The 57,671-nt window shown below is 72.2% G+C and carries 47 protein-coding genes (1 of these 47 running past the window's edge); 24 read left to right on the forward strand and 23 right to left on the reverse strand.

The window, feature by feature from the left end:
- Positions 1 to 111 precede the first annotated feature (111 nt).
- Positions 112 to 1,719, forward strand: a complete 1,608-nt coding sequence (locus tag HCN51_RS61565; protein ID WP_168013966.1) for a cellulase family glycosylhydrolase — start codon at positions 112 to 114, stop codon at positions 1,717 to 1,719.
- Positions 1,720 to 1,761: 42 nt separating this feature from the next.
- Here the strand turns inward: HCN51_RS61565 and HCN51_RS30335 are convergent, their stop codons facing one another.
- On the reverse strand, positions 1,762 to 2,775 hold the full coding sequence (locus tag HCN51_RS30335) for a LacI family DNA-binding transcriptional regulator (RefSeq protein WP_168013968.1): 1,014 nt from the start codon (positions 2,773 to 2,775) through the stop codon (positions 1,762 to 1,764).
- A gap of 111 nt (positions 2,776 to 2,886) precedes the next feature.
- Here HCN51_RS30335 and HCN51_RS30340 point away from each other — a divergent pair, with 111 nt between their 5' ends.
- From HCN51_RS30340 to HCN51_RS30395, 12 genes are all read left to right on the forward strand, one after another.
- Positions 2,887 to 4,158, forward strand: coding sequence for an ABC transporter substrate-binding protein (locus tag HCN51_RS30340; RefSeq protein WP_168013970.1), 1,272 nt, complete (start codon positions 2,887 to 2,889; stop codon positions 4,156 to 4,158).
- Complete coding sequence (locus HCN51_RS30345) at positions 4,155 to 5,066, forward strand: carbohydrate ABC transporter permease (RefSeq protein WP_168013972.1); 912 nt, start codon at positions 4,155 to 4,157, stop codon at positions 5,064 to 5,066. Before HCN51_RS30340 ends, HCN51_RS30345 begins: the two co-directional genes overlap by 4 nt.
- Complete coding sequence (locus HCN51_RS30350; protein ID WP_168013974.1) at positions 5,063 to 5,827, forward strand: carbohydrate ABC transporter permease; 765 nt, start codon at positions 5,063 to 5,065, stop codon at positions 5,825 to 5,827. The genes HCN51_RS30345 and HCN51_RS30350 overlap by 4 nt, the downstream gene beginning before the upstream one ends.
- Complete coding sequence (locus tag HCN51_RS30355) at positions 5,820 to 7,652, forward strand: beta-L-arabinofuranosidase domain-containing protein (RefSeq protein ID WP_168013976.1); 1,833 nt, start codon at positions 5,820 to 5,822, stop codon at positions 7,650 to 7,652. The genes HCN51_RS30350 and HCN51_RS30355 overlap by 8 nt, the downstream gene beginning before the upstream one ends.
- Before the next feature lie 9 nt (positions 7,653 to 7,661).
- On the forward strand, positions 7,662 to 11,654 hold the full coding sequence (locus tag HCN51_RS62460) for a galactose-binding domain-containing protein (protein WP_168013978.1): 3,993 nt from the start codon (positions 7,662 to 7,664) through the stop codon (positions 11,652 to 11,654).
- A 60-nt stretch (positions 11,655 to 11,714) separates the two neighbouring features.
- Positions 11,715 to 13,754 (forward strand): sensor histidine kinase, encoded by a 2,040-nt coding sequence (locus HCN51_RS30365; protein WP_168013980.1) that lies wholly within the window; start codon positions 11,715 to 11,717, stop codon positions 13,752 to 13,754.
- A 24-nt stretch (positions 13,755 to 13,778) separates the two neighbouring features.
- Positions 13,779 to 14,048, forward strand: a complete 270-nt coding sequence (locus tag HCN51_RS30370; protein ID WP_168013982.1) for a sulfurtransferase TusA family protein — start codon at positions 13,779 to 13,781, stop codon at positions 14,046 to 14,048.
- Between the two features lie 68 nt (positions 14,049 to 14,116).
- A complete protein-coding gene (locus HCN51_RS30375) occupies positions 14,117 to 15,133 on the forward strand; it encodes a substrate-binding domain-containing protein (RefSeq protein ID WP_168013984.1) in 1,017 nt (338 codons plus the stop codon).
- Positions 15,134 to 15,428: 295 nt separating this feature from the next.
- The gene (locus tag HCN51_RS30380; protein ID WP_168013986.1) at positions 15,429 to 15,875 is read left to right on the forward strand and encodes a YdeI/OmpD-associated family protein; all 447 of its coding nucleotides are present in this window, start codon (positions 15,429 to 15,431) and stop codon (positions 15,873 to 15,875) included.
- A gap of 50 nt (positions 15,876 to 15,925) precedes the next feature.
- On the forward strand, positions 15,926 to 16,243 hold the full coding sequence (locus HCN51_RS30385) for a DUF3140 domain-containing protein (protein WP_168013988.1): 318 nt from the start codon (positions 15,926 to 15,928) through the stop codon (positions 16,241 to 16,243).
- A 3-nt stretch (positions 16,244 to 16,246) separates the two neighbouring features.
- Complete coding sequence (locus HCN51_RS30390) at positions 16,247 to 16,597, forward strand: nuclear transport factor 2 family protein (RefSeq protein ID WP_080044810.1); 351 nt, start codon at positions 16,247 to 16,249, stop codon at positions 16,595 to 16,597.
- A 37-nt stretch (positions 16,598 to 16,634) separates the two neighbouring features.
- Entirely contained in the window at positions 16,635 to 16,847 is a 213-nt protein-coding gene (locus HCN51_RS30395) for a hypothetical protein (protein ID WP_080044809.1), read from the forward strand.
- Between the two features lie 64 nt (positions 16,848 to 16,911).
- On the opposite strand, the gene HCN51_RS30400 is transcribed toward HCN51_RS30395, so the two are convergent.
- Positions 16,912 to 17,106, reverse strand: a complete 195-nt coding sequence (locus tag HCN51_RS30400; protein ID WP_168013989.1) for a hypothetical protein — start codon at positions 17,104 to 17,106, stop codon at positions 16,912 to 16,914.
- Between the two features lie 59 nt (positions 17,107 to 17,165).
- Positions 17,166 to 17,768 (reverse strand): TetR family transcriptional regulator, encoded by a 603-nt coding sequence (locus HCN51_RS30405; RefSeq protein ID WP_168013991.1) that lies wholly within the window; start codon positions 17,766 to 17,768, stop codon positions 17,166 to 17,168.
- 65 nt (positions 17,769 to 17,833) lie between these two features.
- Here HCN51_RS30405 and HCN51_RS30410 point away from each other — a divergent pair, with 65 nt between their 5' ends.
- From HCN51_RS30410 to HCN51_RS30425, 4 genes are all read left to right on the forward strand, one after another.
- Positions 17,834 to 19,141 carry an FAD-dependent oxidoreductase gene (locus HCN51_RS30410; RefSeq protein WP_168013993.1) on the forward strand — a complete coding sequence of 436 codons (1,308 nt, stop codon included), beginning with the start codon at positions 17,834 to 17,836 and terminating at the stop codon, positions 19,139 to 19,141.
- Positions 19,142 to 19,179: 38 nt separating this feature from the next.
- On the forward strand, positions 19,180 to 19,917 hold the full coding sequence (locus HCN51_RS30415) for a hypothetical protein (RefSeq protein ID WP_168013995.1): 738 nt from the start codon (positions 19,180 to 19,182) through the stop codon (positions 19,915 to 19,917).
- 103 nt (positions 19,918 to 20,020) lie between these two features.
- Complete coding sequence (locus HCN51_RS30420; protein WP_168013997.1) at positions 20,021 to 22,936, forward strand: AfsR/SARP family transcriptional regulator; 2,916 nt, start codon at positions 20,021 to 20,023, stop codon at positions 22,934 to 22,936.
- Positions 22,937 to 23,277: 341 nt separating this feature from the next.
- Entirely contained in the window at positions 23,278 to 24,180 is a 903-nt protein-coding gene (locus HCN51_RS30425; RefSeq protein ID WP_240973397.1) for a fatty acid desaturase family protein, read from the forward strand.
- Positions 24,181 to 24,201: 21 nt separating this feature from the next.
- On the opposite strand, the gene HCN51_RS30430 is transcribed toward HCN51_RS30425, so the two are convergent.
- Positions 24,202 to 24,423, reverse strand: a complete 222-nt coding sequence (locus HCN51_RS30430) for a hypothetical protein (protein WP_080044803.1) — start codon at positions 24,421 to 24,423, stop codon at positions 24,202 to 24,204.
- A 70-nt stretch (positions 24,424 to 24,493) separates the two neighbouring features.
- On the opposite strand from HCN51_RS30430, the gene HCN51_RS30435 reads away from it, so the two are divergent.
- The 4 genes from HCN51_RS30435 to HCN51_RS30450 all read left to right on the forward strand — a co-directional run bounded on the left by HCN51_RS30435 (position 24,494) and on the right by HCN51_RS30450 (position 28,416).
- A complete protein-coding gene (locus tag HCN51_RS30435; RefSeq protein ID WP_240973398.1) occupies positions 24,494 to 25,615 on the forward strand; it encodes a sensor histidine kinase in 1,122 nt (373 codons plus the stop codon).
- Between the two features lie 31 nt (positions 25,616 to 25,646).
- Positions 25,647 to 26,315: a response regulator transcription factor gene (locus HCN51_RS30440; RefSeq protein WP_080044802.1), complete on the forward strand. Its 669-nt coding sequence runs from the start codon at positions 25,647 to 25,649 to the stop codon at positions 26,313 to 26,315.
- A gap of 97 nt (positions 26,316 to 26,412) precedes the next feature.
- Positions 26,413 to 27,663: a cytochrome ubiquinol oxidase subunit I gene (locus tag HCN51_RS30445; RefSeq protein ID WP_168014003.1), complete on the forward strand. Its 1,251-nt coding sequence runs from the start codon at positions 26,413 to 26,415 to the stop codon at positions 27,661 to 27,663.
- Positions 27,664 to 27,675: 12 nt separating this feature from the next.
- On the forward strand, positions 27,676 to 28,416 hold the full coding sequence (locus HCN51_RS30450; RefSeq protein ID WP_168014005.1) for a cytochrome d ubiquinol oxidase subunit II: 741 nt from the start codon (positions 27,676 to 27,678) through the stop codon (positions 28,414 to 28,416).
- Here the strand turns inward: HCN51_RS30450 and HCN51_RS30455 are convergent, their stop codons facing one another.
- The 3 genes from HCN51_RS30455 to HCN51_RS30465 are packed head-to-tail and all read right to left on the reverse strand — an operon-like array spanning position 28,417 to position 31,703.
- A complete protein-coding gene (locus HCN51_RS30455; RefSeq protein WP_168014007.1) occupies positions 28,417 to 30,171 on the reverse strand; it encodes a bifunctional metallophosphatase/5'-nucleotidase in 1,755 nt (584 codons plus the stop codon).
- 24 nt (positions 30,172 to 30,195) lie between these two features.
- On the reverse strand, positions 30,196 to 30,963 hold the full coding sequence (locus HCN51_RS30460; RefSeq protein ID WP_168014009.1) for an alpha/beta fold hydrolase: 768 nt from the start codon (positions 30,961 to 30,963) through the stop codon (positions 30,196 to 30,198).
- A 14-nt stretch (positions 30,964 to 30,977) separates the two neighbouring features.
- Positions 30,978 to 31,703: an SDR family NAD(P)-dependent oxidoreductase gene (locus HCN51_RS30465; protein ID WP_240973399.1), complete on the reverse strand. Its 726-nt coding sequence runs from the start codon at positions 31,701 to 31,703 to the stop codon at positions 30,978 to 30,980.
- A 67-nt stretch (positions 31,704 to 31,770) separates the two neighbouring features.
- On the opposite strand from HCN51_RS30465, the gene HCN51_RS30470 reads away from it, so the two are divergent.
- Positions 31,771 to 32,379 (forward strand): TetR/AcrR family transcriptional regulator, encoded by a 609-nt coding sequence (locus HCN51_RS30470; RefSeq protein WP_168014013.1) that lies wholly within the window; start codon positions 31,771 to 31,773, stop codon positions 32,377 to 32,379.
- Here HCN51_RS30470 and HCN51_RS30475 read toward each other — a convergent pair.
- The 4 genes from HCN51_RS30475 to HCN51_RS30490 form a co-directional block, all read right to left on the reverse strand.
- Entirely contained in the window at positions 32,366 to 34,021 is a 1,656-nt protein-coding gene (locus HCN51_RS30475; protein WP_240973400.1) for an alpha-amylase family protein, read from the reverse strand. The two genes, HCN51_RS30470 and HCN51_RS30475, sit on opposite strands and share 14 nt — an antisense overlap.
- A 54-nt stretch (positions 34,022 to 34,075) precedes the next feature.
- A complete protein-coding gene (locus HCN51_RS30480; RefSeq protein WP_206068069.1) occupies positions 34,076 to 35,257 on the reverse strand; it encodes a helix-turn-helix domain-containing protein in 1,182 nt (393 codons plus the stop codon).
- Between the two features lie 64 nt (positions 35,258 to 35,321).
- On the reverse strand, positions 35,322 to 35,522 hold the full coding sequence (locus HCN51_RS30485) for an EF-hand domain-containing protein (RefSeq protein ID WP_186404495.1): 201 nt from the start codon (positions 35,520 to 35,522) through the stop codon (positions 35,322 to 35,324).
- A 32-nt stretch (positions 35,523 to 35,554) separates the two neighbouring features.
- Positions 35,555 to 36,433 (reverse strand): LysR family transcriptional regulator, encoded by an 879-nt coding sequence (locus HCN51_RS30490; protein WP_168014017.1) that lies wholly within the window; start codon positions 36,431 to 36,433, stop codon positions 35,555 to 35,557.
- A 62-nt stretch (positions 36,434 to 36,495) separates the two neighbouring features.
- Between HCN51_RS30490 and HCN51_RS30495 the strand changes: the two genes are divergently transcribed.
- On the forward strand, positions 36,496 to 37,476 hold the full coding sequence (locus HCN51_RS30495) for an aldo/keto reductase (RefSeq protein ID WP_168014019.1): 981 nt from the start codon (positions 36,496 to 36,498) through the stop codon (positions 37,474 to 37,476).
- Here HCN51_RS30495 and HCN51_RS30500 read toward each other — a convergent pair.
- The 5 genes from HCN51_RS30500 to HCN51_RS30520 form a co-directional block, all read right to left on the reverse strand.
- Complete coding sequence (locus HCN51_RS30500) at positions 37,473 to 38,651, reverse strand: tetratricopeptide repeat protein (RefSeq protein WP_168014021.1); 1,179 nt, start codon at positions 38,649 to 38,651, stop codon at positions 37,473 to 37,475. The two genes, HCN51_RS30495 and HCN51_RS30500, sit on opposite strands and share 4 nt — an antisense overlap.
- A gap of 34 nt (positions 38,652 to 38,685) precedes the next feature.
- Positions 38,686 to 40,059 carry an AAA family ATPase gene (locus HCN51_RS62465; RefSeq protein ID WP_168014023.1) on the reverse strand — a complete coding sequence of 458 codons (1,374 nt, stop codon included), beginning with the start codon at positions 40,057 to 40,059 and terminating at the stop codon, positions 38,686 to 38,688.
- Positions 40,060 to 40,135: 76 nt separating this feature from the next.
- On the reverse strand, positions 40,136 to 40,552 hold the full coding sequence (locus HCN51_RS30510) for an SgcJ/EcaC family oxidoreductase (protein WP_168014033.1): 417 nt from the start codon (positions 40,550 to 40,552) through the stop codon (positions 40,136 to 40,138).
- Positions 40,553 to 40,647: 95 nt separating this feature from the next.
- Complete coding sequence (gene ccrA, locus HCN51_RS30515; RefSeq protein ID WP_080044788.1) at positions 40,648 to 41,940, reverse strand: crotonyl-CoA carboxylase/reductase; 1,293 nt, start codon at positions 41,938 to 41,940, stop codon at positions 40,648 to 40,650.
- Complete coding sequence (locus HCN51_RS30520) at positions 41,937 to 47,531, reverse strand: type I polyketide synthase (RefSeq protein ID WP_168014035.1); 5,595 nt, start codon at positions 47,529 to 47,531, stop codon at positions 41,937 to 41,939. The genes ccrA and HCN51_RS30520 overlap by 4 nt, the downstream gene beginning before the upstream one ends.
- 217 nt (positions 47,532 to 47,748) lie before the next feature.
- On the opposite strand from HCN51_RS30520, the gene HCN51_RS30525 reads away from it, so the two are divergent.
- The gene (locus tag HCN51_RS30525; RefSeq protein WP_240973401.1) at positions 47,749 to 48,864 is read left to right on the forward strand and encodes an alpha/beta hydrolase; all 1,116 of its coding nucleotides are present in this window, start codon (positions 47,749 to 47,751) and stop codon (positions 48,862 to 48,864) included.
- Here HCN51_RS30525 and HCN51_RS30530 read toward each other — a convergent pair.
- From HCN51_RS30530 to HCN51_RS30560, 7 genes are all read right to left on the reverse strand, one after another.
- A complete protein-coding gene (locus HCN51_RS30530; RefSeq protein ID WP_168014037.1) occupies positions 48,861 to 49,886 on the reverse strand; it encodes a protein-L-isoaspartate O-methyltransferase family protein in 1,026 nt (341 codons plus the stop codon). The two genes, HCN51_RS30525 and HCN51_RS30530, sit on opposite strands and share 4 nt — an antisense overlap.
- A gap of 14 nt (positions 49,887 to 49,900) precedes the next feature.
- Positions 49,901 to 50,233 carry a hypothetical protein gene (locus HCN51_RS30535; protein ID WP_080044784.1) on the reverse strand — a complete coding sequence of 111 codons (333 nt, stop codon included), beginning with the start codon at positions 50,231 to 50,233 and terminating at the stop codon, positions 49,901 to 49,903.
- Positions 50,234 to 50,353: 120 nt separating this feature from the next.
- A complete protein-coding gene (locus HCN51_RS30540; protein ID WP_168014039.1) occupies positions 50,354 to 50,881 on the reverse strand; it encodes a GH36 C-terminal domain-containing protein in 528 nt (175 codons plus the stop codon).
- A gap of 155 nt (positions 50,882 to 51,036) precedes the next feature.
- A complete protein-coding gene (locus tag HCN51_RS30545) occupies positions 51,037 to 52,335 on the reverse strand; it encodes a hypothetical protein (protein WP_168014041.1) in 1,299 nt (432 codons plus the stop codon).
- Between the two features lie 51 nt (positions 52,336 to 52,386).
- Positions 52,387 to 53,679: a nucleotide disphospho-sugar-binding domain-containing protein gene (locus tag HCN51_RS30550; RefSeq protein WP_168014043.1), complete on the reverse strand. Its 1,293-nt coding sequence runs from the start codon at positions 53,677 to 53,679 to the stop codon at positions 52,387 to 52,389.
- A gap of 93 nt (positions 53,680 to 53,772) precedes the next feature.
- Positions 53,773 to 55,140 (reverse strand): MFS transporter, encoded by a 1,368-nt coding sequence (locus HCN51_RS30555; protein ID WP_168014045.1) that lies wholly within the window; start codon positions 55,138 to 55,140, stop codon positions 53,773 to 53,775.
- On the reverse strand, positions 55,137 to 57,671 hold the 3' portion of the coding sequence (locus tag HCN51_RS30560) for an MMPL family transporter (RefSeq protein WP_168014047.1). 66 nt of this gene lie beyond the right edge of the window; 2,535 of the gene's 2,601 nt are visible here — the last part of the coding sequence; the start codon falls outside the window, past its right edge — the gene reads right to left on this strand; its stop codon occupies positions 55,137 to 55,139. Before HCN51_RS30560 ends, HCN51_RS30555 begins: the two co-directional genes overlap by 4 nt.

Raw genomic sequence — 57,671 nt, forward strand, 5'->3', positions numbered from 1 at the left:
CCCTCTCCAGGCATTCCTGACCGCCTGTCACTCCTTCGCTGTACATCGGAGCGGTTTCTGCGGACCATGTCCCCTACCTAACCGGTTAACACCACCAGAAGGGCACCCCCCATGATCAAACGACTCGGGCTCGCGGCGGCGGCGCTCCTGTCGCTGCTCGTCTCGATGCTGATCGTCCCCGCGCCCGCGCACGCCGCGGTCGGGCTCCGGGTCAGCGGCACCAAGATCCTGGAGGCCAACGGGAACGCGTTCGTCATGCGCGGCGTCAGCCACGCGCACACCTGGTACGCCAGCCAGACCAGCTCCTTCGCCAACATCAAGGCCCTGCGCGCCAACACCGTGCGCGTCGTGCTCAGCGGCGGCCGATGGACCCCCAACAGCGCCACCGACGTGGCCAACGTCGTCTCCCTGTGCCGGCAGAACCGGTTAATATGCGTGCTCGAAAACCACGACACCACCGGGTACGGCGAGCAGAGCGGCGCGTACACACTCGACCAGGCCGTCGACTACTGGAGCAGCGTCCGCAGCGCCCTCACCGGCACCGAAGACTTCATCATCGTCAACATCGGCAACGAGCCGTACGGCAACAACAACGTCTCCGCCTGGACCGCCGCCACCAGCAACGCCATCACCCGCATGCGCGGCCTCGGCTTCCAGCACATGCTGATGGTCGACGCTCCCAACTGGGGCCAGGACTGGCAGTTCACCATGCGCGACAACGCCAAGACCGTCGCCGCCGCCGACACCCAGAAGAACACCGTGTTCTCCATCCACATGTACGGCGTCTTCGACACCGCCGCCGAGATCACCGCCTACCTCGACGCCTTCCAGAGCGCCGGCCTGCCCCTCGTGATCGGCGAGTTCGGCTTCAACCACTCCGACGGCGACCCCGACGAGGACACCATCATGGCGCAGGCCGTGTCCCGCGGCATCGGCTACATCGGCTGGTCATGGAGCGGCAACGGCGGCGGCGTCGAATACCTCGACATGGTCACCAACTTCAACCCCGCCGCCCTCACCACCTGGGGACAACGCATCTTCAACGGCGCCAACGGCATCGCCGCCACCTCCCGCGAAGCCACCTACTTCAGCGGCGGCGGCACCGACACCACCGCCCCCACCACACCCGGCACCCCCGCCGCGTCCGGCATCACCTCCACCGGCGCCACCCTCACCTGGACCGCCTCCACCGACTCCGGCGGCTCCGGGCTCGCCGGCTACGACGTCTACCGCGAGCAGGGCACCACCGACCCGCTCCTCGGCTCCTCCACCACCAACTCCGTCACCCTGACCGGCCTCACGCCCTCCACCCAGTACCAGGTGTACGTGCGGGCACGGGACGGCGCCGGCAACCAGTCCCCCGCCTCCGCCCTCGCCACCTTCACCACCTCCGGTGGCGGCACCGGCGGCGGCTGCACCGCCGCCGGGACCGTGCAGAGCCAGTGGAACGGCGGGTACGTCGTCCAGCCCGTCACCGTCACCAACACCGGCACGTCCGGCATCACCGGCTGGACCGTCACCTTCACCCTGCCCGCCGGCCACACCCTGGCCGGCTCGTGGAACGCGTCGGTGAGCGTCAACGGCCAGACGGTCACCGCCAGGAACGCCGGCTACAACGGCACCGTGGGAGCCGGGGCCTCGACCAGCTTCGGCTTCCAGGTCACCCGGCCCGGGGGGAACACGGCGACGGTCAGCTCGTACACGTGCGCCGCCTCCTGACGTCCTGAAGCGGGCCGCCCCCACGCCCGGGGGCGGCCCGCGTCAGGACACTCCGGGTGGGGAGGTGGAGTCGCGGATGACGAGTTGGCAGGGCAGCGTGTGGACGCCCGGCGTGGCCTTGCCGTCGATGGCGGCGAACAGGTGCTGGGCGGCCGTCCGGCCCAACACCTCCAGGTTCATGTCCACGGTCGTCAGGGCGGGGCGCGTCTCGGTGGACAGGACTTCCCAGTTGTCGTAGCCGACCACCGCGATGTCGTCGGGGACGCGCCGCCCTCGTTCCCGTACCGCCTCCACGAAGCCGGCGGCGATCTGGTCGCTGCCGCAGAAGACGGCGTCGATCTCGGGCTCGGCCATCAAAAGCATTTCGGCGGCGTGCCGGCCCCACCGCTGTGACCACACGCCTGAGAGCGTCTGACCGGCCTGTTCGACGCCTGCTTCGGTGAGGGCGCGGTGGAAGCCTTCCTCGCGGTCGCGGGCCGCCTTGTAGTGGGTGGGGCCGGTGACGTGGGCGATGCGGCGGCGGCCGAGGGCGAGGAGGTGGTTGACGGCCATGGCGGCGGCGCCGACGTCGTCGGGGACGAAGGAGACGTCCGAGGGGTCGTCGGAGGGGCCGTAGGCGTAGACGACGGGGACCGGCAGGTCCTTGCTGACGGACGGCCGTGGGTTGGTGCTCTCCCCCACGACGATGAGGCCGTCCACGCGCCTCGACAGCAGGGCGCGCAGGTGGTGCTGCTCCCGGATCGCGTCCCCGCGCGCGTCGCAGAGCAGCACCGCCATCTCGCCGGCGCCGAAGGCGTCCTCGGCGCCGAGGAGGACGGGGATGCCGAAGCGGCCGACGCTGTCGGAGGTCAGCAGCCCCACGGTCCTGGTCTGGCCGGACAGGAGTCCTCTGGCCAGGGCGTTCGGCTGGAAGGAGAGCTCGGCCGCGGCGGCGAGCACGCGTTCGCGCGTGGCCGCCCGCACGTCCTGGCGCCCGTTGAGCGCTTTGGAGGCCGTGGCGATCGATACCCCCGCCAGCGAGGCCACGTCGTTGATGGTCGCCCGCTTACCCGCCATACTTCGAAACCCTTTTCGGTGATTTGTGAACCGCTTAGCACCATAGCACCCATTGACATGGGCTCATGTTTCTTCTACGTTTCCGAAAACCTTTAAGTCCAGGAGCAGATCATGAGACGAAGGCTGGCCGGGATCTCCCTCCTCGGTGTGTTAACGCTCACAGCAGCGGCCTGCGGCAACAGCGGCGGTGGTGGCGGCGGGACACAGCAGGCGGACGGCCCCGTGACCATCACCATGTGGACCCGCGCGGCCACGCAGACCCAGAGCGAGCGCCTGGTCGCGGAGTACAACAAGACCCACAAGAACCAGGTCAAGCTCACCGTCATCCCCACCGACAACTACCAGCCCCGCATCGCCGCCGCGGCCGGCGCCAAGCAGCTGCCCGACGTGTTCGCCGCGGACGTCATCTTCGTCCCGAACTACACCTCCCAGGGCCTGTTCATGGACATCACGGACAGGATCGCGGCCCTGCCGTTCAAGGACAAGCTCGCACCCTCGCACATGAAGCTGGGCACGCTGGACAACCGCCAGTACACCCTCCCTCACACTCTGGACCTGTCGGTCTGGTTCTGGAACAAGGACCTGTACGAGAAGGCCGGTCTCGACCCCGAGCAGGGCCCCAAGACGCTCAAGGAGTTCGCCCAGCAGGCCACCACCATCCAGGAGAAGCTGGGCAAGGACGGCAAGGTGCACGGCACCTTCTTCGGCGGCAACTGCGGCGGCTGCTACGTCTTCACGTTCTGGCCGTCCGTCTGGGCCGCCGGCGCGCAGGTCATGGACGACAAGGGCACCACGTCGCTGAACGACCGGCCCGCCATGACCGAGGTGTTCAGGATCTGGCGCGAGCTGTACGAGAAGAAGGTCACCGGCCCGACGGCCAAGGAGGAGCAGGGCCCCACCTGGACCGGCTTCTTCCCCAAGGGTGAGATCGGCGTGATGCCGATGCCGTCCACCACGCTCGGCCTGATGCCGAAGGACATGAAGATCGGCGTCACCCCGATCGCGGGCCCGGACGGCGGCGAGTCCACGTTCGTCGGCGGCGACTCGGTCGGGATCTCCGCGACGTCGAAGAACGCCGACGCGGCCTGGGAGTTCGTCTCCTGGACGGTCTCGGACCAGGCGCAGGTCGAGGTGATGGCCAAGAACAAGGACGTGCTCGCGCGGACGGACCTGGCCAGTAACAAGTACTCAGCCGAGGACCCGCGCGTGGTGCTGATCAACTCGCTGGTCGCCAAGGGGCAGACGCCGTTCGCGCTGCGGTTCGGCCAGACCTACAACGACCCGCAGGGCCCGTGGCTGCGGCTGGCCAGGGAGGCCGTCTTCGGTGACGCCTCGAAGGTGCCGCAGCTCAACGCCGAGATCACGAAGTCGCTGCAGCAATGACGCTGACGGTCACGCGCTCCAGGCGGGCGGCTCACAGTGCGCCGTCCGCCCGGTGGCGCAGCAGGAAGGTGCAGGGCTGGCTGTACGCGGCTCCGACGGCCGTCATCGTGAGCGTGTTGTTCCTCGCCCCGCTGGTGCTGGTCGTCTGGATGTCGCTGAACCGCTGGCCCCTGCTGGGCCAGGCCACGTTCAACGCTCCCGCCAACTATGTCAAGATCGCCGACAATCCGCTCTTCCTCGACGCGGTCGTCTTCACGCTGAAGTACACGGCCATCACGACGGTGCTGCTGTCGGGGGTGGCGCTGGGGCTGGCGCTGCTCGTGCAGGACCGCCGGCCGGGCATCGCGTTCTTCAGGACGGCGTTCTTCCTGCCGGGCGCGGTCGGGTTCGCGGCGGCGGGCCTGCTGTTCTACGGGATGCTGAACAACGACTTCGGCCCCATCGACCCGATGCTCCAGGCCCTCGGCATCACGAGCGAGCCGGTCAAGTGGATCGGCACGCCGAACATGGCGCTGTTCTCCACGATCACGCTGGTGATCTGGCGCTTCGCCGGGTTCAACATGCTGATCCTGCTGACGGGGCTGCAGGCCATCCCGACCGAGGTGTACGAGGCCGCGCGCAGCGACGGCGCGAACCGCTGGCAGATCTTCACCAGGATCACGCTGCCGCTGCTGCGCCCGACGCTGGCGCTGATGCTGATCCTCAGCGTCACGGGCTCGCTGCTGGCCTTCGACCAGTTCTTCGTCTTCACCAACGGCGGCCCGGACAACAGCACCGTCTCCATGGTGATGGTCGTCTACCGGGACGCGTTCTTCCGCTTCGACCTCGGCGGCGCCGCGGCCCTGTCGGTCGTGCTGCTCGTGGCCCTGGTCGGGCTCAACACGCTGATGATGCGGAGGCTCCGTTGAGCCGTTACCTCACTTTGTCCGCTCTGGCGGTGCTGTTCCTGTTCCCGCTGGTGTGGAGCGGTTACGCCTCGCTGGAGGAGCCGTCGAACTACCTGGAGATGGCCCGCTTCGGCGAGGGCATCGACACCTACGCCGTCAACAGCGTGCTGGTGTCGGTCATGACGGTGGCCGGCACGCTGGTCGTCTCGGCGCTCGGCGGCTACGGCTTCGCCCGCTTCGACTTCCCTGGCAAGAACGTGCTGTTCCTGGCCACGCTGGCGATCCTCATGGTGCCGTACGCGACGATCCTGATCCCGCTCTACGTGCTGCTCGGCTATCTCGGGTTGCAGAACTCGCTGGTCGGGCTGTCGCTGGTGTTCGTGATGTTCCAGCTCCCGTTCGCGTTGTTCATGATGCGCAACGCGTTCGAGGCGCTGCCGCGCGAGCTGGAGGAGGCCGCGCTGGTGGACGGCTGCGGCACGTTCCGGGCGTTCGCGCGGATCCTGCTGCACGCGGTGCGGCCGGCGCTGATCACGGTGGGCCTGTTCGCGTTCCTGGCCTCGTGGAACGACTTCTTCGCGCCGCTCATCCTGCTCAACGACGGATCGTCCTTCACGCTGCCGGTGGCCGTGGTGAGCATGACGCAGCACACGTTCGGCGCCATCGACTACGGCATGCTCCAGGCCGGCGTGATGGTCATGGCCCTCCCCTGTCTCGTCCTCTTCATCGTTCTGCAGCGCCACTACGTGCGCGGATTCATGTCAGGAGCTCTGCGTGGCTAATCCCGTCCTGCCCTCTTCGGGCGTCCTCGCCCCTCTCGGCCTCGATTCCGTACGCGTGCTGCCGGGTTTCTGGGGCGACCGGATCGCGCTCAACAACGAGGTGACGATCGCCCACTGCCAGGAATGGGAGGAACGCGAAGGCTGGATCGGCAACTTCCGCGGTGAGCGGCCGCGCAGGGGGCGGGAGTTCAGCGACTCGGAGATCTACAAGCTGCTGGAGGCGATGGCCTGGGCGGACCATCCGGGCCTGCCCGCCCTGGCGGAGATCGTGGCGCGGGCGCAGGAGGGCGACGGTTACCTCAACACGCGCTGGTCGGGCAGCCGTTACACCGACTTCGAGTGGGGGCACGAGCTCTACTGCTACGGCCACCTGATCCAGGCGGGCGTGGCGCGGCTGCGCAGGCACGGCGCGGACCAGCTCACGGAGGTCGTGACGAAGGCGGCCGACCACGTGTGCCGCCGTTTCATGGACACGAACGAGACCTGCGGCCACCCGGTGATCGAGATGGCGCTGGTCGAGCTGTACCGGGCGACCGGCACCGAGCGGTACCTGGAGATGGCCCGCCGCTTCGTCGAGCGGCGCGGCCTGCCCGCGCTGGCCGACATCCCGTTCGGGCGCGGCTACTACCAGGACGACGTGCCCGTCCGGCAGGCGCAGGTGTTCCGCGGGCACGTCGTGCGCGCGCTCTACCTGGCCTCGGGCGTCGTGGACGTGGCGGTCGAGACCGGCGACCAGGAACTGCTGAAGGCGGTCGAGTCACAGTGGGAGCGGACGGTCGCGCGGCGCACGCACCTGACCGGCGGCATGGGCTCGAGGCATGCCGACGAGTCGTACGGCGAGGACTACGAGTTGCCGCCGGACCGGGCATACAACGAGACGTGCGCGGGCATCGCCTCGATCATGCTGGCGCACCGGCTGCTGCTCGCCACCGGCGACGCCCGCTACGCCGACCTGGCCGAGCGCACGATGTACAACGTGCTCGCCACCGGCGTGGCGCTGGACGGGAAGTCGTTCTTCTACGTCAACCCGCTGCACGTGCGGGTGCCGGCCACGCCGCTGGACGGCGTCAACCACGCGGCGGAGGGCGGGCTGCGCTCGCCGTGGTTCGACGTGTCGTGCTGCCCGAACAACATCGCCCGCACGCTGGCCTCGCTGCCCGCCTACGTGGCCGCGGCGAAGGGCGACGGGGTGCTGATCCACCACCTCACCCCGGCGGAGATCCGCTCGGGACGGCTGGCGCTGCGGGTGGAGACCGGTTATCCGTGGCAGGGCTCGGTGAGCGTGCGCGTGCTGGAGGACGGCGCGGGCCGGATCGGGCTGCGCGTCCCGGCCTGGGCGACGGAGGCCACGCTGGCGCACGTCCCGGCCTCCTCCCCGGACGCGCCGCTGCCCGAGGGCCCGGTCGTGCGGCCGGTGGACCCCGGCTACGCCTACGTGGAGGGGCCGTGGCGGGCCGGCGACGAGATCCGGCTCGAACTGCCAATGCGGCCCCGGTGGACCGTGCCGGACCGGCGCATCGACGCGTTGCGCGGCAGCGCCGCCGTGGAGCGGGGGCCGCTCGTCTACTGCGCGGAGTCGGTGGCCGACGAGCCGCCGCTGGCCGGCGTGACCGCCCGGGTGGAGCCGCCGGTGGAGCACCAGGCGGACGGCGTGGTGGAGCTGGAGGTGGGGGCGCGGCTGGCGTCCGGGAGCGACGGCTCCTGGCCGTACGGGCCCGCGCGCACGCCTGAGGACGGCGCGGAGGTGCGGCTGCGGCTGGTGCCCTACCACCGCTGGGGCAACCGCGGCCCCGCGACCATGCGCGTCTGGCTTCCGACGATCTAGGAGAGGTACGTGCGTAAACCGCTGGTGTGCTTGGCCGTGTTAGCGCTCACAGCCTCGCTGGGCGTGGCCCCGTCCCACGCGGACGACACGCTCGGCCTGCCGGTCTTCACGGGCGACGACCCGGTGCCGGCCGAGCCCGTGAGCTACCACCCGCGCCGGATGATGGCCGAGATCTACAAGAAGGAGAAGGGCGGCGACTCGTACTGGATCGACCGCATGCTCGCCCGCCCCGGTGACGACCCGGCCGGGCCGTGGCTGATGACGCGCGGGCGGGCGCTGTTCATGAAGGAGCACGACCCGTCGGTGCTCGGTTTCGGCGGGTACGTGGCGTACTGGGAGAGCATCGACAACCGCGACGCGTACGAGATCTCGCTCGGCACCCCGCTCACCGAGGACGTCGGCAAGCGCCTGCAGATGCCCAGCCACTGGACCGGCCGGTACGCCGGCGACGGGCTCGCCGTCGGGGTCAGGAAGTTCATCACCCACGAGAACGTGGCCGTGACCACCCTGGAGATCACCAACACCGGGACGGAGCCGCGCACGGTACCCGTCACCGTCACCTCGCCGTACGCCAAGCAGGCCGACGGCGACCGCGAGCTGACCGGCACGGTGTGGGCGAAGAACAAGCTGACCACGATCTTCCCCCGGCTCAGCGGCGACGGGCTGAAGGTGTCGGACGGCACGCTCACGGGCTCGCTCACCGTCGAGCCGGGCAAGACCGTGCGGACCAAGGTGCAGATGGGCTTCGTCACCGAGGAGCTGCCGAGATCGCGCGCGGAGTACGACGGCTACAAGGGCCGCTCGCCCGAGCAGGCGCTGCGCCGCCAGCTCCAGGACTACAACGCCTGGTGGGCCGACAACCTGCCCTACATCGACGTGCCCGACGAGAACATCAAGAAGTTCGTCTACTACCGCTGGTGGCTGATGCGCTTCAACTTCCTCGACGCCGACATCCCGGGCAACGACTTCCAGTTCCCCACGTCGGTGGAGGGCGCGCTGGGCTACAACAACGCGATCGTGCTGACCGTGCCGATGTTCGTGCAGGACCTGAAGTACCTGCGCGACCCGATCTACTCGTACGGGCCGTGGGTGTCGGCGGGCGAGGTCTCGCGCGGCTCGAAGTACACCGACAACCCGGGCGACCCGGAGAACTGGTCGAACAGCTACACCCAGTACATCTCGGCCGCCGCGCTGGAGAGCTACCAGATCCACGGCGGGCAGCCGTCGATCCTGCGCAACCTGGCCCGGTACGCCGAGAAGGACGTGTACGGGCAGCTCGCCGCGTACGACTCCAACGACAACGGCGTCATCGAGTACGACTGGGAGGCGATGACCGGCAACGACGCCGACGCGGTGTCGTTCCACTACTACGACCGGGCCAACGAGCGGCTGGAAGGCGCCTACGTCTACGCCAACGCGATGGCGGCGGCGCAGGCGTACGAGCTGGCGGGCGACCGGGCGAAGGCCACGGAGCTGCGGGGCGTCGCGGACAAGGTGCGCAACGGCATCCTCTCCTTGTTGTGGGACGAGCAGGCCAAGCTGTTCAAGCACCGCGACCTGCAGACGGGCAACCTGATCCCGTGGAAGGAGTCCAACAACTACATCCCGTACGCCACCGGCCTCGTCCCCACCGATGACCCGAAATATCGGGAAGCGCTCCGGTTGTGGGCTGATCCTGCGGAATATCCGATCTTCCCGGCGTACACGGCCAACCAGAAGGACAAGGCGGAGGCCGCCGCCGCCGGCAACCCCGGCACCAACAACTTCTCCCAGATCAACTCCACCCGGAACTTCGCGCTGTTCTCCAAGGCGCTGCGCCAGTACGCCAGCCCGTACATCACCCCCGAGCAGTACAAGCAGCTCCTGTACTGGAACGCCTGGTCGCAGTACGTCGGCGGCGACACCCGCTACCCCGACGCCAACGAGTTCTGGGCCGACTGGGACCCGCGGAGCAAGACCATCGGCTACCGCTCCTGGATCCACCACACGATCCTCGGCAGCAGCAACTGGACCGTCATCGAGGACGTCATGGGCCTGCGCCCGCGCTCCGACGGCAAGGTCGAGCTGTGGCCGGTGGACATCGGCTGGGACCACTTCACCGTCAACGGCGTCGACTACCGGGGCGCCGACCTGACCATCGTCTGGGACAAGCCCGGCGACGGCACCCGGCACTACCCCGGCGTGCCCGAGGGGTACTCGATCCTCGTCGACGGCAAGCGCGAGGTCACGCTGTCCGGCCTCGCCCACGCGACCTGGGACCCGAGGACCGGCACGGTCGAGGGCGGCACGGTCGTGCACGCCGGGAAGGCCCCGTCGCTCAAGGCCCCCGCCGAGGTCGAGCTGACCGGCGACCGCGTCGAGGACCTGTTCCAGAAGGCCGGCGTGGACCTGCGCGCCGACCGCCCCAACCTGGTCACGTCCGCCACCGCCTCCCACGGCGACCCCGCCGGAGCGGTGGACGGCTCCACCATCAACGCCCCCATCTGGGACGCCAAGGGCTCCGGCAACGCCCAGGACTGGCTGGCCGTGGACCTCGGCTCGGCCCGCGAGGTCGACCAGGTCAAGCTGTACTTCTTCAACGACCGCAAGACGTACGGCGAGCCCGCCCTCTACTCGGTGCAGTACCTCGACGGCGACACCTGGAAGGACGTGCCGGACCAGGACAAGCGCCCCCGCTACCCGCGCGCGAACCTCAACGAGGTGCGCTTCCCCGCCGTCACCGCCCAGAAGCTGCGCGTCCTGGTCACGCACCGGCCCGGGTACGCGAGCGCGCTGAAGGAGGTGCAGGCGTACCGGTCGGGCGCCGAGGCCGGCCGCGTCACCAACCACGCGCCGTCGGTGGTGCCCGTCGTGGACCCGGCATTCACCCGGCCGGGGCAGGCCAGGGTCGAGGCCGTGGTCAAGGACGACGGCCTGCCCAAGGGCACGCTCAGCATGCAGTGGTCCAAGGCGGACGGGCCCGGCGAGGCGTACTTCACCGACCCGGCCGCACCCGCCACGGTGATCGCGTTCTCCGAGCCCGGGGCGTACACGCTGAAGCTGACCGCCACGGACGGCGCCAAGAGCACCACCGCCACCGTGCGCGTCACCGCCACCAGCCAGGCGGCCCAGGCGAACGTGGCCCCCAAGGCCACGCCCACCGCCTCCTACACCTCCCCGTGGGAGCGCGTCGGCGCGATCAACGACGGCATCGACCCGCCGCGCTCCAACGACGGCGCCAACCCGCGCTGGGGCACCTGGCCGCAGCAGGGCACGCAGTGGGTGCAGCTCGACTGGCCCGCGCCCGTCCAGGTGAACAAGGCGGAGGTGTACTTCTTCGACGACGGCGGCGGCGTGCGCGTGCCCGCCTCGTGGAAGATCCAGCAGTGGGACGGCGACTCCTTCGAGGACGTCACCGGCGTCCCGTCCTACCCCAAGGCCGTGGACGCCTACAACACCATCTCCTTCGACACCGTCACCACCTCCCGCCTGCGCGTGCAGCTCGAATCGGGCGGGGCGTCGGTCGGCCTGCTGGAGGTCAAGGTGTACGAGGTGCCGCCGGACGCGGTGCGCCCCGTCCACGTGCCCACCCTGGCCGGCACGCTGCCCAAGCTGCCCGCCACGGTCGAGACCCTGTACGCCGACGGCTCGCGCGGCCAGGCCGCCGTCACCTGGCAGCAGGTCACGCCGGAGCAGGTCAGGACCGGCGGCACCAGCTTCACCGTCACCGGCCTGGCCGAGGGCGTCCGCCAGCCGGCCCAGGCCACGGTGTACGTCCGCACCACCGGCGAGGTGACGATCACCTCGCTCGCCGAGGAGGCCGTCACCACCCGGGCCGGGGTCGCGCCGTCGCTGCCGAAGACGGTCGTGGCGACGTACAACGACGGCTCGAAGGACAGCTCAGTCGCCGTCACCTGGGAGGCCGTCGATCCCGCGAAGTACGCCCAGCCGGGCACGTTCACCGTGAGCGGCCAGGTGGCGGGCACGACGATCGCGGCGAAGGCCACCGTCACCGTCCGGTAGCGCCTATTCTGTCCTGGCCCCACCTGTTTCGCGGGGCCAGGACAGGAGCGGGACAGCACGATGGCCGAACTCGCCGGGAACAAGCCGAGACGCCTGACGGCCAGATTCGCCGTCGCGGCGGCCATGGCCGTGGCCTCACCGGTGCTCGGCCTGGCCGCGATCCTGATCTGGGCCGGGCTGACCGAGGAGTGGACGCCCATGCTGACCCTCAGCCCGCAGTCCGCCGTCACCTTCACCTTCCCCGCCGTCGGCGCGTTCCTCATCCACCACCGGCCCCGGCTCAACATGGCGTGGCTCATGTGCGTCGGCGGGTTCGCGGCGGCCGTCAGCGACGTGTCGAACGCGCTGATGTTCCGCGCCGCCTCGCACGGCGAGATGGCGCTGGCGGGGTGGTTGCGGGTGCCGACGCAGCTCGGGTGGGCGGTGTGCGGGCTGACGCTCACGATGGTGCTGCCGCTGTACTCGCCGGACGGCCGGCTGCCGTCGAAGCGGTGGCGGCCCGCCCTGTGGCTGGGCTGCGTCGCGATCGGGGCGGCGACCGTCCGATACGTGTTCAGGATGCCGCCCGCGCCCGGCACCACCCCGTTCCCCGCGATCATCCCGAACCCGCTGCAGATCCCGGCGCTGCACCCGTACATGGGTGTGATCACGACCGTGAGCTGGGCGGGCATCTACACCGCGATGGCGCTGGCCGCGCTGTCGCTGGCGGTGCGGATGCGGCGGGCCGACCCGGCGGGGCGGCGGCAGATCGGCTGGCCGCTGCTCGCGTTCGCCGGGTACATCTTCTTCCTGGTCCTGGGCGCGATCTGGCCGGTGTTCATGTGGCCGGCGATCGCGTGGGCGGCGGTGATCCCGTTCGCGGTGGCGTTCGCGGTGATGCGCTACCGGCTGTACGGGATCGACACCGTGATCAGCCGGGCGTTCGTGGCGGCCGGCGTGGTCGTCGTGGTCAGCCTCGTCTACTTCGGCGCGGGCACGCTGTCGAGCCTGGTCGTCTCCGGCTACGACCAGGTGGCCGGGGTCGCCGCCGCGTTGTTCGCGGGCGCGTTCTTCCAGCCGCTGCGGCGCGCGTTGCAGCGCGCCATGGACCGGCTCCTGTACGGCGCGGTCGGCGACCCCGGCCTGCTGGCCGAGCGGCTGACGCAGGCGGTGCGGGGCGCCGACCCGGCCAGGGCGCTGACCTCGGTGGTGAGCGTGCTGCGTGACGGGCTCGCGGTCGAGGGCGTGGCCGTGGAGGTGGCCGACGGCGAGCCCCGCTACGTGGAGAGCGGCCGGGTGGGGCCGGACGCGCGGGAGGTGCCGCTGGTCTGGCACGGGGCGCGGGTCGGCCGCCTGCTCGTCGGCCCGCCGGGGCCGCGCCGCTTCCCCGCCGCGCACAACGAGCGGGTGCTGGCCACGCTCACCCCGTACGCGGCGGACGTCGCGCACGCCGTCCGCATGGCCGCCGACCTGCAACGATCGCGCGAGCGCATCCTGACGGCCAGGGAGGAGGAGCGCCGCCGGCTGCGCCGCGACCTGCACGACGGCCTCGGCCAGACGCTCTCGGCGATGGCGATGACCATCAACATGGCCCGCCTCAGCCTCAAGAGCTCCCCGGAGGCCGCTGACGAGCTGCTGCGGGAGCTGCACGCCGGCATGAGCGCCGTGACCAGCGACATCCGCGAGCTGGTGTACGGCCTGCGCCCGCCCGCGCTCGACGACCTCGGGCTGGCCCGCGCGGTCCGCGACCTGGCGGCGCGCTCCTCGCCCGGCACCGAGGTCGAGGTGGAGGTCGAAGGGGACCTGGAGGACCTGCCCGCGGCCGTCGAGGTGGCCGTCTACCGCATCGTCCAGGAGGCGCTGACCAACATCGGCCGGCATGCCGAGGCGTCCAGGGCGCGGATCGTGCTCCAGCGGGAGGAGTCGGTGCTGCGCGTGCTCGTCGCCGACGACGGCAAGGGGCTGCCCGAGTCGCACCGCGCCGGCGTCGGGCTGGGCTCGATGCGCGAACGGGCCGCCGAGCTGGGCGGCATCTGCGTGGTGACCGGCGAGCCTGGGGTGGGCACCCGCGTCGAGGTCATGCTGCCGCTCCTGACGGCCGGGCCGCTGGCGCGGGCGTGAGGCGAGTGGTGGTTTCCTATACGCATGCCTGATCTCGTAGTCGACGGCGGCGACAAGCTCTGCGTGCAGTTGCTCATCGAGCTGCGGGCCCACGTGCGCGCCGCCGGGCCGGGCGCCGTCATCCACCTCATCGCCACCGACCCGGCCGCGCCGGTGGACCTGCCGGCGTGGTGCCACCTGACCGGGCACACCTACCTGGGGCCGGTGGAGGGGGCGGAGCGGCCGACGTACGCGCTGCGGGTGGCCGAGTCGGCGGCGGAGACACAGGAGTCGAAGCCGTGGCACGCGGCTTAAGCGGTTAATGACCGGGCCTCCTGCGTGGCCTAAAGTATGGAGGGTTATCCGGTTCAGAGAGGGACTCCGTGAAGAGACCGACGATCGCCGACATCGCCAGCCGGGCGGGAGTGTCCAAGGTGGCGGTCTCCTACGCGCTCAACGGGCAGCCGGGCGTGTCGGAGGCGACCCGGGCCCGGATCGTCGCCATCGCCGACGAGATCGGCTGGCGCCCCAACAGCGCCGCCCGCGCGCTCAACGGCGCCCGGGCCAACTGCGTGGGCCTCGCCCTGTGCCGGCCCGCGCGCATCCTCGGGGTCGAGCCGTTCTTCATGGAGCTGATCAGCGGCATCGAGGGGGTGCTGGCCGACCGCTCGTACGCGTTGCTGCTCCAGGTCGTCACCAGCCACCAGCAGGAGAGCGAGGTCTACCGCCACTGGTGGGGTGAGAGCCGCATCGACGGCGTGTTCCTCGTGGACCTGCACTACGACGACTCCCGCGTGGCCGAGCTGGAGCGGCTCGGCATGCCGGCCGTGGTCATCGGCCACCCCTCCCAGTCGGGCTCGCTGTCGGCCATCTGGTCGGAGGAGGGCGAGGCCGTGCGCGAGACCGTCGGCTACCTCGTCGCGCTCGGGCACCGCCGCCTCGCGCGGGTGGCCGGCCTGCCCGAGCTCGTGCACACGACCGTCCGGGACCAGGCGTTCACGCAGGCGTGCGAGGGCGTGGCCGAGCACGTCATCGTGCACACCGACTACACCGGCGAGGAGGGCGCGCGGGCCACCCGGCGGCTGCTCAGCTCGCCCGACCGGCCCACCGCGATCGTCTACGACAACGACATCATGGCCGTGGCGGGCCTGTCGGTGGCGCAGGAGATGCGGGTGGAGGTGCCGCGCGACCTGTCCATCGTGGCCTGGGACGACTCGCCGCTCGCCCAGGTGGTGCGGCCCCCGCTGACCGCGCTCACCCGTGACATCCCCGCCTACGGGGCCCATGCCGCGCAGCGCCTGCTCGCGCTGATCGCGGGCGAGGACGTGCCCCCGTACGAGGATCAGGCCGCCGTCCTCACGCCGCGCGGCAGCACCGGTCCCGCCCCGTCCGGCGGGTGACCAGCCCTTTCCTTTTGGCCCGCTCGGCACGTGTCACGGGCTGGGACCGCGGCTGGCAGACCGCCCGTCCGAGCCCGTGACACGTGCCGTCCCCTCCTCGCGGCAGTTTCCGTAGGGGAGCCGCCCCAGCGTCCCCCACGCCAAGGCGACTCCACTGATGAACGAGAGCGGAAGGGGCGCTCTTAGTACCTCCATACCTAAACGAGATCCGATATTCGATGAATCGTGACCCTAGGTGTTGACAACTTTTTTTGTCGGCACATAGTCTCCTCCCATCCGTCCTGGAGGGTTCGCGATGAGATTCCGCACCACGATCGAGCTGAACGGAAAGACCGCCACCGGTTTCGAGATCCCCGCCGAGACCGTCGAAGCGCTCGGCGGCGGCAGGCGGCCGGCCGTCAACGTCACGATCAACGACCACACCTACCGCAGCACCGTCGCCACCATGGACGGCCGCTTCATGGTGCCGCTCAGCGCCGAGAACCGGCAGGGCTCCGGCGTGGCGGCGGGTGACGAGGTCGAGGTGGAGGTCACACTGGACACCGCACCTCGCGAGGTGACGGTGCCCGGCGACCTGGCCGCGGCACTCGACGCGGCACCCGAGGCCAAGCGGTTCTTCGAGAGCCTGTCGTACTCACGCAAGAGGTGGCACGTGCTGAACGTCGAGGGCGCCAAGAAGCCCGAGACCCGGCGGCGGCGCGTCGCCGACACGGTGGCCAGGCTCGCCGAGGGCGTGGCATGACCTGGGCGTGACGGGTGCGTAACAGGGGAGCTGACGGGTAGGCGGGCGATATGACTGAGGGTTTCGACACCGACATGTTGTGGGACGAGTTCCATCGGGCGGTCAACATGAACTCCGAGGAGCTGCGGTCATACCTGCTCGCCGACGCCTCCGACGAGGACGGCTTCCCGCCCGACCCCGACCTCGGCATCGACGAGCTGGGGCGCGGCGTGCTGCACGTCCTGAGCAAGCGGAAGGGCGACCTCACCAAGGCCGATCTCGACGTCATGCGCCAGGTCGTGGAGCTGGTCGAGACTCTGGGCGACCGCACGGACGACGAGTCGCGGCGCGAGCTCATGTCCGTGGGCCACGACCCGCTGAGAGGATGACCCATGGTCCAGCCGCATCCGTGGATCGAGGGCTACGTACGCGCGTGGAACTCCAATGATCCCGACGACATCGCCGCCCTGTTCACCGAGAACGCCGTCTACTACACCGAGCCCTACAGCTCGCCGTGGCAGGGGCGCGACGACATCGTGCGCGAGTGGCTGGGCCGCCAGGACAAGCCTGGTGAGGCCACGTTCGAGTGGCATCCGGTGTGCGTGACCGAGGACGTGAGCGTCATCCAAGGGGTCACGACATATCCGGATAAAACGTACAGCAACCTCTGGGTGATACGGTTCGCTCCCGATGGGCGATGCCGGGAATTCACCGAATGGTGGATGCGGCACGATGCCAAATGATGCAATGGGCCGAACCGTCTTCACCCGAGGAGATCCGTTGAGAGACAACCTCGACCTCGCCGCGAGCGCCCAGGAACTGGCCGACGCCGCCCCGACGGGATCGATCGACCGCGCCGCCGCCTCGTCCGTGGCCATCACCCTGGCCACCACCCGCGACATCGACGACGCCCGCCAGACCCTCGACGGGGTCTCCCCGGAGGAGGTCCGCCAAGCGGCCCTGGCCCTGTTCGACCGCCTCTCGACCCAGTAGGCCCCTCGAAGGTGTGACCCAGCGGGCCCGCCCCACGGCCGGCCCGCCACCCGGGCACGGCCCTTCACGCGTCCGGCGGCGGCTCTCGGCGTGCGGCACACCTCGACGTCTTGTTCGGGCTCCAGTCGCGCTCCTCGCGCATCGCCCGCACGGCCCTGCCCCGCTCGTAGGCCAGGCGGCTCGCCTCGTATGCCTCGGCCGCCCCGGGCTCGGCCATGCGGCGATCTCGCAGTTCCCGCCAGTCCCCTTGCTCGCTCATTCGTGCTTCTCCCCTTGCCAGGCGGTGTGCCGGAGCGCTCGGGCACACCGCCGCGGCACTCAACCGCGCGCCCCGCGCCCCAGATGTGCCACCAGTTTGTCGATCTCGTGGGCGTACCGCTCGGCGAACTCCGGTGATTCCGGGTCCTCGCCCCACACGGCCCGTACGAGCTGCGGGAACGTGAGGCCGGCGGCCGTGATCGAGAACAGCGCCACCAGCACCGCGCCCGGGTCGAGGTCGGCGGGGAACTCGCCGTCCTCCTGCCGTTGGCGCAGGTGTTCCAGGTCGCGGCGGACGTCGGCCACGAAGGCCGGGTCCGGGGGGCCGGTCTCGGTGAGGCTCTGCCAGAGCATCAGGCGGCCGTAGTCGCGGCGGGCGGAGTTGGCGCGTACGTAGTCGGCGGCCAGCTTGCCGAGGGAGGCGGAGCGGTCGGCGAAGGTGCTCTCCTCGGCCTGCCAGCGCGTGTTCAGTGCCTGGTAGAGGCCCTCCTTGCCGCCGAAGTAGTAGGAGATGAGCTGCTTGTTCACCCCTGCGCGGGCGGCGATCTCGCCGACCCGGGCGCCCGCGAAGCCCTTGGCCGCGAACTCCTCCAGTGCCGCCTGAAGGATGCGGGCCTTGGTGCGCTCGGGGTCGCGCTGCTTCTCCTCCGGTTCACGTCTCATGGCCGGAAGCTTATCAACCATCCGGATGGTTGACACATTCAGACGGATGGTTGATAGTGAGGGACATGACGACGACGAAGGACATCGCGATCATCGGGGGCGGCATCGGCGGGCTCTGCCTGGCGCAAGGGCTGGTCAAAGCGGGCATGAAGGTGACCGTCTACGAGCGGGACCGCACCCCGTCCGACCGGCTGCAGGGCTACCGCGTGCACATCGACCCCAACGGCGCCCGCGCCCTGCACGACTGCCTGCCCCCCGAGCTGTGGCGGGCGTTCCTCGACACCACCGGCCGCGGCGGGCAGGACTTCGGGTTCCTGACCGAGCAGCTCAGGACGCTGACCGTGATCCGCAACCCCAAGGCCGCCGACCGGGCCGACGACCACCACTCGGTCAGCCGCATCACGCTCAGGCAGGTGCTGCTGTCGGGGCTCGACGAGCACGTGCGGTTCGGCAAGACGTACGAGAGGTACGAGCGGCTGCCCGACGGGCGCACCCGGCTCTTCTTCGCCGACGGCACGAGCGCGACCGCGGACATCGTGGTCGGCGCCGACGGCGGCAACTCGCGCGTGCGGCAGCAGTACCTGCCGCACGCGCGGCGCGTGGACACCGGGATCGTCACGGTCGCGGGGAAGTACCCGCTGACGCCGGAGACGCGCGCGCTGCTGGCGCCCCGGCTGGTGGACGGGCCCAACAGCATCATCCCGCCCAAGGGCATGGGCTTCTTCACCGCCCCGCACGACCTGGACGACGACTTCCCCACGACCCGCGACTTCACCGGCACCGGCACCGGCACCGGCGTGACCGGAGGTCCCCACCGCATCGGCGTGACCGAGCAGGAAGGCGTGCTGATGGACAACACCAGCAGCTACCTGCTCTGGGCGTTCGGCGCCGCCGCCGGACGGTTCCCCGCCGGCCTGGCGAGCATGACGGGCGAGCAGCTCAAGGCGACCGTGACGGGCATGATCCGGGGCTGGCACCGCGACCTGCTGACGATGGTCGGCCTCTCCCCCGCCGAGGCGGTCACGCTGCTGCCGATCCGTACCTCGATCCCGATCGGGCCGTGGCAGCCCACCCCGATCACCCTGCTCGGCGACGCCATCCACAGCATGACCCCGATGGCCGGCATCGGCGCGAACACCGCGCTGCGCGACGCCCGCCTCCTGTGCGCGGAGCTCACCGGCGGCGGCGACCCGGTGGAGGCCATCGGCCGTTACGAGGAGCGGATGCGCGAGTACGGCTTCGCCGCCGTCCGCGGCTCGCTGCGCGCGGCCAGGCAGTTCGTCGGGGAGAGCCGGGCGGCGCGGATCGGGTTCAAGACGTTCCTGCGCGGCGTGGAGCGGATCCCCCCGCTGAAGGCCAAGGTGTTCTCCTGACGGTTGCGCGCGGCGACCGGGGCGAACACTGTGGAGGCATGCCAGGCGTCGACACCCTGGACGGCCTGCTGCGGGCCGTCGCCGAATTCCGTACGGACGACTACGAGCTGCCGGTCGAGAAGGCCGCGCTCGACCGGGCCAGGCGCTCGCTGGAGGAGACGGGGCTGCTGCTGCTCGGCGAGGTGCACGGCGTCAGGGAGAACCCGCTGGTCATCCTCGGCCTCATGCGGGCACTCGACCTGACCCACCTCGCCCTCGAATGGCCGGAGGACCTGAAGCCGCAGCTCGACGTCTACCTGGCCGACGGCACGGGCCTGGACCATCCGCTGTGGTGGCTCGGCGACGGGCGCGTCACCGCGGGCCACTTCGCGATGCTGAAGGCGGTGCCGGAGCTGTCGGTGACGCTGTTCGACGGGGGGATGTTCACCGGCGACTGGTCCCAGCGGGACGCGCTGAGGGCCGAGCGGGTGCTGTCGGCGCGCATCGAGCCCGCGCTGGTGGTGGCGGGCAACGCCCACACGCTCACCTCGCCGACCGAGCTGGGGCTGCCGATGGGCGCGTGCCTGGCCAGCGCGCGGCCGGCGCTCAAGAGCGTGCGGATCCAGTACGGCAGCGGCAGCTTCTACACCATCGAGCCGCGGCTGACCAAGGGGTCCGCGGCCGTGGCGGGGCTGTACACGGTGGACGAGGAGCTGTTCGTGGGGCTGCCCGAGTTCGGCGAGGCCACGGTGCCGCACCTGCCCTTCGAGCTGCTGCGCGACCGGCTCGGCTCCTGAGCGCGTTGCCCGTACTGTTGACTCGGCGCGCGGTCGTGACGGGCCTTCGCGTCGTGTCCTCGCGGATGCGGGCCGGCACGGCGGGGTTCGGCGGGAGGGGTGGATGCGGGTCGGGATTCTGGGGCCGCTGCGGGTGGCCGGCGGCGAGGTCGGCGGGGCGCGGGTACGCGCGCTGCTGGTGCGGCTGGCGCTCGACCCCGGCCGGGTGGTGACCGCCGGCCGCCTGATCGACGACCTGTGGCCGGACGACCCGCCCGCGCATCCGATGGCGGCGCTGCAGTCGCTGGTGTCGAGGGCCCGCAGGGAGGCGCCGGGGCTGATCGGCTCGCATCCCGCCGGTTACCTGCTCGACGTGCCGCCGGGTGAGGTGGACGCGCGGGCGTTCGAGCGGCTGGTGCGGGAGGGCGACGTACGGGCGGCGCTGGCGTTGTGGCGTGGGCCGGCGCTGGCGGACGCGGCCGGGCTGCCGTTCGCGGCGGGACCGGCGGCGCGGCTCGAAGAGCTGCGGCTGACGGCGCTGGCCGCCCGCATCGCCTCCGACCTCGACACGAACGGTGGCAGCGGGCAGGCGGTCGAGCGGGAGGAGCGGGCGGCCGAGCTGGCGCTGGTGGCCGAGCTGGAGGGGCTGGTCGCGGCACATCCGCTGCGTGAGCCGTTCCACGCGCTGCTCATGCGGGCCCTGACCGCGCGCGGGCGGCGGGGCGAGGCGCTGGCGCTCTTCGAGCGGATCAGGGCGGCGCTCGCGGACGAGCTGGGCGCGGACCCCGGCCCCGAGCTGCGGCAGGCCCACCTGGAGGCGCTGCGGGAGCCGGCGGAGCGGCAGGCGCCGAGGAACAACCTGCCCGCGCGGCTCACCAGGTTCGTGGGCCGGGCGGACGACCTCCGGCGAGTCGGGGCGGCGCTGGCCGAGTCGAGACTGGTGACGCTCGTCGGGCCGGGCGGCGCGGGCAAGACGCGGCTGGCGGTGGAGGTGGCGGCCGGGCTGGCGGTGCGCGACGGGGTGTGGCTGGTGGAGCTGGCCCCGGCGGCGAGCGTACGGGCGGCGGTGGAGGACGTGCTCAAGGCCACCGGCCTGATGGAGGGGATGTTCGGGGCGCGGAGCCTGGGGGCGGCGCTGCGCGGCACCGCGCCCGTGATCGTGCTGGACAACTGCGAGCACGTGGTCGAGGAGGCCGCGCGGGTGGCGCGGGAGCTGCTGTCGGAGGTCGCGGGCCTGCGCGTGCTGGCCACCAGCAGGGAGCCGCTCGACATCCCCGGCGAGCGCCTGCACCAGGTGCTGCCGCTGCCCGAGGAGCCGGCCGCCGAGCTGTTCATGGACCGGGCCGCTGCCGCGAGGCCGGACCTGGTGGTGACGCGGGCGGAGGCGGAGCGGGTCTGCCGCGAGCTGGACGGCATCCCGCTGGCCATCGAGCTGGCCGCCGCGCGCCTGCGCACGATGCCGATGTCGGTGCTGGTCGAGCAGCTCGGCGACCGGCTGGCCTTCCGTGGCGGGCGCACCTCGGAGCCGCGCCACCGCACGTTGCGCGCGGTCATCGACTGGAGCTGGAACCTGCTGTCCGAGCGCGAGCGGGAGCTGCTGCGCGGCCTCACGGTGTTCTCGGGCGGCGCCACGTACGAGGCCGTCGCCCGCGTCTGCGGCGGCGACCCGGACCTGCTGTCCTCGCTGGTGGACAAGTCGCTCATCGCGGTCACCGGCGACCGCTACACGATGCTGGAGACCATCAGGCAGTACGCCGCCGCCGACCTGCCCGAGGTGCGCCGGGCCCACGCCCGCTACTACACGGAGCTGGCCGAGGCCGCCGAGCCGCACCTGCGCACCGGGGCGCAGCTCGCCTGGCTGGCGGTCCTGGACGCCGAGCGCGACAACCTGGACGCGGCGCTGCGCCACACCGACGACCCGCTCCGGCTCGTCCTGTCGCGCTTCTGGCCGTGGATCGTGCGCGGCCGGTGGCGGGAGGCGGCCGAGCAGGCGGCGGCGGTGCTGGCCAGGGTGGGCGAGATGGCACCGCCGGGGCGGGAGCTGGCGCATGGCCTGTGCGTGGCGCTCACCGGCGGCGGAATCAGCCCGGCGGTGCGCGCGTCCGACCATCCGGCGGCGCTCAACGCGTTCGTGCTGGGCAGCAGCATGGCGCCGCCGGGCGAGGCGGTGGAGCTGGCGGAGCGGGCGCTGGCTCGGCTGCGCGAGCATCCCGACCTGTGGACGCGGTCGGCGGCGCTGCTGGCGGCGGGGGTGACGCGGTTCGAGTACGGCGCGGTGGCGGGCGCGGAAGACCTGCTGGAGCCGGCGCTGGCCGGGTTCCGCGAGACCGGCGACCGGTGGGGGCAGTGGGCGGCGCTCTACTGGCTGTCGCTGGTCGCGGAGAACCGGGGCGACTTCGCCACCGCCGCCGCGCTCGGTGAGGAGCCCGAGCGGCTGGCGGCCGAGCTGTCCGGGCTGGAGACGCCGCTGGGGCCGATGACGTTCCTGCTGCGGCTCGGGCAGCTCAAGGGCCGGGCCGGCGATCACGCCGGGGCGGCGGAGGCGCTGGAGCGGGCGTGGGCGGCGGCCACCCGCGTGCAGGATCCGGACATGATGGCCCGGGTGCTGCACGCCAGGGCCGAGCTGGCGCGGCGCGGCGGCGACCCGGGCGAGGCGGCGCGGCTGCTGGAGCGGGCCATGGCGCTCGGGGTGGAGGCGACCGCGCAGTTCGGGGCGTTGCTGCGGGTGGAGCTGGCCAGGGTGAGCCGCGACCCGGCCGGGCCGCTGCGCCGGGCGCTGGAGCTGATGGCGGGCTGCTCCGACCGGACCGTGCGGGCGGCCGTGCTGGAGGGGGTGGCCGAGCACCTGGCGCCGCTGCCGGCGGCCGAGTTGCTGGGGGCGGCGCGGGCGCTGCGCGGGATCACCGAGTCCGCCGACCCCCACGTCAACGGGCTGATCGGCAGGTGCGCGCAGGCGCTCGGGGCCGAGGAGTGCCGGGCGGCGCTGGCCCGCGGCGCGACACTCCCCGACCCCGAGAAGCACGCGCTGGAATGCCTGTGACGGTGGCTCTTCGAGGCTTCAGGCGGTGGAACAGCTCGACCCGGGCTGATTCTTCCCCGCCGTGCAACCGCTCGGCGGAGCCCTCGACACCCCAGGTCGCGGCCACCACCTCACGGATCTCGGAGCTGAAAGGCGTGCAGGCGTAGATCACACCGCCAGGGTAGGCGCTTCCTGTTTGGCGGCGGATGCGCCAAGGTTAGGGCAACTTGCACCGTGAGGTAAGGAGAGCAGTGGCCAGTCCTGGCACCATCGACACTCGAGGCAGTGACTTCGCCCGACTAGCCCATCGTATTGCGGACGCCGGTCTTCTCGACCGGCGTCCCTTTTATTACGCCATCCGGATGACCGTCGCGGCCGTCGCGTACGGCGGCGGCTGGGCCCTGTTCGCCTGGGTCGGCGACTCCTGGTGGCAGCTCCTCGTCGCGGCCGTGCTGGCCGTGATCTTCACACAGTTCGGCTTCCTGGCCCACGACCTGGGGCACCGCCAGGTGTTCAGGACGCGCCGCCCCAGCGACGCGGCGGGCCTGATCCTCGGCAACCTCGCCATCGGCCTCGGCTGGGGCTGGTGGACGACCAAGCACAACAAGCACCACGCCAACCCCAACCACGAGGACCACGACCCCGACGTGTCACCGGCGGTGATCGTCTGGTCGGAGGACCAGGTGGCCCGCAGCACCGGCCTGCCCCGCTTCATCGCCAAGTACCAGGCGTTCTGGTTCTTCCCGCTGCTCACGCTGGAGGCGTGGCACCTGCACGTGGCCAGCGTCAAGGCGCTGTTCCAGCCGACGGCCAAGCGTCGGGGCCTGGAGCTGGGCGCCCTGCTCGTCCACTTCGTGCTGTACTTCGGCGCGGTCTTCACCGTGCTGCCGCCCGTCAAGGCGCTGCTGTTCCTGGTCGTGCACCAGGGCCTGTTCGGGGTCTACCTCGGCTGTACGTTCGCGCCGAACCACAAGGGCATGCCCGTGCTCACCAAGGAGGACAAGCTGGACTTCCTCCGCAAGCAGGTGCTGACCTCACGCAACGTGCGCGGCAACCTGTTCACCGACGTGGCGCTCGGCCAGCTCAACTACCAGATCGAGCACCACCTGTTCCCCAACATGCCGGCTCCGAACCTGCGCAAGGCGCAGCCGATCGTCGAGCGTTACTGCCAGGAGATCGGCGTCGATTATCTCCAGACCGGGCTCGTCGAGTCGTACGGGCAGGCGCTGAGACATCTGCACCAGGTCGGCGCCGCGCTGCGCTGACCCCCATCTCCGGGCGCCCGCTCAATGGGCGCCCTCCTCCTTCTGCTTCTCCATCAACCGGTCACGGCGGCGTTCGAGCTCGGCGATCAGTTCGAGCTGCTCGTCCGACTGGCTGATCATCGCCGAGATCTCGATCTGGTCGGTCGCGCCCATGGTGCGGATCTGGTCGCGCATGTCCTTGTTCTCGGCTCGCAACCGGGCCAGGTCCTCTTCGACCTGCCGGATCTCGTCCTCAATGCTCATGGAACGGCTCTACCCAGAAGCGCCGCCGCGATTACCCGGGCCTGTCCGCGAACGTAGGAGAATGTGGGGCATGCGCAGGCCCTCACCCAGCACGATCGTGTCCCTCGTGACCATCGCCGCCGTGCTGGCCGGTTGCCTGCTGGCCCTGCGCGGCCCCGGCCGGCCCAACGTGCTGGACGTCGTACTGCCCGCGATCGCCTGCGGCGCGCTGCTGGCGCGGCAGCGGTACCCGGTGGCGGCGCTGATCGTGATGACGGTGTCGGTGGCCGCCTACTACCCGTACGCGGGGCTCGACGGGCCCGTCATCGTGATGCTCTTCATCGCCTTCTACACGGCGGCCGACCGCGGGCATCTCACCGCGGCCATCGCCACGGGGGCGGCGGCGCTGCTCGCCATGGGCATCGGGGAGACGGGTGCGATCAGGCACGTCGACGACAGCATGTTCATGATGATCACCGGCTGGGTGGTGGCGTCCATCGCGTTCGGCGGGGTGACCCGCAACCGGCGGGCGTACCTGTCGGAGGCCCGGCAGCACGCGCTCGACGCCCTGCTCACCAAGGAGGAGGAGGCGCGCCGGCGGGCCAGCGAGGAGCGGCTGCGCATCGCCAGGGAGCTGCACGACGTGCTCGGGCACAACGTCTCCATGATCAACGTGCAGGCGTCGGCGGCGCTGCACGGCATCAGGAAGCGGCCGGAGGAGGCCGAGGCGGCGCTGCGTACGATCAAGGAGACCAGCAAGGAGACGCTGCGCGAGCTGCGGACCACACTGGGGGTGCTGCGCCAGGTGGACGAGGACGCGCCGGTCGCGCCGGCCGACAGCCTGGCGCGGGTGGACGCGCTGGTCGCGGCGTCGGGGCTGAAGGTGCGTACGGACCTGTCGGGGCCGCTCGACGCCCTGCCGACCGAGGTGGACCTGGCCGCCGCCCGCATCATCAGGGAGGCGCTGACGAACGTGTCCCGCCATTCGGGCACCGACCAGGCCACGCTCACGATCGCCCACAAGTCCGGAAATATCATCGTCACCGTGGAGGACGACGGGCCCGGCGCCACGTACGACGGGGGCAGCGGCTTCGGGATCCAGGGCATGCGCGAGCGCGCGACCGCGCTCGGCGGCACCCTGGAGGCCGGCCCGCGCCCCGAGGGCGGCTTCCGCGTCACCGCCCGCCTGCCACTCGACCAGCCGGCGACATGACCGGCCAGCCGCAGCCGATGAACGGGGCTTGATGATCCGCGTACTGCTCGCCGACGACCAGACCCTGGTCCGCGCCGGGTTCCGGTCCATCCTCAGCGACGAGGACGACATCGAGGTGGTCGCCGAGGCCGCCAACGGCGCGGAGGCGGTCGCCCGGGCCCGCGAGCACCGCCCCGACGTGGTGCTCATGGACATCCGCATGCCGGAGCTCGACGGCCTGGAGGCCACCCGCCGCATCGCGGGCGACCCGGCGCTGGACGGCGTCAAGGTGATCATCCTGACCACGTTCGACCTCGACGACTACGTCTACGGCGCGCTGCGGGCGGGCGCCGGCGGCTTCCTGGTCAAGGACACCGAGCCGGCCGAGCTGATCCACGCCGTCCGCGTCGTGGCCAGGGGCGACGCGCTGATCGCGCCGTCGATCACGCGGCGGCTGATCGCCGAGTTCGCCGGCCGGGTGAAGCGGCCGGAGCCCGGCCCCGAGCTGAACGCGCTCACCGAGCGGGAGCGCGAGGTCATGGCGCTCGTGGCGGGCGGCCTGTCCAACGACGAGATCGCGGCCCGCCTCGTGCTCAGCCCCGCCACGGCGAAGACGCACGTCAGCCGGATCATGACCAAGCTGCGCGTGCGGGACAGGGCGCAGCTCGTCGTCATCGCGTACGAGGCCGGCATGATCACCCCGGGCTGGCTTACTCCCTGAGTGGTACGCCGGAGGGCTTCGTGCTACCGGGGATGTAAGGCGGGTGCACGCGCCGGCATGACGCGGCGGGCGCAGCCGTACCGGGAGGGTCTGCGGTATGGACATCGTGGACCTCGCCCGCCTGCAGTTCGCGCTCACCGCGGGCGCGCACTTCCTGTTCGTGGCGCTGACGCTCGGGCTGGCGACCCTGGTCGCCGTCGTCCAGACCCGCGCCACCTTCAGCGGCGACCCCGTGCACCTGCGGATGACCCGGTTCTGGGGCCAGCTCTACATCATCAACTACGCGATGGGCATCGTCACCGGGCTCGTGATGGAGTTCCAGCTCGGGCTGTCGTGGAGCGGGCTGACGGAGTACGCGGGCGACGTGTTCGGCTCGGCGCTGGCCATCGAGACGCTGGTGGCGTTCTTCGTCGAGTCCACGTTCCTGGGCCTGTGGATCTTCGGCTGGGACAAGCTGAACCGGTGGGCGCACCTGGCGCTGATCTGGGGGGTGACGCTCACCGCGTACGCGTCGGCGTTCTGGATCATGGTGGCCAACGGCTTCCTGCAGCACCCGGTCGGGCACGTGCTGGAGAACGGGCGGCTGCGGCTGACCGACTTCGGCGCCATGGTGGCCAACCCGGCGGCGCAGGCCGCGTTCTGGCACGTGCTGGTCGGCGCCATGATCGTCGGCGGGTTCTTCATGGCGGGGGTGAGCGCGTACCACCTGCGCAGGCGCACCGCCGAGCAGGACGTGTTCCGCAAGTCGCTGCGGATCGGGCTGGGCCTGGCGCTGCCGGCCACGTTCGTGAACGCGGCGATCGGCGGGCTGTCGTTCCAGACCATGCAGCCCACGAAGGTCGCGGCGTGGGTGGGCACCCCCGAGCGGCTGGCCGCCGCGCAGGCGGAGATGGTGGCCAGGCTCGGGCCGGGCGACTACCTGCCGGACGCCGGCCTGGTGAAGACCGCCGGCATGGCGATGATCATGCTCTGGTTGCTGATGATGATGGTCGCGGGGGTGAGCTTCCTGCTCATGCTCTTCCGGCCCGCCGTGCGCGGGTTCCGGCTCTGGCACCGGGTGCTGACGCTGATGATCCCGGTGCCGTTCGTGACCATGCTGTGCGGCTGGGTGTTTCGCGAGATGGGCCGCCAGCCGTGGGTGGTGTACGGGCTGCTGCGCACCTCCGACGCCATGTCGCCGGTGACGTGGAGCCAGATGGTCTTCTCGCTGGCCGGGTTCGTCACGGTGTTCGCGGCCCTGATCGTCGTCAACTACTGGCTGCTGGCCCGGCAGGCCAGGCGCGGGCCCGGCGCGGTGGCGCTCGGCGACCGGCCGGTGGACGTGCCCGTTCCCGCTCCTACCTTCTGAGGGACGCTTGTCATGGAGATCTTCATTCTGGGCTTCTTCGCGATCGGGTATCTGGTGCTGGCCGGGGCCGACATCGGGGTCGGCATGGCGCTGCCGTACCTGGGGCGGTCGGCGGGCGAGCGGCGCGAGGTGATCGCCGCGATCGCGCCGTTCTTCCTCGGCAACGAGGTGTGGCTGGTCGCCACGGCCGGCGTGCTGGCCGGACTGTTCCCCCGGCTGGAGGGCGAGCTGCTGCACGGTAACCACACCGTGGTCGTGACGCTGCTGCTGGCCTGGGTCGTGCGTGACATGGGGCTGTGGCTGCGCGGGCGCGTCCCGGGGGCGCGCTGGCAGGCGTTCTGGGACGGCGCGATCGTGGCCGGGAGCTGGGGGCTGGCGCTGAGCTGGGGCGCGCTGCTGGCCCACGTGCTGCTCGGCATCGAGGGGCCGGTGGCGCTGCTGGCCGCGCTGGTGCCGGCCGCGTTGTTCGCCACGCACGGGCTGACGTTCGCGGCGCTGCGGCTGCGCGGCGGGCTGCGGGCGCGGGCGGCGGTGCTCGCGGGCGGGGCCGGCGAGGGCCGCACGTACGCGCTCACGTCGGCGGCGCTGGTGGTCGTGGCGGTGGTGGCCGGGCTCCGGCTGCCGCTGGAGCCCGGCACGTCGGGGCCGCTGCTGGTGCCGGTCGTCCTCACCCTGATCCCGTTCCTGGTGGCGGCGCAGGCGTGGGTGTGGTGGACGTTCCGGCACCGGGTGAGCGGGCCCTCCTACCTCTGATCAGAAGAGCGGCGCCCCGTCCCTGGTGAGCTTCCAGTTGGCGGCGGCGAAGCCGGCCGGGTCGATGGTGCCCTGGGCGGTGGCGTACTCGATGAGCGCCTGCCGGATCTCCACCTGCGCGTTGTAGAGCACGGGGGCGGTGGTGACGTGCGGGAAGCCGCCGCCGCCCGACTGCCGGTAGTTGTTGATCGCGACCACGAACTCCTTGTCCGCCGGGATCGGCGCGCCGTCGTAGGTCAGGTTCGCGATCCGCTGGCCGACCGGCTTGGCCACGTCGATGTCGTACGAGACGCCGGCGAGCTGGTCGTAGTTGTAGTCCGGCGTGTTGCCCGCGTTCGTCAGCTTGGCGACGTCCACCGGGTCGCCGGGGGCGAGCTGGTTGAAGTACTTGGCGGAGTACTCCAGGTAGTCCTTGATCTGGGCGCCGGTGAGCTTGACCGCCAGGAGCGTGTTGTCGTAGACGTACAGGCCGGCCACGTCCCTGACGCGGATGTCGCCGGCGGGGAAGACGGCGCTGCGGCTGAACGGCGCGGCGATCGACAGCACCGGCAGCGTGTTGTCCGGCAGCGCCTTCTTGACCGTCTCGATCTGCACGTGCTGGATGTAGTCGAGGATCGGCGTGTCCTTGTACGGCGACTCGGCCGCCGAGAGCTCCTGCGCCGACTTGGCGACGACCTTGTTGACGTAGCCGACCGTGGTGTCGTGCTGCGGCTTCAGCAGCGTCACGATCTTCGGGTCCTCGGGGACCGTGTTCGTGTTGAGCGTGGTGGACGACTTGCTCGTCACCACCCATCGGCCGCGCTGCTTGGTGAGCTGGAAGTCCAGCCGCGACAGGCGCTGGCCCCACTTGCCCGGCTCGGTGAGCAGCACCTGCTCGCCGGTGGCCTTGTTCGTCACGAACCGCTGGGCGACCTCGTTGTGCGCGTGCCCGAACAGCACCGCGTCGATGCCCGGCACCTGCTCGGCCACCATCGCCGAGGCGTTCTCCACCGGCAGGTCGCCCCCGTAGGAGGACATGCCGTTGTCGCCGGCGTGCGCGGTGACGACGACCACGTCCGCGCCGAGGCCCCGGATGACCGGCACCCACTTCTTCGCCGACTCGACGAGATCGGTGAAGCGCAGCTTGCCCTCGACGTTCGCCTTGTCCCAGATGGCCACGCCCGGGTTCGTCAGGCCGAGCACGCCCACCTTGATCGGCTGCTCGCCCTTGACCTTCATCGTCTTGATCACGAACGGCTTGTACGCGGGCAGCCCCGACCGGTCGCGGACCGCGTTCGCGGCCAGCACCGGGGCCTTCATCTGGTCGATCCAGGTGGCCAGCAGCGGCAGACCGTAGTTGAACTCGTGGTTGCCCAGCGTCACCGCGTCGTACCCGATGGCGTTCATGGCCTTGGCCATCGGGTGGGTCTCGCCCGTCTCGGTGATCGGCTCGACCTTGGCGTAGTAGTACGCCAGCGGGGTGCCCTGGATCGTGTCGCCCGAGTCGAACAGCAGCGTGTGGTCCGCCCCGCGCTCGGCCCTGATCCGGTTGACCAGCGAGGACACCTTGGCCAGGCCGACGTGGTTGCCCTGGCTGTCGGCGTAGGCGGCGTCCTTGAAGTAGTCCCAGTTGAGGGCGTTGCTGTGGAGGTCGGACGTGCCCATGACCGTGACCGTGACCGTTTTCGCCGGCGCGGCGGCCTGCGCGGGGAGTGCCGCCAGGGCCAGCACGCTGGTCGCGGCGGCCCCGGCGAGGGCGAGCTTCATGGTCTGCATGGTGCGGACAGTAACTTGGACAAATCACTCATTGGTCACGCGAGTGATGAAATCCCTGATCAATGCCGTGACTTCCTCCGGGCGCTCGTGCAGGACGACGTGGCCGCTGTCCAGCTCGGCGTACTCGCTGCCGGGGATGGCCGCGTGCAGCGCGCGGGCGTGCTCGACCGGGATCAGGTGGTCCTGGGTGTTGCCGATGACCAGCGTCGGAGCGGTGATCTTCGGCAGCAGGTCCCTGATGTCCACGCGCAGGTCCAGCTCGATCTGGCGCACGGTGCCGTGCGGCGGCTCGCCCGCCATCAGGGTCTTCGCGCCCACCGAGCTGACGAACCCCGGGCTGAACGCCACCAGCGGCCCGTACGCGGCGAAGCTCTCCGGGTCGGTGGCGGCCAGCCGCGCCCACGTGCGCAGGCCCAGCTCCAGCCGCGAGTCCGCCAGGTGCGTCCACCCGCCGATCAGCACCAGCCGCCTGACCAGCTCGGGCCGCTCGGTGGCGACCTTGGCCGCCACGGCGGCCCCCAGCGAGAACCCGACCAGGTCGGACGGCTCCTCGAACGCGGCGGCCACCTGCCCCGCCAGCAGGTCGAGCGTGAGGTCGCCGCCCGGGTCGAACGTCCCTCCGCTGCCCGCGTAGTCGGGGGTGATGACCGTGCGCAGGTCGGCCAGGCCGGGGACGAGGTGGGCGTAGTTGGTGACGGCGTCGCCGCCGGTGCCGTGCACCATGACCAGGCCGGGCCCGCTGCCCGCCCGGTGGTAGTGGACGGCGCCGCCGTCGTAGGTGACCGTGGGCATGTCTTTCTTGCTCCTCAGAGGTTTCCGCCGCCGGTGGCGTCGAGCGTGGTGCCGGTGACGAAGGCGGCGTCGGGCGAGACGGCGAAGGCGACGACGCCCGCGATCTCGTCCACGTGGCCGACGCGGTTGACCGCGTGCCTGCTCGCCGCGTACGCCTGCGCCTCCGGGTCGCCGCGCAGCCAGCCGGCGTTGGTGTCGGTGTCGATGATGCCGGGCGCGACGTCGTTGACCGTGATGCCGCGCGGGCCCAGCTCCTTGGCCAGGGCCAGCGTGAACGTGCGCACCGCGCCCTTGCTCATCGCGTACGCGATGCCTTCGGGGAAGGCGATGCGGGTCGCGCCCGAGGTGATGTTGACGATCCTGCCGCCGTCGGGGATCAGCGGCAGCACCTGCTGGGTGAGGAAGAACAGGCCCTCGACGTTGACCGCGAAGACCCGGGCCCAGCCGTCCCGGGTGACCTGCGCGATGGGCTGGGGCAGGCCGACCCCGGCGTTGTTGACCAGCACGTCGAGCACGTCCGTCTCGGCCCTGACCCGCTGCGCGAGCGCGGTGACCTCCTCGGGCACGCCGAGGTCGGCGCGCACCGCGACCGCGTTCGGGCCGATCAGGTCCACGACCTCCTGGGCGGCGGCGGCATCCCTGGCGTAGTTCACGATCACGCGGAACCCGTCCTTGGCCAGGCGTAGCGCGATCGCGCGGCCGATTCCCCTGCTCGCACCCGTGACGAGGGCAGTCTTCATCGCTGGCAACCTTTCTTTAGTGATCGCTATAGAAACCATAACATAGCGATCGATATAGAATGAGCGCATGGCCAGGCAACGGGAGTTCGACAGGGAGACGGCGCTGGAGAGCGCGCTGCTCACGTTCTGGCGGCACGGCTACGAGGCCACCTCGGTCGCGGAGCTGACCGCCGCGATGGGCATCAGACCACCCAGCCTGTACGCCGCCTTCGGTGACAAGCGGCGGCTGTTCGAGGAGGCCGTCCGGCGCTACCAGCAGACCTACGGCGCCTTCACCACCCGCGCGCTGGCCGAGGAGCCCACCGGGCGCGGCGCGATCGAGCGGGTGCTGCGCGAGGCGGCGGCCGAGTACGCCAGCGCCGAGCATCCGCGCGGCTGCCTGGTCATCACCGCGGCGGTGAACTGCGGGCCCGAGTCGGCCGAGGTGGAGGCGCTGCTGCGCGGGTTCAGGCAGGAGGCCAAGGCGGCGATCAAGCGGCGCATCGACGACGACGTGGCGGCCGGGCGGCTGCCCGCCGCGACGGACACGGCGGGGCTGGCCACCTTCTACGCCGCGACGATCCAGGGCATGTCGACGCAGTCCCGCGACGGCGCCTCCTACGAGGACCTGCTCGCCGTCGCCACCCTCGCCATGACCGCCTGGCCGGCCGTCGACGGGTCTGCTACAACGACTTGACCGAGGCGTCCTCCGGCGGGATCTCCGGGCGGGAGGCGCGCAGCCAGCGGCAGCCGTGCGGGTCCATCGGCAGCCGCACCACGCCCTGGTCCGAGACCTCCAGCGTCCCGTCCACCAGCAGGTCCGTGAGCTGGAAGCGCTCCAGCCCGTCCAGGCGCAGCTCCACGTCCTGGGCCGTGTCGCACAGGTTGTGCGCAACCACCACCGTGGCGCCGTCGGCGTCGCAGCGGTGCGCGAGCACGGCCGGATGCCCGGTCTCCAGCACGGTGTACTCGCCCCACGCCAGCTCGGGGCACTCCCGGTAACGCTCGATGAGGAGCTGGAACCAGCGCAGCAGCGAGCCGGTGTCCCGCTTCTGGTCGGCCACGTTCACCCGGTCGGGCGCGAAGGAGCCCTCGGGGATGTCCCGGACCGGCGGGGCCTGGCTGAAGCCGCCGTCCTCGGACCACTGCATCGGGATGCGGACCGCCATGCGGCCCTCCTCCTCCAGGTTCTCGCCCATCCCGATCTCCTCGCCGTAGAAGATCACGGGCGTGCCGGGCAGCGAGAACATCAGGCTGTAGGCCATCTTGATCCGCCGCAGGTCGCCGCCGAGCATCGTCGGCAGCCGGCGGCGCAGCCCGCGCCCGAAGATCTGCATCTCCTTCTTCGGCCCGAACGCGCGGAAGACCTCCTCCCGCTCCTCCTCGGTCAGCTTGTCGAGGGTCAGCTCGTCGTGGTTGCGCAGGAACATCGCCCACTGGCAGTCCTTGGGCGGCTTGGGACGCTCGCGCAGGGCGTTGGCCAGCGGGGTGGCGTCGTTGCGGGCCAGCGACAGCCACGCGTTCTGCATGCCGATGAAGTCGAAGCACATGGTGATCTGGTCGCCCAGCCCGTCACCGAAGTAGGCGATTAAGTCCTTGTACGGCACGTTCACCTCGCCGAGCAGGATCGAGCCGCCCTTGCGCCGCGTCATGAACGCCCGCAGGTCCGCCAGGAACTCGTGCGGGTTGGCCAGCCGCGGGTTGACGTTCTCGATGAGGAACGGCACCGCGTCCACCCGGAAGCCCGACAGCCCGAGCTCCATCCAGAACCCGAGTATGCGGGTGATCTCGTCCCTGACCTCGGGGTTGCCCACGTTCAGGTCCGGCTGGTGCCGGTAGAAGCTGTGCAGGTAGTACTGGCCGGAGCCCTCGTCGTACTCCCAGACGCTGCTCTCCTTGTCGGGGAAGACGATCTGCTCGGGGTTGTCGGGCTCGGGCTTGTCCGACCAGACGTACCAGTCGCGGCGGGGCGAGTCGCGGCTCGACCGGGCCTCCTTGAACCACGGGTGCTGGTCGGAGGTGTGGTTGACGACGAGGTCGGCGATCACCCGCAGGCCCCGGTCGTGGGCGGTCCGCATGAACTCCACGAAGTCGCCCAGCGTCCCCAAGCGGGGGTCGATGGAGTAGAAGTCGGTGATGTCGTAACCGTCGTCCTTGTTGGGAGTCGGGAAGAACGGCATGAGCCACAAGCACGTCACGCCGAGCCCCGCGAGGTAGTCGATCTGCTGCGTCAGGCCGCGGAAGTCGCCCACGCCGTCGCCGTTGCCGTCCTTGAACGTCTCCACGTCCAGGCAGTACACGACGGCGTTCTTCCACCAGACGTCGGAGGTGTACGTCATGCGCATCCGCTCCCGCTACCCCACGGGACGCCTCTCATGACACCCCACGGGCCCCTACCGGGCCGCCAGCACCGCCTGCCTGGCCCGCAGCGCGATCTCCAGCTCGAACCGGATGTCGGGGTCGGCGAGCTGGTCGCCGTACAGCTCCTCGAGCTGCCGCAGCCGGTAGCGCACGGTCTGCGGGTGCACGTGCAGCTTCGCGGCCACCTCGCCGGCGCCGCGCCCGTGCCGCAGCCACGCCAGCAGCGTCTCGGCGAGCCGGTCCTGCTGGGTGGGCCGCAGGTGGGCCAGGGGCGCGAGCCGCACCTCGGCCAGCGCGCTGACCAGCTCCTCGTCCTTGAACACCACGAGCGTGGCCAGGTGGTCGGCGCACCGCAGCAGCCCACGGGGCAGCACGCCGCGCCGCGACAGGCCGAGCGCCTCCCCCGCCCACCGCAGCGACGTGGCCGCCGCGGCCAGCGGCACCGCCGGGCCGATGGCGGCGCGGTGGCCGCGCAGCGCGTGCTCCAGGAGCTGCGCCCGGCCGGGGCCCGCCGGGTCGGGCACGAGCAGGCACGGCAGCGGCCGGGACGGGCCGGTGAGCACGTCGGGCGGCAGCGGGGGCAGCCGGCAGGTGCCGTACTGGTCGTCGAGCGCCACGCAGGCCACCGTCCTCGGCAGCCGCCAGGCGGCGGCCTTGGCCAGGTCGGCGATGGCGTCGGGGCTGGCGGGCGGCTGGCTGAGCAGCAGGTCGAGCAGGCGGGCGCGGCGGCGCTCCATCTCGCCCGCGGCGTGCGCCCTGGCCTCGTCGAAGCCCTCGGCGGCGGCGTCGGCGAGCTGGTCGAGGTAGACGAAGATGGCCTCGCCCAGGTCGTACAAGGACTGGGGGGACAGGCCGAGCGGGCCGGCCAGCTCGGTCAGCCGCCGCCAGCCGACCCGGGCGCCGAGCCGCATCGCCGCCTGCAGCGGCTCGAGGTTGCGGCCCTCGGCCGCCTCCCCCTTGCCGATCATCCGGAACGGCTCCGGGTCCCACGGGGCGTCGGGGCGCTCGATGCGGTCGAGGAAGCCCTCGATGGCCTGCTCGACCGCCATGCGCACGACCTTGATGTAGATCTCGTCCGATGGCCGGGCGTACTCGGGGATGCGGGCCTGGATCTCCTCGATCACCTCTTCGGAGACCGGGCCGATGCCCGACCTGAGCGTTTTCACGATGTCCGCGGGTGTACGGCTTTCGCTGATGTCACTCTTGATCGCCATCGTCCCTCCTGCCGCCATTGTGACCCAGGCAACAGAAGAATGCGCAGCAAACGCTTGTTTCTTATCACTTCTGGAGGAACGCGCTGAACTCTTCCAGGTCGATCAGGCCGTCGCCGTCCTTGTCCAGCTTCTGCACGCCCTGCTGGGCGGCCTCCAGCGACACGGGCTGGCCGAGCACGTCCATCAGCCGGACCAGCTCGACGGCGGAGATGCGGCCGTCCTTGTCGGCGTCGATCAGGTCGAAGGTGGTCGCGTAGTCGTTCATGGGGGGCACCTCTCTACGAGTCCGAACTCGGGTCAGACCTTAGTGGTCACCTGTCGCAGCGCGTCGATGAATGCGAGGACTTGCGGGCTCGCGTCCCCTTCGCGCCAGGCAATGGCCAGTTCCCCGGGAGGCAGCCCTGTAACGGGCCGGTACGTCATGCCCGGCCGCTTGTAGAGGGCCGCGTTCCCCTCGGCCACCAGCACCACGCCGAGCCCGCTGATCACCGCCTCGAACACCTCCTCGGGCGTGTTCGCCGTCACCCCGACCACCGGCTCGTCGTCGCGCGCGTCCAGCCCGAGCCAGAAGTCCCGCAGCGGCCCCGCCGCCTGCGGCAGCGCGATGAACGGCTCCCGCCGCAGCGCCTCGAACGGGATCTCCGCCAGCTCCGCCAGCGGGTGATCGGCGGGCATGGCGACCCCGCGCCGCTCCGTGGCCAGCACGTACGTCCGCAGCCCCGCCGGCACCGGCAGCCAGATGAACGCCACGTCCGACGAGCCGTCGGCCAGCCCGCCGCTGGGATCGTCCCAGCCGACCAGCCGTAGCGACACCTCCCACCCCGGCATCGCCTCGCGGAAGCGGCGCAGCGCCTCCTGCTGCAACCCCCGGCCCACGGCCGTCTGCAGGCCGATCACCAGCGTGCCCGTGGGCGCCGCCGCGCGCGCCTGCTCCACGCCGGCGTTCCAGCGTTCGAGCAGGTCGCGGGCGACCGGCAGCAGCGCCTCGCCCTGCCGGGTGAGCACCACCCCGCTGGGCACCCGCTCGAACAGCTTGAACCCGAGCAGCCCCTCCAGCACCCTGAGCTGCTTGGACAGCGCCGGCTGGGAGACGAACAGCCGCTCGGCCGCCCGCGTCACGTTCAGGTCTTCGGCAACCGCCACGAAATACCGCAACTCCCGCAAATGCACATCCATAGCCACTGGTTATAGCAGGAGGTCTTGGACGCCGGGCGGTCCCTGGCGGCAGGATCGGAGCCATGAAGACAAGGACTCTCGGCGGTTTGCAGGTTCCCGCGATCGGATTCGGCGCCATGGTGCTCTCGCCCGGCGTGTACGGCGAGGTGGACGACACCCGCGCCGAGACCGCGCTCAAGGCGGCACTCGACGCCGGCGGCACCCACGTGGACACCAGCGACGCCTACGGCGTGGACGGCCACAACGAGCGCCTGGTCGGCCGCGCGATCAAGGGCCGCAGGGACGAGGTGGTCGTCGCCACCAAGTTCGGCCTGGCCATCCCCGAGGGGGAGCCGAGCCGCGCCCAGCCGGTCGGGTTCGCCTTCCGCGAGCTGCGCGTCAACGCCGATCCCCGCCTGGTGCGCGGCTACGCCGAACGCAGCCTGCGCAACCTGGACACCGACGTGATCGACCTCTACTACCTTCATTACCCCGACCCCGGCGTGCCCATCGAGGAGACCGTCGGCGCGATGGCCGAGCTGGTGCGCGACGGCCTGATCAAGCACATCGGCCTGTCGAACGTGACGGCCGCCCAGCTCAGGGCCGCGCACGCGGTGCACCCCGTGACGGCCGTGCAGAACGAGTGGTCGATGTGGCGGCCCGTGGACCCCGGCCTGCTCGCCGCCGCCCGCGAGCTCGGCGTCGGCATCGTGGCGTGGAGCCCCCTCGGCACCGGCTTCCTCACCGGCACCGTGCAGGCACTCGGCGAAGGCGACTTCCGCCACAACGCGCCCCGCTTCTCCGCCGAGAACCTGGCCGGCAACAACGACCGCTACGCCCCCATCAGGACGCTCGCCGCCCACCTCGGCATCACCCCGGCCCAGCTCGCCCTGGCCTGGCTGCTGCACCAGGACGAGCACGTCGTCACCATCCCCGGCAGCCGCACCCCCGCCCACATCGAGGAGAACCTGGCCGCCGCCGACCTCACCCTCCACCCCGACACGCTGGCCAGGCTCGACGAGGCGCTCGCCAAGTTCGAGGTCAGCGGCGGGACGCTGCTCTAGATGCGGCCTCTGACCAGGCCGGCGAGCCAGACCGTGGCGATGGCCGCGTACATGGCGAGCAGGGCCACGCCCGGGTTCGAGAGCAGTGCGGCGACGGCGACGGCGGCGCCCAGCAGGGCCGCCCAGCCGTACAGGACGGCCCGGCGGCGGGGCGCGCCGGTGTGCGCGGCCTCCTGCACGGGGGTGACCATGGCCGCCACGGCCGCCCCCGCTGTCCCGAGCACGTCCTGGCCGAGCGCGCTGCCCGCGCCGAGCAGCGCCGCGCCCGCCGCCACCAGGCCCAGGCAGAGCGCCGCCACCCGCGCCTCCACGCCCTCGAACAACAACCGGGTCGTCCCGCCCCGGGTCAGGCGCAGCGTGGTCCACGCCTCGGCCACCCAGCCCACCCAGTGCAGCAGCGCCAGCACGATGAAGACCAGGATCACCGGCGGGACCGCGGGCAGCAGGAATACCAGCCGCCACCCCTGCGGGAACCTGCCGCGCAGCCGCGACAGCCGCCGGTAGACCGGGTTGCGCTGCTTCAGCGCCGCCACCAGCAGGTCCCTGGCCGGGCCGAAGCCCGGATCGAGGCGGAGCACCTCGCGGAACTCCTCCGCCGCCCGCCCCGGCTCCCCGAACCGCAGCGCCGCCCGGCCGCTCACGAAGTGCGCCGTGGGGCTCTCCGGGTCGATCCGCAGGGCGTGCGCGGCGGCGGCACCCGCCTGGCGGGCGTCGCCGAGGTTGGTGTACGCCAGCGACACCAGGCTGACCAGGTCGGCGTCCTCCGGCTCGAAGCTCAGGCCGCGCAGCGCCGCGTCCGCCACCGCCTGCCACTCGCCCTTCAGCAGGTGCGCGCGGGCCAGGACCTCCCAGGCGGGGGCGTACTCGGGGGCGAGGTCCAGGGCCGTGCGGACGGCGGCGATCGCGTCGTCCGGGCGGCCGGCCCGGTTGTGGACCTGGGCGGCGGCGTAATGGGGGAACCACTGGTCGGGGGCGAGGCGTACCGACTCCCTGGCCTCCGCGACGGCCTCGTCCACCTGGCGCTGCTCGATCAGCGCCAGCGACAGCAGGGCGTGGCCGGTGACGTGCTGCGGCTCCCGCGCGAGCAGGCCGCGCAGCTCCCGCTCGGCGTCGGCGGGCCGCCGCAGCCGCAGCAGCGTCCGCGCCCGCTCGACCGGATCGGCGGCCGTCACCACGGCCCGCGCACCCGCCTCATCCGGGACGCTTCCGCTACCACTTCATCTTCACCCAGGGCATCAGCTCGTCCCAGGCGCCGGAGTCGTTGGCGTGCATGACGTAGTTGCGGGCGGTGCCCATCCACTCCCGCACCGCCGTGGGCCGCACGCTCTTCGCGGCGGCCAGCAGGTCCTGCGTGGTCAGCGGGATCGGCCGGCCGGCGCTGATCGACTGCTGCAGCTTGGCCTCCACCGCCCGGTCCACCACGCCCTTCAGGTCCGCGCCCACGAAGAGCTCGGTGGCCTGCGCCACGGCGTCGTAGTCCATCTCGGCCAGCGGCTTGTCGCGGCACAGGATGCGCAGGATGGCCGCGCGCGCCTGCTGGTCGGGTGGCGGCACGAACACCGGCTGGTCCAGCCGTCCGGGCCGGCGGAAGGCAACGTCCACGTACCAGGGGGCGTTCGTGGCGGCCAGCACCAGCACGCCCTCGTTGGCGTTCTGGTCCACGCCGTCCAGCTCCGACAGGAACTGGTTGACGAGCTGCCGCCCGTGCGCGCTGCGCATGTCGGAGCGGCGGCCCGCCAGCGCGTCCACCTCGTCGAAGAACAGCACGCACGGGCGGTTGCGGCGGGCCAGGTCGAACGTGGCGCGCAGGTTGCGCTCGCTGTTGCCGACGTACATGTCGAGGATGTCGGCCAGGCCCACGTTGACGAACGCCGCCCCCAGCTCCCCTGCGGCGGCCCTGGCCAGGTGGGTCTTGCCCGCGCCCGGCGGCCCGTACAGCAGCACGCCGCCGCCGGCGCGCTTGCCGAACGCGGCGAACATCTCCGGCTGCTGCGTCGGCAGCAGCAGCTTGATCCGCAACGCCTCCTTGACCGTCTCCATGCCCGCCACGTCGGCGAAGGAGACCCCGGACCGCTCCACCTCCGCCGTGCTCGCGTCGCCGGGCTGGGGGACGGACGGCAGGAACGGCGACTCGGCCGGCTCGCTCGCCATCGGCGCCGGCGGCCGGGCGGCGGGGGTGGACGAGCCGGTGATGCGCGCCTCCAGCTCCTTGTCCGCCACCGACGCGTCGCGGGAGGTGGCCTCGTAGTAGCGGTAGGCGGCCTTGGCCGGGTCACCCTCGCCCAGCAGCGCCCGGGCCGCCAGCACGCCCACCGCCGGCGGGTAGCCCGGCGTCGCCAGCAGCGGCTCCAGCGCCGCCATCGCCGCGCCGAACGCGCTCTGCCGGATGAACGCGTCCGCCAGCCCGCCGATCAGCTCGGGATCCTGCGGGGCGAGCGCGAGCGCGGCGCGGAACTCGGCCTCGGCGTCCGCCAGGTACCCCTTGGCGAGGAGCTGCCCGGCGAGGTGCCGCCGCAGGGGGAGGTTGTCCGGGGAGAGACGCGCCGCCTCGCGGAGCGCCTGAAGGCCGGCATCGTCGGGCACGTGCCGTTCCCTTCTGTCGCAGTTTCGGTCATCTCGGACTACGCAAGATACCGAAATCTCGCCTACCTGGGGTTATTCACGCCCTGATAGGGGTGGTCTGCGCGGAAGCGATCCTCCAGGCGCCGTCCTCCTCCCGCACCGCCACGTACGTCAGCCAGCCGGACTCGGCCGGGAGCGCCGCGCGCGGGTCCCGCCGCACCTCCGGGTCACGGCCGTCGAACACCCGCTTCATCGACGTCACGATCGCCACGTCCGGCCGGACGAACCGGATGTCCGCCACCTCCGTCCTGGTGATCACGTCCGCCAGTGGTGACTCCAGCGCCGCCTTCATCACCTTGGTCAGCGCCTCCTTGCCCGCCACCCGCCGTCCGGCGATGTTGACGATGGCGGTGTCGGCGGTGTGCAGGGCGATGAACGGCTCCACGTCGTTCTGGTGTTTCTCGGCCTCCGCGACCAGGCTCCTGATCGCGGCGATGTCCGTGCTGCCTGCCATGACGACCTCATCTCTCTTTTCGGAGCGCTTCGCTCCGATAAGAGCATGCTATTAACGGAGCGCTCCGCTCCGCAAGAGGGCCGGCAGCATGTGGATCAGCGGAACAGGCGCAGGCGATCCTCGCCGATCCGCTCGCGCAGCTCGTGGTCCTCCACACCCAGCCCCTCCTCCGGGGCCAGCGCGAGCACGCCCACCTTCCCCACGTGCTGGTTGAGCTGCACGGCACGGGCCGCGTCCGCCGCCTCCACCAGCGGGTAGACGGTCGAGAGCGTCGGATGGATCAGGCCCAGCGAGATGAGCCGGTTGATCTCGTGGCACTCCTGGTAGTTCGCGCCGTGGGAGCCGATGATCCGCTTCAGCTTCATCCACAGGTGCCGGTTGTCGTACTCGTGCGCGTACCCGCTGGACGAGCCGCACGTCACCACCGAGCCGCCGCGCCTGGCCACGTACACGGAGGCCCCGAACGTCTCCCTGCCCGTGTGCTCGAACACGATGGCCGGGTCCTCCCCCACCTGCCGCCTGACCTCCGCGCCCAGCCGCCGCCACGCCTTCTCGTCGCTCAGGTCGTCGAACTGCGCCCGGTCCACCACGTGCCGGCAGCCCATCCTGCGCAGCAGCTCCGCCTTCGCCGGCGAGCTGACCACGCCCACCGGGATGCCGCCGCCGCGCAGCACGAGCTGCACGCCGTAGCCGCCGAGGCCGCCCGTCGCCCCCCACAGCAGCACCACGTCGCCCTGCTTCATCCGCGCGCCGCGCTCGCCGACCAGCATCCGGTACGCCGTCGAGGCGCACAACATGTTGCAGGCCGCCTCCTCCCACGTCAGATGCCGGGGCTTGGCGAGCAGCTGCGTGGCCTTGACCACGGCGAAGTCCGCCAGGCCGCCGAAGTTCGTCTCGAAGCCCCACGCCCGCAGGTCGGCGGCCAGCATCCCGTCGTGCTGCACGACCGGGTCCTCGCCGTCCACGTACGCCGGGCTCGTCACCACCCGGTCGCCCACCCGCCAGCGGCGCACCGCCCGGCCCGTCCTGACGATCACGCCCGCCGCGTCCGAGCCGAGCACGTGCGTCGGCAGGTCGTGCCGCGGGTCCGTCCGCCCGAACCGCTCCAGGAACGCGAACGTCGGGATCGGCTCGAACATCGCCGACCAGACCGTGTTGAAGTTGATCGCGCTGGCCATCACCGCGACCAGCACCTCGTCCTCGGCCAGCTCCGGCATCGGCACCTCGCCGACGTGCAACGTCCGGCGCACGTCCTTGTCCGGCTCGTCCGGGTCGAACGTGCCCACCTCGTCCTTGCGCAGGTGGGCGGCCCGGTAGGTGGTCGGCACGTCCAGGCGCGCCAGCTCGGCGGGCTCCGCGCCTGCCACCACTGCCTGTGCCAGCGTCATAGCAGTCCTCCCAGGTGCTCGGCGATCATCTCGACGTGTGGGGGGTCGAGCAGGTCCAGATGGTGCGAACCGGGGATCTCGACGATCTCCAGCCGCGGGCAGTACGGCCCGAAACCCCTGGCCGGGTCGTCCTCATGGGCGTAACGGGAGTCCCGCACCGTCCAGGGGGTGGGCTCGGTGGAGCGGTAGAGCACGACCCGGCCGTGGTACGGGCTGCCGGGGCGGTACCGTTCGATGGCCCTGGTGTCCTCGTGCGAGGTCAGCTGGTGCCGCAGCACCGCGCCCGGCAGCGCCTCCAGGGCTCCCGACCCCGCCATCCGCGCCCTCACCAGGGCCGCGCGCTGCTCCTCCGTCAGGTCCCGCAGCTCGGCCGGGTCGAGCCGCACGTCCACGCCGTACGTCCGGCGCAGGTGAGCCGCGAAGTCCGCGTACCGGCGGGCCTCGATCTCCCGCCGCTCCTCCTCAGGCACCTGGTCCGGCAGGCCCGAGTCGATCATCGCCACCAGCTCGACGTCCGCCTCGCCCAGGCGCCGCGCGATCTCGAACGCCAGGATCCCCCCGAACGACCACCCACCCAGCCGGTACGGCCCCAGCCCCGCCTCCTTGATCACCTCGGCGTAACGCTCGGCCCGCTCGGGGACACCCAGGGCACCGTCCAGCCGCTCCAGGCCCCGGACGGGCGTGGCGGGGAGGCGGTCGGCGAGCAACGCGTAGACACCGGTGGTGCCGCCGGCGGGGTGCGCGAGATAGAGCGGCCTGCCGGCGGCACCGGCATTGAGCCGCCGGACGACCCCGCGTTCGGCCTCCGCCTCCTCCAACCCCCGCACCAGCTCGGCCAGCTCTGCCACCCTCACGACCCGTCGGTGGGCTTCGCTGATCCCGGTCGCAACGCCAGGATCCGCCGCGCCGAGCTGGACCGGCTTGCCCAGCTCGCGGCTCAGCACGGCGCATGCCTCGGGCAGGACGTCCGGCGGGACGGGGTCCGTGACGGACGGCTCACGGCCGAGCAGCCCGGCCAGCACCCGCACCACCTGCCGCTCCGCCGCATCCCTCGCCGCGACGGCAGGCGCTCCGGCCGCCGAGCCCAGCACCGCCGCGACGGCAGGCATGTCGGCCGCCAGCCCCAGCCCGGCCGCCACGGTGGGCACGTCAGCCAGCCCGGCGGCGGCGGGCACGTCGGCCGTCAAGCCCAGCTCGGCCGCGACCGTTCCCGCGAGGACGCTCACCGTGCCGCCCGTGAGCATCAGGGTGGTGGGCACCGCGACGCCGAAGTCGTGCTCGATCGTGCCGCGCAGCCGGGTCGCGGCCAGCGAGTCCAGCCCCAGGTCCGTCAGCGCCGCACCCTCGTCCAGCCCGTCCGCGCCGATCCCGAGCACGACCGCCACCCGCTCCTTGACCCGCACGAGCACGTCCTCGGGGGTGAGCGCGGCAGGATCCAGCGGGCCGCCAGGCTCCGGCCCGGCGACGGTCCCGCCCCGCACGCCCGCAGTCCCGCCGAAGCGGCCCGCAGGCCCGGACGCGCCCTCCGCGAGACCGGTTGAGCCGCCCGTCGGGCTGGTTGGTTCGGTGGTCACGGCGGTGAAATACGGGATGTGGGCGATGGCCGGAAATATCGTGACCGCTTCCCGCACGTCCACCTTGATCACACCGGCCGACATCCCGCCCCGGATCAGCACCTCCAGGGCCTCAAGCCCTTCCTCCGCCGTCAGCGGCGCCACCGCGGGCAGGGCGGCCGCGGCGGACGTGCCGGCCCACGGCCCCCACGCGATGGCGATTCCCGGCAGCCCTTCGGCGCGGCGCAGCTCGCACAGCCCGTCGAGCCAGGCGTTCGCCGCCGCGTAGGCCGCCTGCCCGGGGGAGCCGAGCAGGCCGGCCGCCGACGAGAACGCCACCCACCAGTCCAGGTCCAGCGCCTTGGTGGCCTCGTGCAGGCGCAGGCCGCCGTCCACCTTGGCCGCCCACACCCGCTCCAGGCTCCCCGCGTCCAGGTCGGCGGCCAGGCGGTCGTCCAGCACGCCGGCCGCGTGGATCACGCCGCGCAGCCGCATCCCTCCCGCCGTGGCCGCCGCCACCAGCCGCTCGGCCGTCCCGGGCTGGGCCAGGTCGCCCGTCACCACCTCGGTGATCCCTTTGGCGGGCGCCGGTGTCCGGCCGTTCAGCACGACCCGGCTGGCACCGCGCTCGGCCAGCCAGCGGGCGGCGAGCCGGCCGAGCCGGCCGGTCCCGCCGGTGACGATGTACGCTCCCGGCCCGGCCACCGGGTCCTGGCGGGCGGGCGGGACGGCGGCCGGGCGCAGGCGAGCCGCGTGACGCATCCCGTCCCGCCAGGCCACCTCGTCGTCTCCCGGGTCAGCGGTCAGTTCGGTGGCCAGGTCGGCGAGGTCGTCGAAGTCCACGAGCATGGCGTGGAGCTCCGGCCGTTCGAGGGCGAGCACCCGCACCAGGCCGCGCAGTGCCGCAGGACCGGGGTCGGGCCGGTCGCCCTCCAGGACGGCCTGGGCCCGCTCGGTGCCGATCGTGACGCGGCAGCCGCGGGCGGCCAGGGCGGCGACGTTCAGGATCACCCGCCGTGCCCCGGCCGGGTCGAGCCCGCGCGGGGGCAGGACGAGCACGGACGACGCCGGGCCGAGGCCGCCGGGGAGCGGCGCGGGGCCGGGGGAGGTGGCGGGCAGCACGAGGAGGGTGGCGGCGGGGCCGAGGAGGGCATGGAGGCGGGCCGCCCGCGCATCCCCCTCATCGGCCAGGATGAGCCACGCGCGGGACGGGCCCGCCTCCCGTGGTGGCTCGGGGACCCAGTCGCGTACGACCAGTCTGCCGTCCGGACCGGCCGGGCGCGACGGCGGCACCGGCCCGGCCCAGTGGCGGACGTGACGCCAGGGCGGATGCGGCACGTCCACGACGCGTCCCGAGGTGCGCGGGGCGACGCGGGTGGCGGCGGTGGCGAGCTGCGTGGACAGGTCGCCGGTCGTGAGGGTCGCGGCGGGCGGCAGGGTGTCGCGCAGCGCGCCGGTCAGCACGGGGTGCGGGCTCAGCTCGGTGAACAGCGTGTAGCCGTCCTCGGTGGCGGCGCGCACGGCCTGCATGAGCCGTACGGGACGCCGCACTCCCGCCGCCCAGTAGGCCGCCTCGAACACCGGCGCCTCGCGGGGGTCCTCGAAGATCACCGAGTAGTACGGCACCACGGGCTTGCCCCCGGCGACCCCGGCCAGCTCCTCCCTGAGCACCGGCAGCAGCGGCTTGACCTGCGGCGAGTGCCCGGCGCCCTCGGCGGTGAGCGTCCGGGCGAACAGCCCGCGCTCCGCCACCGACGCGGCGAACGCCGCCACCCGCTCCGGCTCTCCCGTCACCACGCACTGCCCGGGCGCCGCGTACACGGCCACGTGCAGGTCGGCAGGCACCTCGTGGGCGTCCACGGCCACCACGGCCATCGCCCCGCCGCCGCCGAGCCCGCCGAGGAGCCGGGCGCGCGTGCAGATGACCTTGACGGCGTCCGGCAGCGACAGCCCGCCCGCCACCACGGCGGCGGCCACCTCCCCCATCGAGTGCCCGATCACGGCGGCCGGCTCGAACCCGTAGGCCCGCCACGTCCGCGCCAGCGCGAGCTGGGCGGCGAAGAGGATCGGCTGGATCGTGGCGACGCCTGAGGGGAGCGGGTCGTGCACGTCGATCCCGGCCTCGGCGGCGAGCAGCGGGGCGAGGGTGTCGATGGTGTGGCGGTACGCGGGCTCGACGTCGTAGAGGCCCAGGTCGGGCGGCTGGGGCCGGTAGCCGCCGAACACCCAGACGGGCCCGGCATCCGTCCCCTGTGCGGCCGGTGGGACCTGGAGGCGGTGGAGCCGGTCGGCCAGCTCGGCGGGGTCGGCGGCCACCACGGCGGCGGCCGCCCTGCCGCGTCCGGCGCGCCGGGCGAGCGTGTGGGCGACGTCCCGCAGGTCCGGCTCGGGGCGCCAGGCGGCCAGCACGCGGGCGTGGTCGCGGACCCTGGCCTCGGTCGTGTCGGTGATCAGGAAGACGTGCTTGGCGGTGGCCACCGGGCGCGCCGAGCCGCCAGGGCCGATGTCGTGCGCACCCATGCGGACGTCGTCCGGGCCGGCGTCGGGCGGGTCGAGGCGGACATCCGGGCCGACGTCGTACGCCTCCAGACAGACGTGCGCGTTCGTGCCGCCGAACCCGAACGCCGACACCCCCGCCCGCGCGTCGGGACGTGGCCAGGCGGTCGGTTCGGTGACGACCTTCAAGGTGTCCCACGGGACGTGCGGGTTGGGGCGGCGGAAGTGCAGGCTGGGCGGGATGACGCCGTGGTGCATGGCGAGCACGGTCTTGATGAGGCCGGCGACGCCCGCGGCGGCCTCCAGGTGGCCGAGGTTCGTCTTGGCGGAGCCGAGCAGGACGGGGGTGCGGATGGCGGCGGCGATGGCGCGGGCCTCGATGGGGTCGCCGAGGAACGTGCCCGTCCCGTGGGCCTCGATGTAGTCGGGGCCGCGGTCGCCGTACACGTGCCGCAGCAGCGCCTCCTGGGCCTCTGGGTTGGGGGCGACGAGGCCGTTGGAGCGGCCGTCCTGGTTGACGGCGGTCGCGCCGACGAGCGCGAGCACGCGGTCGCCGTCGCGCAGGGCGTCGGTCAGCCGTTTGAGCACCACGACCCCGCAGCCTTCGGCGCGCACCATGCCGTCGGCGGAGGCGTCGAACGCCTTGCACCGGCCGTCGGGCGCGGTGCCGCCGCCGCGGTCGAAGGCGAGGGTGATCACGGGGGAGAGCAGGACGTTCACGCCGGCGGCGAGGGCGAGGTCGCACTCGCCGGCGCGCAGGCTGGAGACGGCGAGGTGGGTGGCGACGAGGGAGGAGGAGCAGGCGGTGTCGACGGCCATGGAGGGGCCGCGCAGGTCGAGCAGGTAGGACAGCCGGTTGGCGCCCATGCCGAGCGCCGCGCCGGTGGCCGTCCAGGCGTCGACGGAGGCGAGGTCGGCGGTGGTCAGGTAGGCGTACTCGTTGCCGGAGATACCGGTCCACACGCCGGTGCGGGTGCCGGCCAGCGATCGGGGCGCGATGCCGCCGTGTTCGAGCGCTTCCCAGGCGGTCTCCAGGAGCAGCCGCTGCTGCGGGTCCATGGCCGCCGCCTCGCCGGGCGCGATGCCGAAGAACTCCGCGTCGAACCCGGCCACGTCGTCGAGGAACCCGCCGTGCCTGGTGGCGGTCGCGCTCGCCGCCCCGAACGCCTCCCACCGGCCCGCGGGGACCTGGCCGACCGCGCAGCGGCCCTCGATGAGCAGGTCCCAGTACGCCCGGGGGCCGTGCGCGCCGGGGAAGCGGCAGCCGACGCCGACCACGGCGACGGGCTCGCCGGGCGGGGGCGCGGCGCGTACGGGAGGCTCGGGGGTGGCCAGCGCGCGGGCCAGGCGGTTCACGGTGGGGTGCTCCCACAGGAGGGTGGGGCTCAGCTCGCGGCCCAGCAGCTCGCCCAGCTCGGCCGCGACGGCCACCGACTCGCGGGAGGAGAGCCCGTACTCGCCCAGGGGCCGGTCGGGGTCCACGTGCTCGCCGAGCCGCTCGACGAGGAAGCGGCGGATCTCACCTTCGCCGGGTACGTCCATCAGCGCTCCCATGCATCTGGGGTGATCGGCCAACATACCCAGGGGCCGGGGGCGGGGGTCAGGCCCGGACGGAACATTCCTCGGCCGGGTTTTGTCACGCTGGTGATGATTTATCCGGCGGAGCGTAACCAGAGGCGGATTTTCGTACGGACGCTCATAGCCGCTCCCCCGCCGCACCGCCTACCCTCGCGTGCACTCCCGGCGAAGGGGCCCGACCATGTCCTCAAGCACGCAGCCGACCATGCGACCCGCCCGGCGCCGATGGCGGGCGCCGGTGGTGGTGGCGGTGGTGGTGCCGGTGCTCGTCCTGTCCGCGGCTCCGGGCGGGGCCGCCGCCGACCCTGACTGGTCGCTCTCCCCTGACAATCCAGCCACCGAGCAGCCGAGCACGAGCCCGACCCCGCAGCCCGCCCAGGACACCGGCTACCTGCCGTGGCAGAAGGCGCTGCCGGGGCCGGCCCGCGTGGTGCGCGAGCGCCGTCTCGACGCCCGCACGCTGGACGTGCTCATCTCCTCCCCCTCGGTCGGCCGCATGCTGCCGGTCCGCCTGCTCCTCCCGCGGGGCTGGTCGAAGGGCGCGAGAAGGACGTGGCCGGTGCTGTACCTGCTGCACGGCGGCGCGGACGACTACACGTCGTGGACCCGCATGACCGACATCTCCACCTATACGGCCGACCTGGACGCCATCGTCGTCATGCCGGAGGCGGGCCGGGCCGGCAACTACACGGACTGGTACAACGGCGGCAGGGGCGGGCCGCCCGCGTGGGCCACGTTCCACACGTACGAGGTGCGCCGGCTGCTGGAGATCGGCTACCGGGCCGGCACGCGGCGCGCCGTGGCGGGCCTGTCGATGGGCGCGTACGGCGCCGTCAAGTACGCCGCCCGCTACCCCGGCATGTTCCGCTTCGCGGGGGCGTACAGCGGCATCCTGGCCACCCGGCTCCCCGGCATCCCGGAGATCGTCATGAACGCCCAGGCCAGCGAGAAGCAGGACCCCCTCGCCCTGTGGGGCGACCCCAAGCGGAACAAGCGGGTGTGGGCCGCCAACGACCCCCTGGCCCTGGCGGCGAACCTCAAGGGTGTCAGCCTCTACCTGTCGAGCGGCACCAACAGCTTCAACGGCCCGCTGGACCCGCCGGGCTCACCGTGGCATCCGGCGCACCTGGGCGAGCCGATCTCGGCGTACACGGCGAAGGCGCTGAGCAAGCGGCTCAAGCGGCTCGGCATCCCGCACACGCTCCACCTGTACGGGAACGGCACGCACACGTGGCCGTACTGGATCAGGGAGTTCAAGACCTCGTACCCGATGATCCGCAAGGCACTGGGAGCCTAGGGGATGACGGCGCGGACGTCCCAGCCGGAGCCGCGCCGGTGCAGGCGGGGCTCCAGGTCGGCCATGCCGGGCCGGCCGCGCTCGCGCCATTCGCGCGCCCACCGGTGGAGCCGTTCGGCGGCGGCCGGGGCGCCCGCGACGAAGAGGTCGTCGGCGGGGCCGACCAGGGCGACGCCGTCGGGCTGGGAGTAGCCGGCGCCCCAGCCCTGGGCGCCGAGGGCGGCCGTGGTGAGCCCTTCGGGGCGGGCGGCCATGAGGTAGGCGTGCAGGTCGGCGCCGCGCTCGCCGGGGACGGGCCAGGGGGTGTGCCATCCGTCGGTGATCATGAGTTCGAGCAGCCGCATGCCGACGGCCGGCTCGTGGGCGCGCAGCCATTCGGCGGCCACCCACCACATGCGGCCGGCGGCGTCGCGGGTCAGCGCGTCGACGCCGTAGGACGGCACCGGCCAGTGGTCGTGCGGCTCGGGCCTGGCCTCGGAGAAGCCGCCCGGCATCAGCAGGTCGGCGGCGAGCCGGTCGGGGGCGGGGCCGCGGCGCAGGCGGACCACGGCCATGGCGCGGGCCAGCGGCGCGAGGTGGACGGGGCTGACGAGCACCGCTCCGGGCACGGCCTGCCGCACCCAGACGTCGGGCACCCGTACGGGCGCGACCCACGCGATCACCCGGTCGTAGCGGGAGTCGGGGACCCAGCGCGTGCCGTCGCCCGTGACCAGCCGCACGTTGCGGCAGCCGTCGCTCTCCAGAAGCTTGGCGGCCCGCGCGGTCAGCCGGGCGTCGATGTCGATGGAGGTGATGTGCCCGCCGGGCCGCACCAGCCGCGACAGCACGGCGGCGGTGAACCCGGACCCGGTGCCGATCTCCAGCACCCGGTGCCCGGGCTCGACCTCCAGCCGCTCCAGCATCCTGGTGACGACGGCGGGGCCGGCGGTCTGCGGCAGCCGCGCGCCGTCGTCGAGGGCGAGGTAGGCGGGCTCGTCGACGCAGGCGAGAGCGCGCCGTACCGCCTCCCGCGCCTGCGTCATACGAGAGATACCTCCTAGGGGACCTTGATCTCCTTTTTCTTCGTGGCCCCGATGACCTCGATCCCCTCGGTGCCGAGGATGCCGTCGAGCGGCAGCGACACCGTGTAGGGAGCCGTGGCGGGAAGGCCGACGCCCGGCAGCGAGCCGACGACCTCGATCCCCCAGAATTCCGGCTGACGGATGTAGACCAGCGGGGAGAGCCTGACTGTCATGTTGAGATACGGCTTGGTGCCGCTGACGATCAGGATGAACGAGTTGGGCACGATGCCCGGGACGACTCTCGCCTCCTCGAAGTCGATCAGCCGAACGGAAGACGGAGCGGGCAGCTCCTCAAAGTTCTCAGCCATGGTTGATTCCCCCTTCGCGCGATGCGTGAAACCCCGGCGCGGGCGGTGACCCGGCCCCGCTCCCAAAGTCGCACGCGCCACCACGGCCGAACAGGTCCACTCAGCGTCTTCGCGGCCCGGCTACACCTTCTTGAGCACGGCCCGCTCGCTGCGGTGGCCGGCGCCGATCGGCGCCCACGCGGCGGGCCTGATGCCGGCGCCCAGGAGCGTGGCGCCGTGCCGGCGGGAGCCGTCGGACTCCAGCTCGTACCCGGCGTCGGGGTCGAGCCCGGCCAGCCGGAGGGTGCGCGGCCCGCGCTTGGCGTTGCCGAGCGGGTTGTGGGCGAGCACGACCACCTGGTCGCCGGACACGTACTGGACGGCGGAGCGCTCCTGCCCGGGGGTGCCGGCCAGCCGGTACTGCGCGCCCTGCTGGACGGTCCTGCGGACCCGCTTGTACTGGGCGATCAGCTCGGCGGCCGTCTCCAGCTCGCCCGCCGTCCACTCCGACGGGTTCCCGCCGACGCCGAGCACGCCCGCCATCGCGACGTGGAAGCGGTAGCGCAGCGGCATCGCGCGCCGGGTGGCCGGGTTGGGCGAGTCGGTGACCAGCGCGTCGAGCCAGCCGAGCGCCCACGCGCGGACGTCGTCGCGGGCGAAGTCGAGCACGAGCTGGCCGCGCTTCTCGTCCCGGCGCCGGTGCTCCAGGTGCGGTCAGACAAACCCCGCCCGGCCAGACACACCCCTCCACACAAACGAGAAGGCCGGGTGCCGCCCCGTTGGTGGGGCGGCACCCGGCCTTCTCGCATTCGCGCGTCGGCGGCTCAGGAGGTGTGCAGGTACACCTGGCCGAACACCTCCGACAGGTTCTTCAGGTCCGTGGCCAGGTCCACCTCGGGGTGGGCCGGGTCGTACACGGTGGCCAGGCGCGGCTTGATCGTGCCGAGCTTCTTGAGCTGCTCCCACGTGGTGTTCGCGGCCCATTTCTCGCCGTACACGCGGCTGACCTGCCCCTGGTCGTTCTGCCAGCGCGTCCACAGGGTGACGGTCTCGGCGGCGTCCTGGCGCAGCGGCGCGGCGATGCGCTCAGCGATGGCCTTGGTGACCTGCTCCTCGGTCAGCGCGGAGGAGCCGGCGGCGGCGAAGGAGGCGTCCTCGGCGGCGATCTGCGCGTAGGCGTCCCAGGCGCGGGCCTGGACCTGCGCCCACTGGTTGCGCTGGGCCGTGGCGGCGTCGATCTTCCAGGTGGCGTACTCGGTGGCGAGGTGGCCGCTGTCGAGGGCGAGCTGGTCGATGTAGCCCTTGCTCAGCCAGGCGCCGATGCGCTCGGGGTCGAGCAGCGGGTACTTCTTGGTCAGCTCGGCCGTGCAGCTCGTGTCCGCGCCGCAGCCGAGCACCGGCACCACCGTGTGCGCGGCCAGCTTCTTGCCCGGCAGCAGCGTGCGCAGCGTGGTCGCGGCCTCGGAGACGAACTTGTCGAGCTCGTCAGCCGTGGCGAACGTCTGGTTGTAGCCGAGCTGCGAGGTGAACCGGACGCCCACGACGCCGGGCTGCGTGGCGACCAGCGCGGCGACCTTCTTGGCGGCCTCGGCGAGCTTGCCGGCCTTGTAGTCGTCGGCCAGCTCGGTGTCGATCCAGACCCGCATGGTGGTCTGCGTCTGGGCCATGGTCTGCGTGGCCTGGCCGGCCGGGGTGGCCTGGGCGGCGGTCTTCTCGGCGGCGGTGATCGTGTTCGGGTCGACGTAGCACTGCTCGCCGTTCTGGCACTCGGGCGTGCCGCCGTCCTCGGCGCCGGGCACGTCGGGGGAGTCGACGTCGTGGAGCTGGCCGTCACCCTCGGCGTCGGTCGGGCAGGAGTTGCCCTCCTCGCCGCAGTCGATCATGATCGGCGGGATCGGCGCGGCGTTCTCCATGTTCTCGCCGTCGTTGCCCAGCCAGAACAGCGCCGTGTCCAGCGCCTCCTCCGGCGTGTTCAGCCAGGTGCACACGACATAGGACGGGGTGCCGGGCGGCAGCTCGTCGTTGCAGTTCCTGTCGCCGTCCTCCGCATGCGCGGGGACACCGATGCCCAGCAGCGAGAGGGTGAGACCGATGATGAAGACCTGCCGTAGCCGCCGTCTCATGGCACCTAACTTCCAGGGGTGATCGTGGGCATATGAACAATATCCGGACGATCAAGGACGATCAATGAGATCTACGGCGTTCTTCACGCCATGCTCAACACGTAGTAGCCGTCCCAGTCGTACGGCGTTCTCCCGATATTCACTTGTGTCGATCAGGCGAGCCGCCAACTCGTCCCTGGTGAGCCGGGTCACCGGCAGCGGCGGCGGCCCCACCCCGAGCGCCGCCACCCGCCTGCCCCAGAACGGCTGATCGGAGAAGAACGGGCACACCACATTCGGCACCCCCGCCGCCAGCGCCGTCCCCGTCGTCCCCGCCCCGCCGTGGTGCACGACCGCCGCCATCCGCGGGAACAACCACTCGTGCGGCACCTCCCCCACCACCCGCAGATCGTCGCCCTCCTCCACCGGCAACCCCTGCACGACCCCCCGCACGCGCGCCCGCCGCAACGCCCCGGCCACCTCGGCCGCCAACCGCTCCGGCTCATCCGGCACCATGCTCCCGAACCCCACGAAAACCGGCGCCGGCCCGCTTTCCAGAAAATCCTCAATTTCGCCGCATGCCCTTTCCGCCGCACCCGGCAGCCGCCAATAACCGGTCATATGCACCTGCTCCGGCCAATCGGCAGGCCGAGGAACGACCAGCGGGCTCACCCCGCACAACACCGGCACCCGCGCCCGCCGGTCCGCCACGAACGGGCTCCCCCGCAACGGCCCCAGCCCCAGAACGCCCGACCGCAGCCGGTTCACCATGCGCCCGAGCACCAGCCAGCCGAGCCGCTCCACCACCGCGTAACTGGCCCGGTTCCCGAGCGGCCCCAGGGTCGTCAACGGCACCAGCGGGTTCGGGAACTCGCGGGTCGGCTCGCTGGGCTGGAACTGCAGGATCCGGTACGGGATGCCGTACCGGTCGTGCAGGTGCCTGCCGAAGGCGCCCAGGGCGGGAGCGAGCACCAGCTCCGCACCCGCGCAGGCCGCGTCCACCTCCTGGACGAGCCGGGCGGCCATCGGCTCGACCACGGTCCTGAACCCGCGCACGAACCCCAGCGGCCCGCTCCGCAACCACCGCCGCCCCTCCTCACTCTCCACCACCGCCACCGGATCCACGCTGAGCCCCACGAACGCCACCCCACTACTTCGGCCGGCACCTCCCGCCAGGCGCGGGTGCGCGGGCCGGTCGGCGCGTCCGGCAGGCCAGGCGTGCCGGTCGGCGCGCTCGGCCAGCCAGGCGTAGCGGGCGGCCGCGACCAGCGTGACCGCGTGCCCGCGCGCGGCCAGCTCCGCCGCGAGCGCCGCGCACGGCTGCGTGTCCCCTCGCGACCCGAACGCCAGCACCGCCACCCTCACGCCGGCACCACCGCTCTCACGTCGGCACCACCGCTCTCACGCCGGCACCACCGTCCTCATGGGACCACCGTCCTCATGGCAGCACCGTCACCCTCATGGCAGCGCCACCAGGCTGATCAGCGCCCCGGCCAGCACCAGACCGGCCGCCACCAGGAGCCCGGCCGCGTAGCCGGTGGCGAAGTTTCCGGAGGCGTGCACGATCACGCCGACGGCAGCGATCCCGAAGAGTCCCGAAATTTCACGACTCACGGAGAAGATCCCGCCCGCGACCCCGGCCCTCGGCTCCGGTACGGCACCCAGCACCGCCGACCCGAGCGGCATGGTCAGCGCCGACCCCACCCCGATCGCGCACACGGCAGGCAGCAACCGCCCCCACCCGTCCCCGGCCTCCAGCGTCGCGGCGAGCGCCATCCCCCCGGCCACCAGCACGAGCCCGGCCGCCACCGTCCGCCCGGCGCCCAGCCACCGCCCCACCAGCGGCACGACCGGCGTGACGACCACCACCAGCAACGCCAGCGGCACGAACGCCACCCCGGAGTCGGTCGGCGTGAACCCGAGCACCCCTTGCAGGAAGATCGCGGTGTAGAAGAACACCCCGTTGACCCCGAGCCCCCAGAGCACCTGAGCCGCCACCCCGCCCGCGAAGCTGCGCACCCTGAACAGCCCCAGCTCCACCATCGGCTCCCGAGCCCGCCGCTCGGCCACCACGAACGCCGCCCCGCCACCCGCGCACACGATGAGCGCCACCACGGCCGGCACCGACGCCCACCCGTGGGCGCCACCATGGATGAGCGCGAAGGTCCCGGCGCCCAGAAACACCACCGACGCCACCACCCCGCCCCCATCCAGCTCCCGCCCGCCGCCCGCGCCACCCTCACCGGCCGGTACGGCCACGGCGGCCAGCACGATGATCACCGCTCCCAGGGGCACGTTGGCCAGGAACACCCAGCTCCAGTGCGCGTGCTGGCTGACGTAACCGCCCGCCACCGGCCCGAGCGCCAGCGCCGCCGCCCCCGACGCCATCCACACGGCCACTCCCGTCGACCGCTGCCGCTCCTCCCGCCCGGCCAGGACGGCGAGCGTCGCGGGCAGGATCAACGCCGCCCCCGCCCCCTGCGCCAGCCGCGCCGCCACCAGCACCTCGACGGACCCCGCCAGCCCCGCGCCGAGCGAGGCCACCGTGAACACCGCCAGCCCGGCCACCAGCACCCGCCGGTGCCCGTGCACGTCGGCCAGCCGGCCGCCGGCGAGCATGAGGCCCGCGAACGTCAGGATGTACCCGGTCGCCACCCACTCCAGCGCGGCCAGGCTCGCGCCGAGGTCACGCTGGATGCTGGGGACGGCGACGGTGACGACCGTGTTGTCCAGCGTGGTCAGGAAACCGGCCAGCCCCGTGACGAGGAACAGCGGCCACACCCGGGTGGTTCGCCGCCCCGCCCGGCCCACGGCGAGGCTGCTCATTCGTCCACCTCCACCCACGTCCACCCGCCGCCGGGCAACGGCCGCACCTCCCGCGCGCGCCGCTCCACGACCCGCACCCACCCGGCCCGCCGCCCCTCCCCGGCCTCCGCCTTGCCCTCTGGCTCGGTACGCCGTGCGGGATCGTACGGGTGCGCCCGCAGTGCGGGTCGCGCGACTTCAGGGGGCGGGACGGCGATCGGCACGGGATCGGTGTCCGCCCCGAAGACGGCCGGCCGCCCCTTGACGGTCACGACGAACGGCACCTCCTCAGGCAGGGCACCCGAGGCCGCGGCGCTCCCGGGCGCGGCGCTTGCGGGCGGCGGCGCGATGGCACGTGGCCCTCCCGTGCCAGGCGGCGTCACTGCGGCGGGACGTGACGCGGACGCGACCTCGGGGACCGAAACCCCGGCGGCGGGGGCGGGGGTGTGGAGGTCGATGCGTTGGTGGAAACGGCGCCAGGACCGGGGCAGCCACCAGTTGGCCCCGCCCATCAACCGCATCGAAGCAGGCACCAGCAAGGCCCGCACCAGCGTCGCGTCGACCACGATCGCCACGAACATCCCCACCCCGAGCAGCTTCACGATGGCGATCCCGGCGGTGGAGAAGGCGCCGATGACGACGAGCAGGAGCAGAGCGGCGCTGGTGATGACGCCGCCCGTCTGTTGCAGCCCGGCGGCCACGGCGGCGGTGTTGTCGCCGGTGCGCAGCCACTCGGCCCGCACCCGCGACAGCAGGAACAGCTCGTAGTCCATGGACAGCCCGAACACGACGGCCAGGATGAGCACGGTGACGGTGGCCTCGATGGCGCCGGTGGAGGTGAAGCGCAGGGCGGAGGCGAGGTGGCCGTCCTGGAAGGCCCAGACGATGACGCCGAACGAGGCTCCGATGGACAGCACGTTCATCAGCAGGGCCTTGAGGGGCAGCACGAGCGACCCGAACGCGGCGAACAGCAGGACCGCCGTGACCGAGCACACGACCAGCGCCATCCACGGCAGGGTGGCGGCGAGGCTGTCCTGGAGGTCGAGTTGGGCGGCGGTGGGGCCGCCGACGACGACGCGCCGCACGTCCGGCTCGGGCGGGAGAGCGCGGATGGCGCGGACGAGGGCTCGGGCGGCGTCGGACATGGGGTCGGAGGCGTAGCGGACGGCGAGCCGGACGGCCCCGTTCGGCTGGGACAGCCCGGCCACCTCGACGCCGGTGACGCCGGGCAACCGCTCCAGCCGCCGGACGAGCGGCCGGACGTCCAGGGGGCTGATCGGGGTGACGGCGCTGATCGGGGTGTGTCCCTGGCCGAGCGGCCCGGGGAGCGGCGGCGGGTCGGTGAAGGTGCGTTCGACCAGGACGTGGACGTCGATCGCGGCCATGGCGTTGCGGGTGAAGTCCCGGTCGAGGGTTTCGGCGACGCGGCGGCTCTCGGAGGTGGCGGGCAGCACGCGGTGGTCCACGTTCCCGAACTTGACGTGCAGGAACGGCACGGCCAGCGCCACCAGCGCGACGGTCACCGCGACCAGGTAGAGGAGGGGCCGCCGCATGACGCTGGAGGCGACGGCGTGCCACAGCCCGCCGGCGCGGCGCGGCCCGAAGTCGGGGGTGAGGCGCAGCGCGTTGACGCGCGGCCCGAGCACGCCGAGCACGGCGGGCAGCACGATGAGCGCGGCCGCGACGGCGACGAGCACCACGGCGGCGGCGCCGAGCCCGATCGAGCGCAGGAACATCTGCGGGAACAGCAGCAGCCCCAGCAGTGCCGTGGCGACGGTCAGCCCGGAGAAGGCGACGGTGCGGCCGGCGGTGGTCATGGTCCGCACGACGGCCTGCTCGTTGGTGGCTCCGCGGGCGATCTCCTCCCTGAACGCCTTGAGCACGAACAGCGAGTAGTCGATGGCCAGGCCGAGCCCGAGCATGGTCACGACGTTCAGCGAGAAGACGGACACTTCGGTGACGGAGGTGAGCAGCCGCAGCAGCACGAGCGCGCCGAGCACGGCGAGCAGCCCCACGACGAGCGGCAGCCCGGCCGCCACGAGGCTGCCGAACACCACGACGAGCAGCACCAGCAGCACCGGCATGGAGATGGCCTCGGCGCGGGCGAGGTCGGCGGCGGTCTGGTCGTTGAGCTCGGTCAGCAGCGGCACGGAGCCGCCGACGGACACGTAGAGGTTCTCGACGTTCCTGAGCCGGTCGGCGATGGCGGCGTAGGCGCGCTGCTCGTCGCCTTTGAGGGTGACGACGGCGTACGTGGCGTGGCCGTCCCGGGAGACCATGTTCTTGGATCCGGTCGTCCAGTACGTGGCCATCGCCCGCACGTACCTGGCCGGGAGGGCGCGCAGCGAGTCGTGCACGGCGGCCTTGTAGCGGGCGTCGCGCACCTTGACGGTGGGGTGCCGGTAGAGGACGACGACGTCGGGGGCGTGGCCGCCGTACCAGTCGTCGGTCCAGCGGGCGGCGGTGGTGGAGTCGGCGCGCGGGTCCTCGAAGCCGCCGTCGGCCATCCGGCCGAACAGCTCCATGCCGAGCGGCGCGACGAGGACGGCCGC

It is taken from the genome of Nonomuraea composti (assembly GCF_012034275.1).
Lineage (GTDB): Bacteria > Actinomycetota > Actinomycetes > Streptosporangiales > Streptosporangiaceae > Nonomuraea > Nonomuraea composti.

Coding starts and splice junctions, on each gene's coding strand:
- HCN51_RS30425 (WP_240973397.1), top strand. CDS start 23,278: ATGACCGTCGCGGCCGTCGCGTACGGCGGCGGCTGGGCCCTGTTCGCC.
- HCN51_RS30440 (WP_080044802.1), top strand. CDS start 25,647: ATGATCCGCGTACTGCTCGCCGACGACCAGACCCTGGTCCGCGCCGGG.
- HCN51_RS30410 (WP_168013993.1), top strand. CDS start 17,834: ATGACGACGACGAAGGACATCGCGATCATCGGGGGCGGCATCGGCGGG.
- HCN51_RS30545 (WP_168014041.1), bottom strand. CDS start 52,335: ATGAGACGGCGGCTACGGCAGGTCTTCATCATCGGTCTCACCCTCTCG.
- HCN51_RS30435 (WP_240973398.1), top strand. CDS start 24,494: ATGCGCAGGCCCTCACCCAGCACGATCGTGTCCCTCGTGACCATCGCC.
- HCN51_RS30470 (WP_168014013.1), top strand. CDS start 31,771: ATGGCCAGGCAACGGGAGTTCGACAGGGAGACGGCGCTGGAGAGCGCG.
- HCN51_RS30370 (WP_168013982.1), top strand. CDS start 13,779: ATGCCTGATCTCGTAGTCGACGGCGGCGACAAGCTCTGCGTGCAGTTG.
- HCN51_RS30365 (WP_168013980.1), top strand. CDS start 11,715: ATGGCCGAACTCGCCGGGAACAAGCCGAGACGCCTGACGGCCAGATTC.
- HCN51_RS30510 (WP_168014033.1), bottom strand. CDS start 40,552: ATGGCAGGCAGCACGGACATCGCCGCGATCAGGAGCCTGGTCGCGGAG.
- HCN51_RS30345 (WP_168013972.1), top strand. CDS start 4,155: ATGACGCTGACGGTCACGCGCTCCAGGCGGGCGGCTCACAGTGCGCCG.
- HCN51_RS30555 (WP_168014045.1), bottom strand. CDS start 55,140: ATGAGCAGCCTCGCCGTGGGCCGGGCGGGGCGGCGAACCACCCGGGTG.
- HCN51_RS30445 (WP_168014003.1), top strand. CDS start 26,413: ATGGACATCGTGGACCTCGCCCGCCTGCAGTTCGCGCTCACCGCGGGC.
- HCN51_RS30390 (WP_080044810.1), top strand. CDS start 16,247: ATGGTCCAGCCGCATCCGTGGATCGAGGGCTACGTACGCGCGTGGAAC.
- HCN51_RS30450 (WP_168014005.1), top strand. CDS start 27,676: ATGGAGATCTTCATTCTGGGCTTCTTCGCGATCGGGTATCTGGTGCTG.
- HCN51_RS30420 (WP_168013997.1), top strand. CDS start 20,021: ATGCGGGTCGGGATTCTGGGGCCGCTGCGGGTGGCCGGCGGCGAGGTC.
- HCN51_RS30405 (WP_168013991.1), bottom strand. CDS start 17,768: ATGAGACGTGAACCGGAGGAGAAGCAGCGCGACCCCGAGCGCACCAAG.
- HCN51_RS30535 (WP_080044784.1), bottom strand. CDS start 50,233: ATGGCTGAGAACTTTGAGGAGCTGCCCGCTCCGTCTTCCGTTCGGCTG.
- HCN51_RS30380 (WP_168013986.1), top strand. CDS start 15,429: ATGAGATTCCGCACCACGATCGAGCTGAACGGAAAGACCGCCACCGGT.
- HCN51_RS30385 (WP_168013988.1), top strand. CDS start 15,926: ATGACTGAGGGTTTCGACACCGACATGTTGTGGGACGAGTTCCATCGG.
- HCN51_RS30495 (WP_168014019.1), top strand. CDS start 36,496: ATGAAGACAAGGACTCTCGGCGGTTTGCAGGTTCCCGCGATCGGATTC.
- HCN51_RS30525 (WP_240973401.1), top strand. CDS start 47,749: ATGTCCTCAAGCACGCAGCCGACCATGCGACCCGCCCGGCGCCGATGG.
- HCN51_RS61565 (WP_168013966.1), top strand. CDS start 112: ATGATCAAACGACTCGGGCTCGCGGCGGCGGCGCTCCTGTCGCTGCTC.
- HCN51_RS30530 (WP_168014037.1), bottom strand. CDS start 49,886: ATGACGCAGGCGCGGGAGGCGGTACGGCGCGCTCTCGCCTGCGTCGAC.
- HCN51_RS30475 (WP_240973400.1), bottom strand. CDS start 34,021: ATGACGTACACCTCCGACGTCTGGTGGAAGAACGCCGTCGTGTACTGC.
- HCN51_RS30490 (WP_168014017.1), bottom strand. CDS start 36,433: ATGGATGTGCATTTGCGGGAGTTGCGGTATTTCGTGGCGGTTGCCGAA.
- ccrA (WP_080044788.1), bottom strand. CDS start 41,940: ATGACGCTGGCACAGGCAGTGGTGGCAGGCGCGGAGCCCGCCGAGCTG.
- HCN51_RS30415 (WP_168013995.1), top strand. CDS start 19,180: ATGCCAGGCGTCGACACCCTGGACGGCCTGCTGCGGGCCGTCGCCGAA.
- HCN51_RS30455 (WP_168014007.1), bottom strand. CDS start 30,171: ATGCAGACCATGAAGCTCGCCCTCGCCGGGGCCGCCGCGACCAGCGTG.
- HCN51_RS30465 (WP_240973399.1), bottom strand. CDS start 31,703: ATGAAGACTGCCCTCGTCACGGGTGCGAGCAGGGGAATCGGCCGCGCG.
- HCN51_RS30460 (WP_168014009.1), bottom strand. CDS start 30,963: ATGCCCACGGTCACCTACGACGGCGGCGCCGTCCACTACCACCGGGCG.
- HCN51_RS30430 (WP_080044803.1), bottom strand. CDS start 24,423: ATGAGCATTGAGGACGAGATCCGGCAGGTCGAAGAGGACCTGGCCCGG.
- HCN51_RS30335 (WP_168013968.1), bottom strand. CDS start 2,775: ATGGCGGGTAAGCGGGCGACCATCAACGACGTGGCCTCGCTGGCGGGG.
- HCN51_RS30520 (WP_168014035.1), bottom strand. CDS start 47,531: ATGGACGTACCCGGCGAAGGTGAGATCCGCCGCTTCCTCGTCGAGCGG.
- HCN51_RS30485 (WP_186404495.1), bottom strand. CDS start 35,522: ATGAACGACTACGCGACCACCTTCGACCTGATCGACGCCGACAAGGAC.
- HCN51_RS30400 (WP_168013989.1), bottom strand. CDS start 17,106: ATGAGCGAGCAAGGGGACTGGCGGGAACTGCGAGATCGCCGCATGGCC.
- HCN51_RS30480 (WP_206068069.1), bottom strand. CDS start 35,257: ATGGCGATCAAGAGTGACATCAGCGAAAGCCGTACACCCGCGGACATC.
- HCN51_RS30340 (WP_168013970.1), top strand. CDS start 2,887: ATGAGACGAAGGCTGGCCGGGATCTCCCTCCTCGGTGTGTTAACGCTC.